This window comes from Pseudomonas sp. TWRC1-2 (assembly GCF_049896685.1).
Classification (GTDB): domain Bacteria; phylum Pseudomonadota; class Gammaproteobacteria; order Pseudomonadales; family Pseudomonadaceae; genus Aquipseudomonas.
This window is the reverse complement of record NZ_JAFCUU010000001.1, coordinates 460,353-518,023: the sequence shown is the minus strand read 5'-3', so window position 1 is coordinate 518,023 and position 57,671 is coordinate 460,353. Positions and strand designations below refer to the sequence as shown.

General features: G+C 60.2%; 46 protein-coding genes (2 of these 46 cut by a window edge). 19 read left to right on the top strand and 27 right to left on the bottom strand.

The window, feature by feature from the left end; genetic code table 11:
* From ACP7B3_RS02185 to ACP7B3_RS02175, 3 genes are all read right to left on the bottom strand, one after another.
* On the bottom strand, positions 1 to 1,034 hold the 5' portion of the coding sequence (locus tag ACP7B3_RS02185; protein ID WP_426177563.1) for a DUF1254 domain-containing protein. 367 nt of this gene lie to the left of the window's left edge; 1,034 of the gene's 1,401 nt are visible here — the first part of the coding sequence; the start codon lies at positions 1,032 to 1,034; the stop codon falls past the left edge of the window.
* Positions 1,035 to 1,361: 327 nt separating this feature from the next.
* Positions 1,362 to 1,727 (bottom strand): response regulator, encoded by a 366-nt coding sequence (locus ACP7B3_RS02180; RefSeq protein WP_145160837.1) that lies wholly within the window; start codon positions 1,725 to 1,727, stop codon positions 1,362 to 1,364.
* A gap of 215 nt (positions 1,728 to 1,942) precedes the next feature.
* On the bottom strand, positions 1,943 to 6,070 hold the full coding sequence (locus tag ACP7B3_RS02175) for a hypothetical protein (RefSeq protein ID WP_426177561.1): 4,128 nt from the start codon (positions 6,068 to 6,070) through the stop codon (positions 1,943 to 1,945).
* 276 nt (positions 6,071 to 6,346) lie between these two features.
* On the opposite strand from ACP7B3_RS02175, the gene ACP7B3_RS02170 reads away from it, so the two are divergent.
* The 5 genes from ACP7B3_RS02170 (at position 6,347) to ACP7B3_RS02150 (ending at position 12,914) form a co-directional block, all read left to right on the top strand.
* Positions 6,347 to 9,844 carry a response regulator gene (locus ACP7B3_RS02170; protein ID WP_426177559.1) on the top strand — a complete coding sequence of 1,166 codons (3,498 nt, stop codon included), beginning with the start codon at positions 6,347 to 6,349 and terminating at the stop codon, positions 9,842 to 9,844.
* Positions 9,845 to 10,675 carry a CheR family methyltransferase gene (locus ACP7B3_RS02165; RefSeq protein ID WP_177410116.1) on the top strand — a complete coding sequence of 277 codons (831 nt, stop codon included), beginning with the start codon at positions 9,845 to 9,847 and terminating at the stop codon, positions 10,673 to 10,675.
* On the top strand, positions 10,672 to 11,271 hold the full coding sequence (locus tag ACP7B3_RS02160; RefSeq protein ID WP_426177557.1) for a chemotaxis protein CheB: 600 nt from the start codon (positions 10,672 to 10,674) through the stop codon (positions 11,269 to 11,271). The genes ACP7B3_RS02165 and ACP7B3_RS02160 overlap by 4 nt, the downstream gene beginning before the upstream one ends.
* The gene (locus tag ACP7B3_RS02155; RefSeq protein ID WP_106579185.1) at positions 11,265 to 12,458 is read left to right on the top strand and encodes a hybrid sensor histidine kinase/response regulator; all 1,194 of its coding nucleotides are present in this window, start codon (positions 11,265 to 11,267) and stop codon (positions 12,456 to 12,458) included. The genes ACP7B3_RS02160 and ACP7B3_RS02155 overlap by 7 nt, the downstream gene beginning before the upstream one ends.
* 78 nt (positions 12,459 to 12,536) lie before the next feature.
* Positions 12,537 to 12,914, top strand: a complete 378-nt coding sequence (locus ACP7B3_RS02150; protein WP_003217591.1) for a response regulator — start codon at positions 12,537 to 12,539, stop codon at positions 12,912 to 12,914.
* A gap of 53 nt (positions 12,915 to 12,967) precedes the next feature.
* Here the strand turns inward: ACP7B3_RS02150 and ACP7B3_RS02145 are convergent, their stop codons facing one another.
* The 5 genes from ACP7B3_RS02145 to ACP7B3_RS02125 all read right to left on the bottom strand — a co-directional run bounded on the left by ACP7B3_RS02145 (position 12,968) and on the right by ACP7B3_RS02125 (position 23,116).
* Positions 12,968 to 17,635: a hypothetical protein gene (locus ACP7B3_RS02145; protein ID WP_426177554.1), complete on the bottom strand. Its 4,668-nt coding sequence runs from the start codon at positions 17,633 to 17,635 to the stop codon at positions 12,968 to 12,970.
* Positions 17,636 to 17,773: 138 nt separating this feature from the next.
* On the bottom strand, positions 17,774 to 19,396 hold the full coding sequence (locus ACP7B3_RS02140; RefSeq protein WP_370004766.1) for an ATP-binding protein: 1,623 nt from the start codon (positions 19,394 to 19,396) through the stop codon (positions 17,774 to 17,776).
* 44 nt (positions 19,397 to 19,440) lie between these two features.
* Positions 19,441 to 20,943, bottom strand: a complete 1,503-nt coding sequence (locus ACP7B3_RS02135; protein WP_145160825.1) for an ATPase domain-containing protein — start codon at positions 20,941 to 20,943, stop codon at positions 19,441 to 19,443.
* A gap of 143 nt (positions 20,944 to 21,086) precedes the next feature.
* On the bottom strand, positions 21,087 to 22,145 hold the full coding sequence (locus ACP7B3_RS02130; protein ID WP_145160823.1) for a tetratricopeptide repeat protein: 1,059 nt from the start codon (positions 22,143 to 22,145) through the stop codon (positions 21,087 to 21,089).
* A gap of 77 nt (positions 22,146 to 22,222) precedes the next feature.
* Positions 22,223 to 23,116 carry a bestrophin family protein gene (locus ACP7B3_RS02125; protein WP_262209621.1) on the bottom strand — a complete coding sequence of 298 codons (894 nt, stop codon included), beginning with the start codon at positions 23,114 to 23,116 and terminating at the stop codon, positions 22,223 to 22,225.
* A gap of 226 nt (positions 23,117 to 23,342) precedes the next feature.
* Here ACP7B3_RS02125 and ACP7B3_RS02120 point away from each other — a divergent pair, with 226 nt between their 5' ends.
* Genes ACP7B3_RS02120 through ACP7B3_RS02100 form a run of 5 tightly spaced genes read left to right on the top strand, consistent with a single transcriptional unit; the run spans position 23,343 to position 28,900 of the window.
* The gene (locus tag ACP7B3_RS02120; protein ID WP_426177551.1) at positions 23,343 to 24,992 is read left to right on the top strand and encodes an AMP-binding protein; all 1,650 of its coding nucleotides are present in this window, start codon (positions 23,343 to 23,345) and stop codon (positions 24,990 to 24,992) included.
* A 21-nt stretch (positions 24,993 to 25,013) separates the two neighbouring features.
* Positions 25,014 to 25,781: an SDR family NAD(P)-dependent oxidoreductase gene (locus ACP7B3_RS02115; RefSeq protein ID WP_262209618.1), complete on the top strand. Its 768-nt coding sequence runs from the start codon at positions 25,014 to 25,016 to the stop codon at positions 25,779 to 25,781.
* Positions 25,782 to 25,793: 12 nt separating this feature from the next.
* The gene (locus ACP7B3_RS02110; protein ID WP_426177549.1) at positions 25,794 to 26,978 is read left to right on the top strand and encodes an acetyl-CoA C-acyltransferase; all 1,185 of its coding nucleotides are present in this window, start codon (positions 25,794 to 25,796) and stop codon (positions 26,976 to 26,978) included.
* A 9-nt stretch (positions 26,979 to 26,987) separates the two neighbouring features.
* Positions 26,988 to 28,115: an acyl-CoA dehydrogenase gene (locus ACP7B3_RS02105; protein WP_426177547.1), complete on the top strand. Its 1,128-nt coding sequence runs from the start codon at positions 26,988 to 26,990 to the stop codon at positions 28,113 to 28,115.
* 11 nt (positions 28,116 to 28,126) lie between these two features.
* On the top strand, positions 28,127 to 28,900 hold the full coding sequence (locus tag ACP7B3_RS02100; RefSeq protein ID WP_145160811.1) for an enoyl-CoA hydratase: 774 nt from the start codon (positions 28,127 to 28,129) through the stop codon (positions 28,898 to 28,900).
* Positions 28,901 to 29,159: 259 nt separating this feature from the next.
* Here ACP7B3_RS02100 and ACP7B3_RS02095 read toward each other — a convergent pair whose 3' ends face one another.
* From ACP7B3_RS02095 to arnC, 12 genes are all read right to left on the bottom strand, one after another.
* Positions 29,160 to 30,311: an acyl-CoA dehydrogenase family protein gene (locus ACP7B3_RS02095; RefSeq protein WP_416363462.1), complete on the bottom strand. Its 1,152-nt coding sequence runs from the start codon at positions 30,309 to 30,311 to the stop codon at positions 29,160 to 29,162.
* Positions 30,312 to 30,314: 3 nt separating this feature from the next.
* Positions 30,315 to 31,418, bottom strand: a complete 1,104-nt coding sequence (locus ACP7B3_RS02090) for an enoyl-CoA hydratase/isomerase family protein (protein WP_426177544.1) — start codon at positions 31,416 to 31,418, stop codon at positions 30,315 to 30,317.
* 131 nt (positions 31,419 to 31,549) lie between these two features.
* Positions 31,550 to 32,260 carry an HPP family protein gene (locus ACP7B3_RS02085; protein ID WP_426177542.1) on the bottom strand — a complete coding sequence of 237 codons (711 nt, stop codon included), beginning with the start codon at positions 32,258 to 32,260 and terminating at the stop codon, positions 31,550 to 31,552.
* 176 nt (positions 32,261 to 32,436) lie between these two features.
* On the bottom strand, positions 32,437 to 32,646 hold the full coding sequence (locus ACP7B3_RS02080; RefSeq protein WP_262209609.1) for a type VI secretion system contractile sheath small subunit: 210 nt from the start codon (positions 32,644 to 32,646) through the stop codon (positions 32,437 to 32,439).
* 297 nt (positions 32,647 to 32,943) lie between these two features.
* Positions 32,944 to 34,566 (bottom strand): ArnT family glycosyltransferase, encoded by a 1,623-nt coding sequence (locus ACP7B3_RS02075; protein WP_404488328.1) that lies wholly within the window; start codon positions 34,564 to 34,566, stop codon positions 32,944 to 32,946.
* Between the two features lie 3 nt (positions 34,567 to 34,569).
* Positions 34,570 to 35,949: a UDP-glucose dehydrogenase family protein gene (locus tag ACP7B3_RS02070; protein ID WP_426177540.1), complete on the bottom strand. Its 1,380-nt coding sequence runs from the start codon at positions 35,947 to 35,949 to the stop codon at positions 34,570 to 34,572.
* The gene (gene arnF, locus ACP7B3_RS02065) at positions 35,946 to 36,359 is read right to left on the bottom strand and encodes a 4-amino-4-deoxy-L-arabinose-phosphoundecaprenol flippase subunit ArnF (RefSeq protein ID WP_145160797.1); all 414 of its coding nucleotides are present in this window, start codon (positions 36,357 to 36,359) and stop codon (positions 35,946 to 35,948) included. Before arnF ends, ACP7B3_RS02070 begins: the two co-directional genes overlap by 4 nt.
* On the bottom strand, positions 36,356 to 36,703 hold the full coding sequence (arnE, locus tag ACP7B3_RS02060) for a 4-amino-4-deoxy-L-arabinose-phosphoundecaprenol flippase subunit ArnE (RefSeq protein ID WP_056860014.1): 348 nt from the start codon (positions 36,701 to 36,703) through the stop codon (positions 36,356 to 36,358). The genes arnF and arnE overlap by 4 nt, the downstream gene beginning before the upstream one ends.
* Entirely contained in the window at positions 36,700 to 38,355 is a 1,656-nt protein-coding gene (arnT, locus tag ACP7B3_RS02055) for a lipid IV(A) 4-amino-4-deoxy-L-arabinosyltransferase (protein WP_426177538.1), read from the bottom strand. The genes arnE and arnT overlap by 4 nt, the downstream gene beginning before the upstream one ends.
* Positions 38,352 to 39,236, bottom strand: a complete 885-nt coding sequence (arnD, locus tag ACP7B3_RS02050; protein ID WP_262209603.1) for a 4-deoxy-4-formamido-L-arabinose-phosphoundecaprenol deformylase — start codon at positions 39,234 to 39,236, stop codon at positions 38,352 to 38,354. The genes arnT and arnD overlap by 4 nt, the downstream gene beginning before the upstream one ends.
* Positions 39,236 to 41,227, bottom strand: a complete 1,992-nt coding sequence (gene arnA, locus ACP7B3_RS02045) for a bifunctional UDP-4-amino-4-deoxy-L-arabinose formyltransferase/UDP-glucuronic acid oxidase ArnA (RefSeq protein ID WP_119740370.1) — start codon at positions 41,225 to 41,227, stop codon at positions 39,236 to 39,238. The genes arnD and arnA overlap by 1 nt, the downstream gene beginning before the upstream one ends.
* A complete protein-coding gene (arnC, locus tag ACP7B3_RS02040; protein WP_145160790.1) occupies positions 41,224 to 42,264 on the bottom strand; it encodes an undecaprenyl-phosphate 4-deoxy-4-formamido-L-arabinose transferase in 1,041 nt (346 codons plus the stop codon). The genes arnA and arnC overlap by 4 nt, the downstream gene beginning before the upstream one ends.
* Positions 42,265 to 42,735: 471 nt before the next feature.
* Between arnC and ACP7B3_RS02035 the strand changes: the two genes are divergently transcribed.
* Entirely contained in the window at positions 42,736 to 43,554 is an 819-nt protein-coding gene (locus tag ACP7B3_RS02035) for a M949_RS01915 family surface polysaccharide biosynthesis protein (protein WP_242196605.1), read from the top strand.
* Between the two features lie 108 nt (positions 43,555 to 43,662).
* A complete protein-coding gene (locus tag ACP7B3_RS02030) occupies positions 43,663 to 44,577 on the top strand; it encodes a site-specific integrase (RefSeq protein ID WP_242196608.1) in 915 nt (304 codons plus the stop codon).
* 115 nt (positions 44,578 to 44,692) lie between these two features.
* Here ACP7B3_RS02030 and ACP7B3_RS02025 read toward each other — a convergent pair whose 3' ends face one another.
* Both ACP7B3_RS02025 and ACP7B3_RS02020 read right to left on the bottom strand, forming a co-directional pair.
* Positions 44,693 to 45,550: an SDR family oxidoreductase gene (locus ACP7B3_RS02025; RefSeq protein ID WP_426177534.1), complete on the bottom strand. Its 858-nt coding sequence runs from the start codon at positions 45,548 to 45,550 to the stop codon at positions 44,693 to 44,695.
* A gap of 95 nt (positions 45,551 to 45,645) precedes the next feature.
* Entirely contained in the window at positions 45,646 to 46,557 is a 912-nt protein-coding gene (locus tag ACP7B3_RS02020) for a LysR substrate-binding domain-containing protein (protein ID WP_426177532.1), read from the bottom strand.
* 113 nt (positions 46,558 to 46,670) lie between these two features.
* Here ACP7B3_RS02020 and ACP7B3_RS02015 point away from each other — a divergent pair, with 113 nt between their 5' ends.
* A complete protein-coding gene (locus tag ACP7B3_RS02015; RefSeq protein ID WP_426177530.1) occupies positions 46,671 to 47,279 on the top strand; it encodes a LysE family translocator in 609 nt (202 codons plus the stop codon).
* A gap of 9 nt (positions 47,280 to 47,288) precedes the next feature.
* Here ACP7B3_RS02015 and ACP7B3_RS02010 read toward each other — a convergent pair whose 3' ends face one another.
* Positions 47,289 to 48,494, bottom strand: coding sequence for a multidrug effflux MFS transporter (locus tag ACP7B3_RS02010; protein ID WP_426177528.1), 1,206 nt, complete (start codon positions 48,492 to 48,494; stop codon positions 47,289 to 47,291).
* A 239-nt stretch (positions 48,495 to 48,733) separates the two neighbouring features.
* On the opposite strand from ACP7B3_RS02010, the gene rbsK reads away from it, so the two are divergent.
* The 3 genes from rbsK to ACP7B3_RS01995 are packed head-to-tail and all read left to right on the top strand — an operon-like array spanning position 48,734 to position 52,070.
* Positions 48,734 to 49,654, top strand: a complete 921-nt coding sequence (rbsK, locus tag ACP7B3_RS02005; protein WP_426177526.1) for a ribokinase — start codon at positions 48,734 to 48,736, stop codon at positions 49,652 to 49,654.
* A 41-nt stretch (positions 49,655 to 49,695) separates the two neighbouring features.
* The gene (fucP, locus tag ACP7B3_RS02000) at positions 49,696 to 51,027 is read left to right on the top strand and encodes an L-fucose:H+ symporter permease (protein WP_262209581.1); all 1,332 of its coding nucleotides are present in this window, start codon (positions 49,696 to 49,698) and stop codon (positions 51,025 to 51,027) included.
* Positions 51,024 to 52,070, top strand: a complete 1,047-nt coding sequence (locus ACP7B3_RS01995; protein WP_426177524.1) for an aldose 1-epimerase family protein — start codon at positions 51,024 to 51,026, stop codon at positions 52,068 to 52,070. The genes fucP and ACP7B3_RS01995 overlap by 4 nt, the downstream gene beginning before the upstream one ends.
* Here ACP7B3_RS01995 and deoR read toward each other — a convergent pair.
* Positions 52,067 to 52,825: a DNA-binding transcriptional repressor DeoR gene (deoR, locus tag ACP7B3_RS01990; protein ID WP_145160769.1), complete on the bottom strand. Its 759-nt coding sequence runs from the start codon at positions 52,823 to 52,825 to the stop codon at positions 52,067 to 52,069. The two genes, ACP7B3_RS01995 and deoR, sit on opposite strands and share 4 nt — an antisense overlap.
* 130 nt (positions 52,826 to 52,955) lie before the next feature.
* Here deoR and deoC point away from each other — a divergent pair, with 130 nt between their 5' ends.
* Both deoC and ACP7B3_RS01980 read left to right on the top strand, forming a co-directional pair.
* On the top strand, positions 52,956 to 53,639 hold the full coding sequence (gene deoC, locus ACP7B3_RS01985; RefSeq protein ID WP_145160767.1) for a deoxyribose-phosphate aldolase: 684 nt from the start codon (positions 52,956 to 52,958) through the stop codon (positions 53,637 to 53,639).
* A 43-nt stretch (positions 53,640 to 53,682) separates the two neighbouring features.
* Entirely contained in the window at positions 53,683 to 54,540 is an 858-nt protein-coding gene (locus tag ACP7B3_RS01980) for an SDR family oxidoreductase (RefSeq protein ID WP_426177521.1), read from the top strand.
* 343 nt (positions 54,541 to 54,883) lie between these two features.
* On the opposite strand, the gene ACP7B3_RS01975 is transcribed toward ACP7B3_RS01980, so the two are convergent.
* Genes ACP7B3_RS01975 through gabT form a run of 3 tightly spaced genes read right to left on the bottom strand, consistent with a single transcriptional unit; the run spans position 54,884 to position 57,403 of the window.
* Positions 54,884 to 55,372 (bottom strand): Lrp/AsnC family transcriptional regulator, encoded by a 489-nt coding sequence (locus ACP7B3_RS01975; protein ID WP_010449292.1) that lies wholly within the window; start codon positions 55,370 to 55,372, stop codon positions 54,884 to 54,886.
* Between the two features lie 45 nt (positions 55,373 to 55,417).
* Entirely contained in the window at positions 55,418 to 56,062 is a 645-nt protein-coding gene (locus tag ACP7B3_RS01970; RefSeq protein WP_426177519.1) for an HAD family hydrolase, read from the bottom strand.
* 48 nt (positions 56,063 to 56,110) lie between these two features.
* Positions 56,111 to 57,403, bottom strand: coding sequence for a 4-aminobutyrate--2-oxoglutarate transaminase (gene gabT / locus ACP7B3_RS01965; RefSeq protein ID WP_145160760.1), 1,293 nt, complete (start codon positions 57,401 to 57,403; stop codon positions 56,111 to 56,113).
* A 193-nt stretch (positions 57,404 to 57,596) separates the two neighbouring features.
* Between gabT and ACP7B3_RS01960 the strand changes: the two genes are divergently transcribed.
* A protein-coding gene (locus ACP7B3_RS01960; RefSeq protein ID WP_426177516.1) for a 2-hydroxyacid dehydrogenase crosses the window boundary here: on the top strand, positions 57,597 to 57,671 show its beginning. 852 nt of this gene lie beyond the right edge of the window; only the first 75 of its 927 coding nucleotides appear in the window; the start codon lies at positions 57,597 to 57,599; its stop codon lies off the right edge, out of view.

The following is a 57,671-nucleotide window of genomic DNA, read 5'->3' as shown; positions in this document are numbered from 1 at the left end:
AAGTAGCTCAGGTAAATGGCCTCATCGGGGGAGTTGCCGAAAATTCCCAGGTCCGCACCGGCGTAGCGGTACAGGTAGTTGTTTTTCAAGCGGTCGCGGCTGCCGAACAGGTCGCCGCTGGTCACTTGGTGGGTGTCGATTTTGTCTTTTTTGAAGGCGGCGAATTCTGCTCGGCCGTCGGCAATCCCGTCTTCCAGGGCTTTGCGCTGTTCTGCGGTCAAGTCCTTGACCTTGAACGGCGCACCCGGGGCGATGCCGATCTTGGCGAAGCGCGCCAGCAGGTCTTTTTCGCTGTCCTGAGGGGCCGCGAAGGCCAACATGAAATTCAGGTAACGAAACAGCTGCGGGCCTTCGGTCATTGTGGCCATCGGCTTGGGCCATTCAATCTTCGGCACCGCAGCCGGCGCAGGCTGTTTCACGTAGCTGCTCAGGGGCTGCACTTTGTAGCCGCTCTGGATCTGCTTGACCCTGTTCAAGTCCTTTTCATCAAACAGCTGCGTGCGGTACAGGGCGTAGGCGATATTGCTTTCGCTGTACACCACGCGGTCCACGTCAACCGGCTGCTGACCTTTCCAGTCCGGGCCGGCGATCATGTAGTGGCCGCCGTTGTTGCCGGTGCTGCGGGTGCCCAGGTAGGCGATGTTCTGCGTATAGAGGTCGATCAACTGCACCGAGTAGTAACGGTTGTCTTCGATCTTGGGCAGGGTCAACACCAACGGCTCTTTGCGCAGGTCCATCCAGACGAAAGAGTAGGGCGTGTCCGAATTCGGTGTGGCGAACGCCGTGTCCTTGGGGGTGAACACCTGCGCGGTATTGCCGATATGGTTGAACGGCGCCTTGAAATTGGCCCCGCCTTTATCGACGGCCTGGGTGTAGAGCGTCTTGTACATTGCCACGACCGGGTAGCCATACAGGTAGGCTTCCTTGGCAATCGCCCGCGCTTCGGCGGGGGTTGCCGTGAAGTCAGCCCAGGCGCCGGTGCTCATGAATATCGAGAGGCTCGCCAACAGCAGGCGCGTCGGTTTTCCAATCATGTTGTTGCGTCCTTCCAGAGTTCTTTTGACTGACGGGAGTTGAAGGCGACGAGTTTCCAGTTTTATTTCCCGAACGTCACGTTAATCCCTGCAAACCAGGTCAACTGAGGCCAATCACCGCCTTGGCACGCCCCTGTCTGTTGCGGTTCGACACAGGTGTTGACGATGACGCGCTCGGGCCTTCACGGATGATATCGATTGAAGCTAGCAGCAAATCCCTGACGCGCGAGTGGCTCAGTCAAATGAGCGCTGGAGTGCCAAGGGAAGAAGAAATACGCTGAGGCCTCAAGGGCCGCCCGTATCAGGCGGCCTGAGGCCGATAAGGAACTAGGCGTGGGGCAGCATTGATTTGACTTTGTCGCGCAATTGATCGATCGAGAAGGGTTTGCCAATCACCTGCATGCCGGACGGCACATCAATGCTTTCGGCATAGCCGCTGGCGAACAGGATTGGCAGGTCAGGGCGTAGCTCACGCACCTTGGCGGCCAGTTGTTTACCGTCCATATCGGGCAGGCCAACATCGGTCATCATCAGGTCGATCACCTGAGCGGTGTTTTCGACCACCTTCAAAGCTTCTTCAGCGTCCGCCGCTTCGATCACTGTGAACTCCAATTCTTCGAGTACATCGACGATCAGCATGCGCACGATGGCGTCGTCTTCGACTACAAGTAGGGTGGAGGGGGTGGCGGACATAATCAAAATTCCCGAAAAAATGAAATGGGCAGGTCTTTAGCGGTTGAAAGACCATTCTCTAATGAGTCGCGTCAATCTCGGCAAGTTCCGTAGGTGCAGGCATTGTGAAGGGAATGGGCGCAAATGTCGCGTGCAAGTCCGTGGCACGGGGGATGACGTGATGCGTGAATGGCACCGTTCAACAGTGCCATTCATGCCAGTGAGTCACCTGCGGATCAGAGCGCGGTATTGAACAGTGCGAACGGGTTGTTGTAAGGAACCGTCGCCAGAAAGTCGAAGTCATTGAAGGTGCTGACGTCGTACTCCGGAATGCCGCGGTTAATGGCGACCGGTTGAAGCGTGCCGGCGCTCCAGCCGCTATTCAAGGTAGCGTCCAGACCCCGGCGCATTGAAGCTTCGTCCGGGAACTTCGCCAGGCCAAAGTTGGGATCAAAGAAAAACCATTCCTTCTGGTTGTTATTGACAATGACGCCCGCCAGAAGCCCGTGATTTTGGGTGCTGATCTTGAAGGTGGTTGATGTCTGTCTATTACTGAGGTCAGTAATAATGTCGGTGTACGCTAGCCGGGAAACCGGTTTGGTGCCGTGAAAGTTCACGCTAAGCACTTGGTGCATGCTGTTCAGTTGTCGGCGGAAACCAGCAATGGTGGGGTCGATGGAATTTAAGCTGGCTTTGAAGAAATTATCGATCAGTACACGCTCTTTACCATACTGAATAGCCAACGCCATGGTGTTGGCCAACGCAGCACATTCTCCTGATGAAGTAAGGTCGTTTGAAGCCAGGTAGAAGTTTTGCGGCATACCGGTGGCTTTACCGCCTGCCTTTGTTATTTCTTCGCTAAATATCCTGGCGTACTCAAGACTGTTTTTGGTCTGCAGATCTTCTATCAGTTTGGCCAGTGCGCCTGTCTCTTCGGGGGTTCGGCGGGGGAGGATGGCCAACTCTTTAAGGTCAAGCACGTTCATGGAGGGGTCGTAGCCGTCTATGGTTTGGCCCTTTGGGTTTGCGTAGCCACGGTTGTAACCAGCGATATCGTTAAGCTTGACGTCCTCTATGGTCCTCTTAAACGCTTCGCGAAGATTAGGGGTCCGGGGGGTTGGCGCCACCCACGTGGACAACCAGTTAAGAAAGTTGTGGTTTATCTCACCATTCCCAGCAACAGTGACGGGTTTGAAGTCGAGCAGCGGTTGCCCAAAGGGCTTCTGGCTGATGGGGTCAAGTGCATACCATTTATTGTTTTGCAGGGTCGCACCCACTTCCACCCTTTGCTCTAAAAACTTGTAGGTGCCCGTTGCTGTTATACCCTGACTTTTACTCGCGGCTTTAAGCAAGTCATAGCTGCCGGTAGCCCCTTTGAGTTTGTTAACGGCTTCAAGACTTTTGTTCAGTGCGTAACGTCCGCCTTTCAGCAGCAGTTTGCCTCCCTGCGCCGCCACATCACTCAAACCACTGAAAGGGTTAAGTAGGGAAATGGCTTCGGCGCCGATGATTCGGGTGCCCTTCAGTACCTTGGAACCTATGGACAGCGCTGAGCGACCGATCTTGATCAGCTTGCCTGCGACTGCAGCGCCGGCAGTGAGAAAGCCGAATATATCCATTGTGAGGTCTTGGGCTGCCTCACCGTAGTTGCCGCTATTGAAATTGACAATGGCTGATCTGAACGGGATCAGATTTAATAAAAATTCGTCAAGTGGCTTGGGACCGCCTTGTAACTCATCCAGGGTGGTTTGCCCGCGGGCTTCTTCTTTGATGCTGGGGTCATCAAGTTCGAGGTGCTCGACAAATGCGCTGGCAATCAGGTTGGATCGAATGCTGTTAAAGCTATCCATAGGTGCCGCCAGCACGCCACGTTCGGTGCCCAAGTCATGCACGTGGTGGTTGAACGTGATTTCCTTAGTCTCAGACACCAGGTTGGCTGCTCTCGACACCTTGGTTTTTGCCCGGCTCAGATTGATCTGTTTGATCGTGCTGTCATTTAAATTGATTTCGTAGGCTTGAGACTTACCATTCAGTTCGGTTCGGAGTAACAGCCCCGGTTGTTTTTGGTGCTCTGTGTTATTGGGTAAAAAACCCGTGCCCAGCCGATGTGAACTCTCTTCAAATACAGTGACTTTTCCAAACTCCAGGTTTTGTCTGTCTTCGAGTGGAAGCTGCGCGATCATGTGCCTGATCGTCGCGTTAATCCCGGTCTTTTTATTCCAGATGGCTTTGGTGAACTGCTCCTCGAAGGCTTTCTGCACACCCACTATCGGGGTGGCATTGAGCTGCTCCAATGGGATGCTGGGGTCGTCTGACTTGAAAGGTCGTGGATTGGGCATGTCCATCATGGCGATATCCAACATCGAATGTCGGCCGACCAGCCCAGTTTGGTCCGCGGTGCCTCGATAACTATCAGTACCCAGTACTTTCTTTTCGAATACCGGACCAAGATCCCCGAAGCGTTCCTTTAATTGGGCCAGCGCAATTTCTTTTCGTGTAGGGATTGCTTCGTAGAGCATTTTGGAACCGGAGAGTCGTTCTTCCAGTTGTTGGTTGAAGCTGGCTTTTATGCTGTCAAGTTGGGCCGGGGTGTAGTTGTCGTCAGCACTTTTTGCGATCACGCCGTTGGCGACAGCCCAATCGACCAGCGCGGTACTTTGGGCGTATTCACTAGCGGGTGATCGGCCTTTGGAGGCGTTGTACTCCAGCATGACCTCGGCGAACGTCATGTGCCTCACAGCGCCAGGTCGCTCGGCTTCTATAGTTGCCGCTGCAATCGACAGGAAAGCCCACGCCTGGCTGCCGACGGTCAGGTTCTCGGGAATATCTTTAATCAGAAACTGCGGTGCCGTATGGCCTAGCAACAGGTGAGTGGCGAGCTTAGCGGTATCTACCGTTGCTTTTTGGGTGGCGACAAGATGCTCGCTAAGGCTTTCAATGACCGAGGAGGGTGTATGACCCCAATGCTGTGAGTCCGCCAGGTCAAATTCGCCCACTACGTTGCGTTCGCGCGAAACAGAGGACTTGGGATCCATTCCAAGGTTGAGCGCGGTCAATAGATAGTCGTAGATACTGGTGTCCGAGGAGGCGCCTTTCATCTGCGTTTGCAGGGTTTCACCCAACGCCTGGGCCCTGGGGGTGTCGAGCAGTTTTTGCAGGGCCTTTTCTGGGTCCTGCAGATCGCTCGCCGTCAATGCACTGCCTCTGATCAAGTAACCGAGCGTCGCCTGGCTGTCAGGAGACAATGCCCCGCCTGGCGCACCGGGCTCGGCGCTGTAGAGGAAATCCAACATTTTTTGTTGATCGGCTTGCGACATCGGGATTGGCCAGGACAGTGCGCCACCCAGATTGCCCAGCGGGCTCAATAGCGACTGCTGCTCCAATGTGTTCGCCAACGCATTGAGCTCTTCCATGGTCCGCGGAAGAGCAATACCGAGGTCGTTCAGCGCTACTGCCAATGTTGGCGCCGGGCCTTGCGCCATGGCATATGACGACCCTACGAAAGGGACTAACCGTTCGTTGTTCAAACTGTATTCGATCTGGGCAGGGGTAGCAGGCTGGCCATCACCCTGGGTGGCCGCGTACCGGAGCTTGACGGCCAAATCGTAAAGGTCTGCCTTGTCTGCTATGAGGTGTTTTACCGTTTTGGTCTGTACCCTGGTGGCTGTGGCGCTGCTGTCCTGGGGCTTGGCGGCATAAAACGTTTCAGCACTTAGACGTTGATCTGCAAGGGCCTGCGCAGAGCGGGTCGTGGCAGGTCGCAACGGGTCGCCTGCAGAGATAGGGCGCAAGCGCTTGGTGGCGATCAGTATCTTAATTTCACGTTCTGTCTGAACCTCGTCATCGTCGATGCGCGGTTGGCCATAAAAATCGCCGACCACCGCCAGAGGCACCTTCAGGACGCCATCCTCGAACGACAGGTGCAACGGGGTTTCCGGCGTGGGCGTTATAACGCGCGCCGCTGCCAATATTGGCTCGGCGATAGCTTTCCAGCCCGGGGTGTCGCTCAGGGTAAATCTTCTGGCTACGCCATCGACCGTGGCATGCAACACGCCTGTGCTGGCAACGATGCTGACGGTGGCGGGATCGATGTGCTGCTGGCGCATCCACTCCTGTACAACCGGACGCTCAAGCTGGGTGTGATAGAGGGTCAACCACTGCCCCAACAGCGTGTTTTTTGGCACCTCGATCTTTTCATCGACGCCTTTCAACTTGTTTTGCAGGCCAGCGATATATTCGGCGAGCAGCGTGACGTCATCGTTCGCGGCGCCGTGCGCGGCGTTCAGCGCAGCCGGTATAGGCGCTTTGGCCATCGGCGCCAACTGTGGCCTGAAGGTTTGCTGTACTGCATTCGTGTTGGTCATCTGGTTTACCTTGCTGGGTTAAAAAGACGCCTTCCCAAAAGATCTTCCGTGTTCCTGAGGCGCACCCCTGAGTGCTGAAACGAGGAAATTTCGTTCCAGAACGGCGCCACGTACCTGTATTTATTTGTGTAAATGAAATGATGAATTCGGACAGAATCCGTTGGAAATTCACGTCTAGAGCGTAGGAAGTCAGCTCAAATCAATGCAGAAACATAGCCTTGGCCGTCGATATTCGGGCAAACTCCCAGTTTTTCCGTTCCTGGCCAAGGCATGCCCATGACTCCCGCGTCGTCTGTCGATGAAAAGAGCTTTCGTAAACTCCTGAGCCGCAACGTGGCTCTCCCTTTGGGTGTGGGCGTGGTCAGCGCGGTGTTTTTCGTCGTGCTGATCAGCTACCTGTTGTCGGTGATCCAGTGGGTAGAGCACACCGACCGGGTCATCAATAACCTCAATGAGTCTTCGAAGCTGACAGTGGACCTGGAAACCGGGCTGCGCGGCTTCCTGATCACCGGCGACGAGCATTTTCTGGACCCGTATGAAGTCGCAAAGCCGCGAATCATTGGCGATTTGCGCAATTTGCAGGAGCTGGTGGCGGATAACCCGCAACAGGTGGATCGCCTCAAGCGTCTTGAGGCCATGCAGGTCGAATGGAACAAATACGCCCAATCGATGGTTGACCTGCAGCGCCAGAGCGGTGACTACCGCGCCGCGGTCAAGGCCGGCCGTGGCAAGAGCCTGACCGACGCGATTCGCCAGGAATACGCGAACGCGGTGGACATGGAGCAGCAGTTCCGTGTGACCCGCAACCAGGACGTCACCCGTACTACGATTGTCAGCGTCACGTTGTACCTGGTCTTTGTGCTCGGTCTGAGCGGCTTCCTTGCCTATGTGGGCCGCAAGAATTTAATCTCTCTATCAGACAGTTACAGCGCAAACCTCGCGTCACAACAGACGATTGCGCGACGCCTGGAACAACAAGCCTGGCTGCGCAACGGCCAGACCGAATTGGCCGAACAAGTGCTGGGACAACTCAGCCTGAACATGCTGGGCCGTAACATCCTGCAGTTTTTTGCCCAGTATATGGGCTCGGCGGTCGCCGCGCTGTATGTGCGTGAAGAACACGGTGGCCTCAAGCGTGTGGCCACGTATGGTTTCTCCCGCGAACAGGAACAGCAGGAGCAGTCGATCTACAGCGACGAAGGCATCGTTGGGCAGGCCGCCCAGCTCGATCGTCTGATTCGCCTGGACGATGTGCCGGTGGACTACTTCAAGGTCAGTTCCGGCCTGGGCGAAGGGGCCACTCGCAGCGTGCTGGTGATGCCGACCAGCGACGATGACCGTGTCAACGGCGTGATCGAACTGGGTTTCCTGCGCCCACTGGAAGAGCGTGACGTCGAACTGCTGGAGCTGATTGCCGGCAATATCGGCACCTCCATCGAAGCTGCGCGCTATCGCCAGCGCCTGCAGGAAGTGCTGGCCGAGACCCAGCAGCTCAACGAAGAGCTGCAGGTGCAGCAGGAAGAGCTCAAGACCGCCAACGAAGAACTCGAAGAACAGTCGCGCATTCTCAAGGAATCCCAGGCCCACCTGGAAACCCAGCAGGCCGAACTTGAGCAGACCAACGAGCAGTTGGCCGAGCAGACGCAAACCCTGGCTGAGCAGCGCGACGCCATGGACCGCAAGAACGTCGAGCTGAACCAGGCCCAGCTTGAACTCGAAGACCGCGCCGAAGAACTGCAGCGCTCCAGCAAGTACAAATCCGAGTTCCTCGCCAACATGTCCCACGAGCTGCGCACGCCGCTGAACAGTTCGTTGATTCTGGCCAAACTGTTGGCGGAAAACCCGCAGGACAACCTCAGCGCCGAGCAGGTCAAGTTTGCCGAGTCGATCTATTCGGCGGGCAATGACTTGCTCAACCTGATCAACGACATCCTGGATATTTCCAAGGTGGAAGCCGGCAAACTCGAAGTGCGCCCGGAAAACTCCAGCGTTGTACGCCTGGTGGACGGCTTGCGCGGCATGTTCGAGCCGTTGGCTGCCGACCGCAAGCTGGGTTTCCAGGTGGAGGTGCAGGCCGATGCGCCGACCCTGATGTTCACCGACCGCCAGCGTTTGGAGCAGATCCTCAAGAACCTGCTGTCCAACGCGGTCAAGTTCACCGAGCAGGGCGAAGTCAGCCTGTCGGTGTCCCGCGCGCCGGGCGAGGGCATTGCCTTTACGGTGCGCGACTCCGGCATCGGCATCGCCCCGGACCAGCAGGAAAGCATTTTCGAAGCGTTCCGCCAGGCAGATGGCACCACCAACCGCCGTTACGGCGGCACCGGGCTGGGCTTGTCGATCTCCCGCGACCTGGCAACGCTGCTCGGCGGCTATATCAGCGTGAGCAGTGAGCCGGGCAAGGGCAGTGTGTTCACCCTGGTGTTGCCAGAGCAGTACGTCGAACGCGAGGAGGGCGCTGCGCCTGTCGAGCAACCGCGCCAGGCCGTGGCCGCCCCTGCGCCCAAGCCCGTGGCGGTCTCACCACTGCCAGTGGCTGACGTCAAACAGATCCCGCGGTTTGCCGATGACCGTGACAAAGCGCCGTTCACCACCCGATGCATTCTGGTGGTGGAAGACGAACCGAATTTCGCGCGTATCCTGTTCGACCTGGCCCACGAGCTGGGCTACAACTGCCTGGTGGCGCACGGTGCGGACGAAGGCTACAGCCTGGCCGAGGAATTCATCCCCGACGCGATCCTGCTCGACATGCGCCTGCCTGACCATTCCGGGCTGACCGTGCTGCAACGTCTGAAAGAACACGCCAGTACCCGCCACATTCCGGTGCATGTGATCTCCGTCGAAGACCGCGTCGAAGCCGCCATGCACATGGGCGCGATCGGTTATGCCGTCAAGCCCACCACCCGCGAAGAGCTCAAGGACGTGTTTGCACGCCTGGAGGCCAAGCTGACGCAAAAGGTCAAGCGCGTGCTGCTGGTGGAAGACGACGATTTACAGCGTGACAGCATTGCCCGCCTGATCGGCGACGATGACATTGAGATCACCGACGTCGGCTACGCCCAGGCCGCCCTGGACCTGCTGCGCACCAATGTCTACGACTGCATGATCATCGACCTCAAGCTGCCGGACATGCTCGGCAACGAGCTGCTCAAGCGCATGGCCACCGAGGACATCTGCTCGTTCCCGCCGGTGATTGTCTACACCGGACGCAACCTGACCCGCGATGAAGAGGCCGAGCTGCGCAAGTATTCGCGCTCGATCATCATCAAGGGCGCGCGCTCACCCGAGCGCCTTCTGGATGAAGTGACACTCTTTCTGCACAAAGTCGAATCCCAGCTGTCCCATGACCGCCAGAAGATGCTCAAGACCGCCCGCAGCCGCGACAAGGTCTTCGAGGGCCGCAAAATCCTGTTGGTGGACGACGATGTGCGTAACATCTTTGCCCTGACCAGCGCCCTGGAGCACAAAGGTGCGGTGGTGGTGATCGGGCGTAATGGCCGTGAAGCCATCGACAAACTCAATGAAGTTGACGACATCGACCTGGTGCTGATGGACGTGATGATGCCGGAGATGGACGGTTACGAGGCAACCGCCTTGATTCGCCAGGATCCGCGCTGGAAAAAGCTGCCGATCATTGCGGTCACGGCCAAGGCCATGAAGGACGATCAGGAACGCTGCCTCGCGGCGGGCTCCAACGATTACCTGGCCAAGCCGATTGACCTGGACCGCCTGTTCTCGCTGATTCGCGTCTGGCTACCGAAGATGGAACGTATTTAAGTGGAGCAACGTTTTTTGGATAAAAGCAGCGATATTGAGCTGCGCCTGTTGATTGAGGCGATTTACCTCAAGTACAGCTACGACTTTCGCGACTATTCCGGTGCGTCGGTCAAACGGCGCGTGGCCCATGCCTTGCGCCAGTTCGATTGCGCCACGATCTCGGCGTTGCAGGAGCGCGTACTGCACGACCCGTCAGCGTTCATGCAGTTGCTGCAGTTCCTGACGATCCCGGTGAGCGAGATGTTTCGCGACCCGTCGCACTTCCTGGCGATCCGCCGCGAAGTGGTGCCGCTGCTCAAAACCTACCCGTCGATCAAGGTCTGGATTGCCGGCTGCAGCACGGGCGAGGAGGTGTACTCCATGGCGATCCTGCTGCGTGAGGAAGGGTTGCTGGAGCGCACGATCATTTACGCCACGGACATCAACCCGGCGTCGCTGGACAAAGCCAAGCAAGGTATTTTTTCCCTGGAGAACGTGCGCGCCTACACCGCCAATTATCAGCAGGCCGGCGGACAGCGTTCATTTGCCGACTACTACACCGCGGCCTACGATTACGCGATCTTCGACAAATCCCTGCGTGAGAACGTGACCTTCGCCGACCACAGCCTGGCGACCGATAGTGTATTCTCAGAAACTCAATTAATTTCGTGTCGTAACGTACTGATTTACTTTAATAAAAAATTGCAGGATCGAGCGTTTGGACTGTTCCACGAGTCGCTGTGTCATCGCGGCTTCCTGGTGCTGGGCAGCAAAGAAACCCTGGATTTTTCCGCCTACAGCAAACAGTTCGAACCCCTGGTCAAGCAGGAACGGATCTACCGCAAATCATGAACGACGTTGCAGCCAACCCGATTGTCGGGATTGAAGCCATCGTCGTCGGCGCTTCTGCTGGCGGCGTCGAGGCGTTGCTGACTATTTTTGGCGGATTGCCCCAGGGCTTTGGCTTGCCGATCGTCGCCGTGCTGCACCTGCCGGACGAACGCCGCAGCCAGTTGGCGGAAGTCTTTGCCCGGCGCCTGCGAATCCCGGTGCGTGAAGCGCGTGACAAAGAAGTGATCGAGGCGGGCACCTTGTATTTCGCCGGGCCCGGTTATCACCTCTCGGTGGAGCATGACCGCAGCCTGTCCCTGAGCCAGGAAGACCGCGTACACCATTCGCGGCCCTCGATTGATTATCTGTTTGCGTCAGCCGCCGATGCCTACGGCGAAAGTCTGCTGGCCATTTTGCTGACCGGCGCCAACCAGGACGGTGCCCGCGGGCTGGCGCACGTCAAGCGCTCTGGCGGGACGACCGTTGTACAAGACCCCAAGGATGCACGCATCGCCGTGATGCCGCTGGCGGCCCTGGCCCTGCACACACCTGACTATATTCTGACTCTGAGCCAAATTGGCTCGTTGCTGGCTTTGCTGGAATCTTCCCCATGTTAAGTACCGTCCAGGCCAAACTGCTGATCGTCGACGATCTGCCGGAAAACCTGCTGGCCCTCGAAGCGCTGATCAAGCGCGAGGACCGCCAGGTCTACAAGGCATTGAGCGCCGACGAGGCCTTGTCACTGTTGCTGGAGCACGAGTTCGCCATGGCGATTCTCGACGTGCAGATGCCCGGCATGAATGGTTTCGAGCTGGCCGAACTGATGCGCGGCACCGAAAAGACCAAAAACATCCCGATTGTGTTCGTCAGCGCCGCCGGCCGTGAACTCAACTATGCCTTCAAGGGCTATGAAAGCGGCGCCGTCGACTTCCTGCACAAGCCGCTGGACATCCATGCGGTCAAGAGCAAGGTCAACGTGTTCGTCGACCTGTACCGCCAGAGCAAGGCGATGAAGCTGCAGGTCGAAGCGCTGGAACGCAGCCGCCGTGAGCAGGAGCTCTTGCTGACCCGCCTGCAGGCCACCCAGGCCGAGCTGGAGCAGGCGGTGCGCATGCGTGACGACTTCATGTCGATCGTCGCCCATGAGGTGCGTACGCCGCTCAACGGGCTGATCCTGGAGACTCAACTGCGCAAAATGCACCTGGCCCGGGACAACGCCGCCGCGTTCACCCTGGACAAGATGCACGCCATGGTCGATCGCGATGAGCGGCAGATCAAAAGCCTGATTCGGCTGATCGAAGACATGCTCGATGTGTCACGCATCCGCACCGGCAAGCTGTCGATTCGCCCGGCGCGCTTTGACCTGACCCAGTTGGTGCACAACCTGGTGGAAAACTTCGCGCCGCAAGTGGCCGCCGCCGAGTCGTCGATGCACCTGGAGGTTCAAGGGCCGGTAGAAGGCAACTGGGACGAGTTCCGCATCGAGCAGGTGATTTCCAACCTGCTGACCAATGCGCTGCGCTACGGGGCCAAAAGCCCGGTGGAAGTACGGGTGTATACCGAGCATAGTGAGGCAAGGGTTGAGGTGCGTGATCACGGGATCGGCATCAGCGCAGACAACCAGAAGCGAATTTTCCAGCAGTTCGAGCGCGTTTCGGCCAGCCATGTGGCGGCTGGCCTGGGCCTGGGGCTGTTTATTTCCGAGCAGATCGTGGCGGCCCACGGGGGCACCATCGAGGTAGAAAGCCAGATAGGCGAGGGCGCCTTGTTTCGGGTGTGCCTGCCCCTAGAGACACCGGCGTGAAATCTATCGTCAGCTCGACGCAACCTCTGCGTGACCCAATGGTCGTAACTGCAGCAATTGACCGGACAAAGGCTTCCCATGAGTGAAGATGCACAAGATGTTGTTCTGATCGTCGAGGACGACGAATCGATTATGTTCGTGCTGGGTGAATACCTGGCCGGGCTGGGGTATCGAGTACTGAAGGCAATTGATGGGGAGCAAGCCTTCGAAATCCTCGCGACCAAGCCGCACCTGGACCTGATGGTCACGGACTACCGCCTGCCGGGCGGGATTTCCGGGGTGCAGATCGCTGAACCGGCGATCAAGTTGCGACCGGAATTGAAAGTGATCTTTATCAGCGGTTATCCGCAGGAAATCCTCGACTGCAACAGCCCGATCACGCGCAACGCGCCGATCCTGGCCAAGCCGTTTGATCTGGATACGCTGCAGGAGCATATCCAGCGATTGTTGGCTTGAGTCCGGGTTGTGCCAGGGGCGCGTATCACCGTCCCCGGCAGCATTCACCGGCTTCAGTCGCGCGTCCAGTCCAGAATTTCGTTGATCTTTGCGCGGTCAAAGACGCCCGCCCCCTCATCATCGCGCAGCTTGAAATTGCCATCGGGATAGACTTCTACACCGACGGAGCTGGCATAGGTCACGGACACATCGTTCTTTTGCAGGATCGATAACAACGGTTTGTTACCGTTGCTATCGACTTGGCCTATGACCCTGCCGACCATCAGCGGTGAGCGGGTTGCCGTGCCGCCGACAAAAATGACCTTGCCGCCGTTTTCCAATGCGCTGTCCAACTGCTGGAGCAGGGCGAAGGCATTGTGCTCAGACCCCACAGGCGCCTCCAGATTGCTGCCGTTCAAGTGCACCAAGGTGCGTTTGCGGTAAACCCCATTGTGCAGATCGCTCAGCACCACCAGTGCCGAACAGTCACCGAGCCCGTTGGTGCTGAGGATGCTGGTGGGGTCATTGAGGGTTTTCGCCTCGGCCATGAACACTTCAACGTTTGGCACGGCGGGCTTACTGGCGCTATTGGGTTTGAGCGGTGGTTGCACAGGCGCATCAGCGACTGAAGGCTTCGCGCCCAGGGCGTCGTCGAGCAGCGACTGAACATGTGTGTCAGCAATATGGTTGGTTTTCTTCCACGCATCACTGTGAGTGCTGACGTTGAACTCCAGCCTGGTCGGGTCGCTGCCCGCGGTTTTGTAGGGCAACGGCAGGTGTTTGTCGGTAAATAGCTTGCCCAGGCTCTTCTTCATGGCGCCAGCGCTCGCAAACTCGGCGAGGCCGTAGTTGGGGTCGTAATAAAAAAACCGCTTCGCGACGCCTTCGCCCTGCGTGCCGATCATCATCGCGTGGTCGGCGGTGCCGATCATCATGATTTTGGGGGCGCTGGCGTCAGCGATTTCATCCATCAGTTGGGCATAGCCCATTTTGCGGACGGGCGCACCGGCATGAAACTGCGTGGGTGTATCCAGCTGCTTTTGAATGTGCGTCAGGTTCGCCACGAACTGCCTGGACTCGGCGGCGGTCGGGTTGGCCGCAGCGCTGAACAAATTGGCGGCGAAACGGGTGTGCTTGCCTTGCTCCATGGCCGTCGCCATGACGCGCGACATTGCCGCACACTGGCCTTTGCTGAGCGGGGTGGTCTGGCTGAGATAGAACAGCTGAGGAACAGGGGTGAACGTGCCGCCGCCCACGCTGATGTGCTGGTAAAACGCATTGACCCCGCTGAAGCTGTGCTGCACCGCCAAACGCTCGCGCTGGCGTACCAGCGCGCCGACCTCGACCGGTGTGCGGCCAGGCGCGCGCGCAAGCGCCATCACGTCGGCGGATTTCATCCCGGCGTGATAGCCGCTGATCGTCAGCGGGTCGACCTGGGTATACCCATGGTTGAACTGCACGCTGTCTGCACCGTTTTTCTGTTGTTCAACCCAAGCGGGCCAGGCGCTTGCACCGGCCGTCTGCTGAGCCTCGTGTAATTCCCCGCTGGCCCTGATCGAGGGTTGAAAATCCTCCAGAGCCTTGCCGTACGGCTGGCCACTCAGCGTATCGAAGGCAAACCACTTGCCACGTTGAAGCACCGCCGGCCCTTCAGCGATGGCGCCACCCAGTTTGAAGGTGCCCACTGCGCTGGCCTCAAAATGTCGACTTGCATGGATCAGGCTGTAACTGTCGGCACTGCCGCGCAGTGTGTTGTAGGCATGCAGCCCGCCTTTTTGCACCCCACGCGCGGTACGGGAAACCAGGCTGCCCACGCCATCCAGCGGGTTGAGTGCGCCCAGTGCAGCACGGCCCACGATCTTCACGCCCTGGGCCAGCCTGGCCGCCGCGCTGGTACCTGCTTGCAGGGCCTTGGCGCCTTTGGCTGCAACGCCTAGGCCCACGACAAAACCGAAGGCGTCGAACGCCAAATCAAGGATGCCATCACCCACGGCGCCGGCTCGAAAATTCTGGATTGCCGAGCGCAGGGGAATCAGGTTCAGCATGAATTCGCGGGCTTTTTTGTAGAACGGCACCTGGGTGTCAAACGTCGTCACACCCCGCGCCTCAGTCTCCAGCGCCCGAATGTTCAGGTCTTGCACCAGGGCGTCGGCAATGTACCGGGTCCTTTCGCTGGCAAAGCTGTCGGGTGTGCCCGCTCGATGGTTTTCCTCAGCGACATGCGGCGAGTAACGGCCGGAAGGTTTCACCTCCAGCAGCATTTTCGAATAGCGCCACTTATCGGCTTCATTGGTCTGGCGCGCGATCGGGTGGTCTTTGAGCTCCTCGCGCCGGCGGATGCTGTTGTCTCTTACATTGACTTCATAAACAGTGACGACGCCGTCGAGCTCTGTTTTGAGCAGCAGGCTATTGGGCACTTTGGTTTCGACACGGCTCTGGCTGAAGGCGGTATGAGTGATGCTGTGCTCGGTGAGCAGGGTCACTTTCCCGTACTCGATGGCTTTTCTATCTTCCAGAGGCAGTGTGGCGATCAGGTGTTTGACGTGCGTGCTCGTCGCCTGTTCTGCCGCGTGGAAGTAGCGCTGAAGTTCAGTGTTGAACAGAGCATTGATGTCGGAAAGCTTGTTCACATGGCCCGCAATCGTGCGTGTGTCGACCTCACCGGACGATGACGTCCATGCCGTTGCCTCGAGTTGCCCGTGCAGGTAAAGGTCCAGCACCGAGTACGGGCCGGGGAAGTCGCGACTCTGATCAAGTGGGGTGATGCATTTTTTCTCGAAGGGCAGGTCACCATACACACGCTCGAGTTCCTTCAGCGCCATCTCCCTGCGCTCCGGCATTGCGGTCGAGTGGGCTTGTGAGGCTTGGCCCAATGCTGAAATTCGCGCGCTGTAGGCGCCAGAGACGCGGTTGATCTGCTCGTCGGTGTAGTCATCCAGGGTGTTCAGCGCGATCAAGCCTTGGGCAACCCCCCAATCTTTGAGTGCATCGCGCTGCGCGCTGCGTTCAACTTGCCGGTCCTGGTCGGTAACAGGTGCCAGGTCGGCTCGCTGCATGACCTGCGCAAAAGTCATACGCGCCGTTGAGCCGGGCGCCTGGCGCTCAAGGCGCGCTACCGCCGTGCTGAAGCTGACCCAGGTGTGTGAGCCACACGTCACCTTGTCGGGAATGTCGTTGACCAAAAAAGCAGGGGCTCGGCGTGACAGCAACAGATGGGCCGCAACGGGTGCTAACTCGGCGCTGGCACGGCCCGTGGAAACCAAGTGCGTCTCCAGCCCCGCAACCAGCGTTGAAGGATGCTGGCCCCAATGTTGATGACCGGCCATATCAAAACCGGCGACGCCGGTTCTGGCTGGCGCCCAGGTATTTGCTGCCTCGGATTCTTTATCCAGGGTCGCGCCAAGGGCTGCCAGCGTCCAGTCGTTAAGGCTCTGCGGGGTCGAGACGCCATTGAATTTTTCCTGCAGCGCCAGCCCCAGTGCCTGGGCATCAGGCGTAGCGAGAAGATTTTGAATAAACCGCCGCGGGTCATGCAGTTCGGACGGGGCAAAACGCTGGTTGCGCGTCAGGTAACCGAGTGCACCGGTGCCCTTGTCATAATCTTGCAGACCATTGAGCCCCAGCGTGTTCTGGCGCAGGGAATTTCTCAGGTTGCGGCAATCGTCATCACTCAATGGCGTTGGCCAGGACAAGGCTCCACCGAGATTGCCGTCTGGAAGCTGGGTAAGAGCTGGTGTTGTCAGTACCCGTCCCAGGTTGAACAGTTCGTCACGGCTGCGGGGCCTGTCCCAGCCGTTGTCGCTGAGGTGTGTGTCCAGGCTGACCGTGGGGGCCGCCTGCAACAACCTGATGGGTGAGTCGGCATGCAAGGTGATGTGGGTGCTGCTCATTTTGTCGCGGATAAGTTGCTCAATCCGGCTTTGAACATACGCGGGTGGCAGGTACAAGCTGTCCAGGGGATCTTTGGTGGTGCGGTATAGCCACTGTTCGGATAAATCGTCGATTTCCTGAATGATCGCGATCAGTTTCAAGGCCACCTTGCTGTGGTCATGGGCATTGGCCAGCTTGGCGCGTTCGTGTTGCAGCACCTGCGCAGAGCGTTCTGGCCTGGACTGGGAAGGGTTGAACGCTTTAGCCGCTTCGAGCTGTGCTGCACGGGCTTCAGCGGATTCCCGGGTTTGCCCGGTGATGGCTTCGCCATAAAAGTCCGCGACTGCCCGGTAAGGCGCCGATGTGCTACTTGAGGGGCTGAGAATATAGCCAGAGTCTGACGTCAGGGCTTTTGCCGCCCGCATGATCGGCGCCATCATCGAGGTCCAGAGAGGGCCATGCTCAAAGCCTGAAAAGGGTTTGCGCTGACCGCTAACGAATGCGCTGATGAGGTTGTCTCGGGGATTGATCTCGATAGGCTTTGAAAGGTCAATCTGCTGACGCTTTGCCCAACTGACAAAGTGCGGGCTCCTCATCAAATCGTGCAGGTGTGACCACCATTGGCCGAAGGCAGAGGCGGGCGGAATGTGGTCGATGTCGCCCAGTCGTCCGGTACTTACCGCGGTGCGCAGCGTTTGCGCCAGATACCCTGCCAGCTCACTGTCGCCTTCGACTTGCGTACGGTCGGCTGCGTGCGGGGCCGCCGGGTTGCTCTCCCGATCCGCCAAGCGTGGCCGGCGTATTGTGGGGGGCTCGGGTGCCGCAGTCAGCGGCCATTGATGCAGGGGATTAACGTTGCGCGAAGCGATCATGATGGGACTCGTGAGGTAAGTTTCAGGTTAACCACGGGCAGCTTTCATGCGTCGCGATTTGAAACTTCGTGTCCAATCCCTCAGTGCCGGTTCCGGCCTGTCAGCCACCAGATATTGCGGAAACGTGCAGTCACTGGCTTACGCCTGAATCATTTCCCGCACCTTCGCTGTCAGCAAATCAAAGGTAAATGGCTTGGTGATCAGCTGCATTCCAGGATCAAGGAAGCCACCGCGCACCGCCGCGTGTTCGGCATAACCGGTGATGAACAGGACCTTGAGCTGAGGGCGGATCTGCCGACCAATTTCCGCCATTTGCCTGCCGTTCATGCCCGGCAGGCCAACGTCGCTGATGAGCAAGTCGATACGCTGATCGGACTCGATGATCGGCAGTGCTGTGTCCGCATCACCGGCCTCGACAAAGGCGTAACCCAACTCTTTGAGCACGGCGCTGACCAGCACGCGTACCGCCGGGTCATCCTCGACGATCAATACCGTTTCACCCGCATTGGCATAGGGCGTCAATGCAGGATTGAGGTATTCCGGCGCCTGCATTTCACCGACAAAACGCGGCAGGAACAGGCTTACCGTGGTGCCTTTGCCCACTTCGCTGTGGATGGTGACGTGGCCATGGGACTGGCGGGCAAACCCATAGATCATCGATAACCCCAGGCCTGTGCCCTGGCCGATGGGCTTGGTGGTAAAAAACGGATCGAACACGCGTCCCATCAGGTGCTCTGGAATGCCGCAGCCGGTATCGCTGACGCTCAGCTCTACATAGTCGCCGGGCTTTAAAGTGCCGTAGGCCGCAGTAAACACGTTGTCCAGGTGGCGGTTGGAGGTTTCAACCACCAACTTGCCGCCGCCCGGCATCGCGTCGCGCGCGTTGATCACCAGGTTGAGCAGGGCGCTTTCGAGTTGATTGGGGTCAGCTTCGGCGGTCCATAGCTGAGCGTCCAGGCGCATGTCGAGGGCAATGCTTTCGTTGATGCTGCGTTGCAGCAGCTCACCCATGGAGGTCACCAGTTGGTTGATCCCCACGGGCTTGGAATCCAGCGATTGGCGACGGGAGAACGCCAGCAGCCGATGGGTCAACCCGGCCGCGCGGTTGGCCGACGTCACGCCCAGGTCGATAAGGCCGTCCAGATCATCGAGCTTGCCGCGCGCAATGCGCCGTCGCAGCAGCTCCAGGCTGCCGATAATCCCGGTGAGCATGTTGTTGAAGTCATGCGCGATGCCGCCGGTCAATTGACCTACGGCCTCCATCTTCTGCGATTGGCGCAAGGCTTCTTCATTGCTGCGCAGTTGCGCGGTGCGCTCCTCGACTTGCTGCTCAAGGGTTTCCATGGTGCGTTGCAGGCGCAGTTCACTCTCGCTCAAGTCAATCAAGCGGTCGCGGGCGTCGTACTGCCTGCGTCGGCCGCGCAGGGCCGCGCTCACCAGGCTGATCAAAGTGATGGGATGAAAGGGGCGCTCCAGAAAGGTCACGTTGCCCAGCAGACCGCTCAAGTGCGACGAACCGTTCTGCTCGCTGCCGCCGTGATGTGTCATCAGCACGATCGGCAAGTCGGACCACGCCGGCTGCTGATGCAGGTGCTCCAGCAACGGCTCCAGATCCACGCCGCGCAACGCTTCCGCCGCGATCACCAACAAACCGGCGCCTTCTTCCAGCAATTCGCACAGGTTTGCCAGGTTGCTGGCAACAATGCCGCTGTAGCCAGCTTCGTTCAGCATCATCAGCGCCAGTGAGCCGTCGCGACCCATTGGCGCCAGGATAATCGCGCGCTCGGAGGCAGAGGAAACGCTGATCACGATCCCTCTTCCTTGAGCAAAGGTGAGCCGCTGCCGTTGAATGTCGGAATGCCGCGCAGCACGCCCTGGAAGTTGTCGAGCGGCTCGCCCACCGTCATGCCACGGCTGCCAATGCGGTACTCGCGAATCGTCGACTCATGGGTGCCGGTGCGTTTTTTGATGATCGAAATGGCCCGGCGCACTTTGCCCAGTGCTTCGAAGTAACGCAGCAAAATTACGGTATCAGCCAGGTAGGTAATGTCGACGGGCGCTTGCATGTCACCGACCAACCCATGCTGGGCGACGGTCATGAACGTGGCGGCACCCCGGCGATTGAGGTACAGCAGCAGTTCGTGCATGTGCAGGATCAGCGCGTTTTCTTCCGGCATGGCCGCCTGGTAGCCGTTGATGCTGTCGATGACCACGGTTTTGATCCCGCGCTCGTCAACACAACGGCGCACTCGGTGCGAAAACTCGCCGGGTGACAACTCGGCCGCGTCCACCTGCTCGATCAGCAGGTTGCCGGTGTCCTGCAGGGCGGCGAGGTCGATGCCCATGTTTTTCATGCGCTCGAACAACAACCCCAGTTCTTCGTCGAAAATAAACAGCGCCGCTTTCTCGCCACGGGCCACAGCCGCTGCGGCAAAAATCATGGAAATCAGGGATTTACCGGTGCCCGCTGGGCCAAGAATCAAGCTGCTGGAGCCGGTTTCGACGCCGCCGCCCATCAGCCTGTCCAGTTCGACAATGCCGCTGCTCAGGGTCTGTCGGACATACCCGCCGCGATGCTCGGCCGCGACCAAGCGCGGGAATACATGCACGCCGTCGCCCATGATGGTGAAGTCGTGAAAGCCGCCGCGGTATTTTTGACCACGGTATTTCACCACCCGCACGCGGCGACGTTCGGCGCCGTAGTTGGGGGTCAGTTCTTCCAGGCGGATCACGCCGTGCGCCACGCTGTGTACGGTTTTATCCAGGGATTCAGTGGTCAGGTCATCCAGCAGCAGCACGGTGGCGTCGTAGCGCACGAAGTAATGCTTGATTGCCAGGATCTGCCGACGATAACGCAGTGAGCTTTGCGCGAGCAGACGGATCTCCGAAAGGCTGTCGATGACCACTCGGGTCGGCTTGACCCGCTCCACCACTTCAAAAATCTGCCGTGTGGCTTCGCCCAGCTCCAGGTCGGAGGAGTACAGCAGGCTTTGCTGATGATTGGCGTCGAGCAGGCTCTCTGGCGGGGTCAGCTCGAAGATGTGGATATTGTCATCCAGGTCCCAACCATGGGACTTGGCACCCTGGCGCAATTCGCGCTCGGTTTCGGAGAGGGTGATGTACAGGGATCGCTCACCGTTTTTCGCGCCGGCCTGCAGAAAATGCAGCGCAACGGTGGTTTTGCCCGTGCCGGGTTCGCCTTCCAGCAGGAACAGGTGGCTGCGCGATAACCCCCCGGAAAGAATGTCATCAAGACCTTCAATGCCGGTGGCCGCCTTTTCACTGAACAGCTCGTTGGATGTAGACAAGAAGTGCCCTCAGGTCACGTACAAATAGAGGAACGCGCCGCCTCGGACGCGCCATATTCACTTGACCGTGGAGGCCCGTAGCGGTTCAACGTTTCGCGAAAATTGTACAAGCCCCAGTATCGATTACAACTTTTTGCAACGCCCTACAGGCCTTGCTGCAACGCCGGGTCATCCGGGTTCTGTTGCTCAAGTTGCGCAAGCAATACCTGCACGTTTTGCAGCTGGCCGCTTTCTTTCCAGTAATTGACCAGCAGCACCCGCGCCTTGCGGTTGGCCGGGTGGCGCTGAATGATGTCTTCGAGCTGACGCTGGGCGGCTTCCAACTCTTCCTGGGCGTGCAGGGTCGTGGCGAGGTCGTAACGGTAATCCTGATTGTCCGGTTCAAGCTCTACCGCTTTGGACAAACCAAGCAGGGCATACGGGCGCTCGCCATGGTGCAACAGCCACATGCCCAGCGCATGCTGCAGGTAAGCCGAGTCGGGATGGGCCGCCAACTGACGTGCCAGCAATTGCCGCGATTCATCGGTCTTGCCTTGTTTGTCCAGCAGTTCGATTTGCGCGACCACTGCCTGCAGGTTGTCCGGTTGCAAGCGCATGGCCTGTTCGAGGGCATTTTGTGCGTCCGGCAGCAGCGCACTGTGTATATAGAGGCGCGCCAGTTGAATCCAGCCTTCGGCCGTTTCCGGCTGACCCTTGAGGGTTTTCACAAACTCATCGAGCACTTGCTGCAACGGCCCGAAGTACAGCCCCAGGGTGTCCGGCGACAGACCGAGCAAAGCATTGGCGGCGGCAAAGCGCACCGCCTGTTCGGGATCGTCGAGCACCGGCCCCAGCAACAAGACGCGTTGGCCGCTGGGCACCAGGCCGACAATGCTGTGGATCGCCGCCTCGCGCACCACTGGCGAATCATTGGCCAGGTCTTTGTCGGCAAGCTTCAGCGCCTGCGGGCTTGGGTAGTTGGGTAATTCGGCGTGCAAGGCCGCACGACGTTCAGGCGACAGGTCCGGTCGGCCAAGCTGTTGGTACAGCACGCGCGCGGCGCCGGGTTCGCCGTTATGCGCCTGCTTCAAGGCTTTGGCGTAACCATGGGCAATCGCCGGCGGCACGGCCACCGGGGTTGAGCGGGAGAAAAACCAGGTGAGCAACACAATCAACAACAGGGCGCACAGGCCGATGATGGAGTAACGGCGTGACTTTGACATGCAGGCGTCCAAAAGCTGGTGGCAGCTAGTGCAAAGCCATCAGCTTCGGTCAGACCACGGCGAGTGTCAAACCCGCATCAGCTCAGCACGTATTCAATGGGTTCCAGGGCCGGCGGCAAGTCGCTTTCGCCCAGAGCGGCAAGGATCTCGCGCTCCAATGTGCGCACGATGGCATTGCACGGCAGGTCGTTTTCATCGAAGCCGAACGGGTCTTCCAGGTCGTCGCCGATTTCGTCCAGGCCAAAGAAGGTGTAACTGACGATGGCGGTGAACACCGGCGTCAGCCAGCCCAACGGCTCGGCCATGGCAAACGGCAACAGAATGCAGAACAGGTAGATGGTGCGGTGCAGCAGCAGCGTGTAAGGGAAGGGCAGCGGCGTGTGCTTGATCCGCTCGCACGAAGCCTGCACCTGGCTGAGGCTGACCAGTCGGGTTTCCAGCTGGGTGTAGCGCCATTCGCTGATGACGCCTTGCTCGGCCAGCCCGCAAAAGCGCGCGCCCAGTTGTTGCAGCACAGCGTCAGGGAGGTTCGGGTGCGCGCGATCAACGCCGATCCACGGCGTGATGGCGCCGGCCTCGTCCTCATGGCGCAGGCGCGCAATCAGGCCATGGGCAAAACCGCACAAACCCCGCAGTAACCCACTGCGCTCAACCGGGTCAGTCAGCACCTGGGTTTCGCGGATCAGCGAGCGCACATCGATGATCATTTGCCCCAGCTGCTTGCGGCCTTCCCACCAGCGGTCATAGCAGGCGTTGTTGCGAAAGCTCATGAAGATCGACAACGACAAGCCCAGCAAGGTGAACGGCGTGGCGTTGACCTTGGAAAAGTACGCCGGGTGCAGGGTTTCAACCAGCACGATCACCGAGGCCAGCAAGGTCACCAGCAGGCTGCGCAGCGCGATGCGCTTGGCAATCGAGCCCTTGAGGGAAAACAGGATACCCAGGAGGTTGGGTTTGGGACGAACGATCATTGCAGGCAAGCTTCTTCGGTGGCGCAGGCCCCAAGGTTAGAAGCAACCCCGGCGAGCGTCCAATCACTTGAACTGACCGGCTGATCAGCGCGATCAATGATTGGCCAAACCAGTCAGCCAAGTTGAAGGCTTTGACCATTGCTGCTGTAACGCTGCAGAGCGACTATTTCCACGGTTTACGTGCTCAAAAACGTCCTGAAAATAAAAACCACAAGGATTTGAAGCGATGCGTGAGTATTTGGCTGCCACCACCGAGTTTGATTACCAGCACACCGTCGACGCCGCACTGGCCGGCAACCTGCAGGCGCTCAATGCCTGCGTGGAATGCTGCGACCGGCACGCACTGCCGGGCCGCATCGCGCTGTTCTGGGAAGGCAAGGACGGGCGCAGCGCCACGTCCACCTTCACCGACTTGCAGGACCAGGCCGCCCGCTTCGCCAATTTCCTGCTGGCCCAGGGCGTCAAACGCGGCGACAAGGTGGCCGGCCTGCTGCCGCGCACCGCAGAATTGCTGGTGGTGGTGTTCGCCACCTGGCGTATCGGCGCGGTTTATCAGCCGCTGTTTACCGCCTTCGGGCCCAAGGCCATCGAACATCGCTTGAGCAGCTCCGGCGCCGCGCTGGTGGTCACCGACGCGGTGAACCGGCCCAAGCTTGTCGAAGTGGAAGGTTGCCCGACCATCGTCACCGTCGCCGGGCCCAAAGGCGAAGGCATCGTGCGCGGCGACTACAGCTTCTGGGCCGAATTGCCGAATTACTCCAACGCCTGCGAGCCGGTGATGCTGGACGGTGACGCGCCGTTTCTGCTGATGTTCACCTCGGGCACCACCGGCCCGTCGAAAGCCCTGTCGGTGCCGCTCAAGGCCATCGTTGCCTTTCAGCGCTACGCCCGCGACGCAGTAGACCTTCGCCCCGAAGACGCCTTCTGGAACGTTGCCGACCCGGGTTGGGCTTACGGCATCTATTTTGGCGTGACCGGGCCGTTGTCCATGGGCCACCCGATCACCTTTTACGATGGGCCGTTCACCCTGGAGAGCACCTGCCGGGTGATCAACAAGTACGGCATCACCAACCTGACGGGCTCGCCGACCGCGTACCGCCTGCTGATTGCCGGCGGTGAGCAGTTCGCCCGCGCGATCAAGGGCAAGCTGCGCATTGTCAGCAGCGCCGGCGAACCCTTGAACCCGGAAGTGATCCGCTGGTTCGCCGATAACCTGGGCGTGACCATCCACGACCACTATGGCCAGACCGAACTGGGCATGGTGCTGTGCAACCACCACGGCCTGGCGCATCCGGTGCATGTCGGCTCAGCCGGGTTTGCCTCGCCGGGGCACCGCATCGTGGTGCTCGATGACAACCATCAGGAACTGCCCGCCGGCCAGCCGGGCATTCTCGCCATTGACCGCGAACAGTCGCCGATGTGCTGGTTCGCCGGTTACGACGGCGTGAAGACCAAGGCCTTTGTCGGCAAGTATTACCTCAGCGGCGACACCGTGGAGCTGAACCCGGACGGCAGCATCAGTTTTGTCGGGCGCAGTGATGACGTGATCACCACCTCTGGCTACCGCGTCGGTCCCTTCGACGTGGAAAGCGCCTTGGTCGAGCACCCGGCCGTGGTCGAAGCCGCCGTGGTCGGCAAGCCCTGCCCGGAACGCACCGAGCTGGTGAAAGCCTTTGTGGTGATCAACGAGCAATACCGCGCCACGCCTGAACTGGCCGAAGAGCTGCGCCTGCACGTGCGCAAGCGCCTTGCCGCGCATGCCTACCCGCGAGAAATCGAATTTGTCAGCGACTTGCCGAAAACCCCGAGCGGCAAGCTGCAGCGTTTTATTTTGCGTAATCAGGAAATCGCCAAGGCTCAAGCAGCCTTGGCGTGATCCCTTTCAAAGGAAATCAAGATGCAGATTGAAAACAAGGTATTCCTGGTCAGCGGCGGCGCTTCGGGCCTCGGCGCGGCCACCGCTGACATGCTGGTAGCCGCCGGCGCCAAGGTGATGCTGGTGGACCTCAACGCCGAAGCCGTCGCGGCCAAGGCCCGGCAGTTGGGCGATAACGCCCGCAGCGCGGTGGCGGATATCAGCCAGGAAGCCGCTGCCGAAGCGGCCGTGCAAGCCGCCGTCGCTGCGTTCGGCGGTTTGCATGGGTTGGTGAACTGCGCCGGTGTGGTGCGTGGCGAAAAAATCCTCGGCAAGAACGGCCCGCACGCGCTGGCAAGCTTTGCCCACGTGATCAACGTCAACCTGATCGGCAGCTTCAACCTGCTGCGCCTGGCGGCCGCCGCCATCGCTGAAACCGAGGCGAATGCCGACGGCGAGCGTGGCGTGATCATCAATACCGCGTCGGTGGCCGCCTTTGACGGGCAGATCGGCCAGGCGGCGTATGCCGCGTCCAAAGGCGCCATCGCCAGCCTGACGCTGCCTGCCGCTCGCGAACTGGCGCGCTTCGGCATCCGGGTCATGACCATCGCCCCAGGCATTTTCGAAACGCCAATGATGGCCGGCATGACCCCAGAGGTGCGCGATTCCCTGGCCGCCGGTGTGCCATTCCCGCCACGCCTGGGCAAACCGGCCGAGTACGCCGCGCTGGTGCGACACATCATTGAAAACAGCATGCTCAATGGCGAGGTCATCCGTCTCGACGGCGCCTTGCGCATGGCCGCCAAGTAAGGAGAATTTTTCATGCAGGATCCGATTGTTATCGTCAGCGCCGTCCGCACGCCCATGGGCGGTTTCCAGGGTGACCTCAAGGGCCTGACTGCGCCGCAACTGGGGGCCGCCGCGATTCGCGCCGCCGTCGAACGCGCCGGCATCGTCCCGGACGCGGTGGATGAAGTGCTGTTTGGCTGTGTATTGCCCGCAGGCCTCGGCCAGGCGCCTGCGCGTCAGGCGGCGCTGGGCGCCGGGCTGGACAAGGCCACGCGCTGCACCACGCTGAACAAAATGTGTGGTTCGGGCATGGAGGCGACCATTCTCGCCCACGACTCACTGCTGGCCGGCAGTGTCGAGGTGGTGGTGGCCGGTGGCATGGAAAGCATGTCCAACGCGCCGTACCTGCTGGACCGCGCGCGCAGCGGCTACCGCATGGGCCACGGCAAGGTGCTCGACCACATGTTCCTCGACGGCCTCGAAGACGCCTACGACAAGGGCCGCCTGATGGGCACCTTTGCCGAAGACTGTGCCGAGCACAACGGCTTTACCCGTGAAGCCCAGGACGCCTTCGCCATCGCCTCGCTGACCCGTGCCCAAGAGGCAATCACCCACGGCAGCTTCGCCGCCGAAATCGTCCCGGTGCAGGTCACCGTCGGTAAAGAGCAAAAAACCATCCTGCATGACGAACAGCCCCCCAAAGCCAAGCTGGACAAGATCTCCAGTCTGAAACCGGCTTTCCGCGAAGGCGGTACGGTGACGGCGGCCAACTCCAGTTCGATCTCCGACGGCGCGGCGGCGCTGCTGCTGATGCGTCAGTCTGAAGCGCAAAAGCGTGGGCTCAAGCCGCTGGCAATCATCCATGGGCACGCGGCGTTCGCCGACGAGCCGGGACTGTTCCCGGTGGCGCCGGTGGGGGCGATTCGCAAGCTGATGAGCAAGACCGGCTGGCACCTTGGCGACGTGGATTTGTTCGAGATCAACGAAGCCTTTGCGGTGGTCAGCCTGGTGACCATGAGCAAGCTGGAAATCCCCCACAGCAAGGTCAACATCCACGGCGGCGCCTGCGCGCTGGGGCATCCGATCGGCGCTTCGGGCGCGCGCATCCTGGTGACCTTGCTCTCGGCGCTGCGCCAGAAAGGCCTCAAGCGCGGCGTTGCGGCCATTTGTATCGGCGGCGGTGAAGCCACGGCCATGGCCGTCGAATGCGTGTATTAAGGACTTTTTATGCTGCCCAATGACGAACAACTGCAAATCAGCGACGCGGCCCGGCAATTTGCCCAGGAGCGCTTGAAACCTTTCGCTGCCGAGTGGGACCGCGAGCACCGCTTTCCCAAGCAAGCCATCGGCGAAATGGCCGAGCTGGGCTTTTTCGGCATGCTGGTGCCGGAACAGTGGGGCGGTTGCGACACCGGCTACCTGGCCTATGCGATGGCGCTGGAAGAAATCGCCGCCGGTGACGGCGCCTGCTCGACCATCATGAGCGTGCACAACTCGGTGGGCTGCGTGCCGATTCTGAAATTCGGCAACGATCAGCAGAAAGAACAGTTCCTCAAGCCGCTGGCCAGCGGTGCCATGCTCGGCGCCTTTGCGCTGACCGAACCGCAGGCCGGTTCCGATGCCAGCAGCCTGAAAACCCGCGCGCGCCTGGACGGCGATCACTACGTGCTCAATGGCTGCAAACAGTTCATCACCTCCGGGCAGAACGCCGGGATCGTGATTGTGTTTGCGGTCACCGAGCCGGCCGCCGGCAAGCGCGGGATCAGCGCGTTTATCGTGCCCACCGATTCCCCCGGTTACACCGTGGCGCGGGTCGAAGACAAACTCGGCCAGCATGCGTCCGACACCTGCCAGATTCTGTTTGAAGACGTGAAGGTGCCGGTTGCCAACCGATTGGGCGAGGAGGGCGAAGGCTACAAGATCGCCCTGGCCAACCTTGAAGGCGGCCGCGTCGGCATCGCTTCGCAATCGGTGGGCATGGCGCGCGCGGCATTTGAAGCCGCGCGTGACTATGCACGCGAGCGCGAAAGCTTCGGCAAAACCTTGATCGAACACCAGGCCGTGGCGTTTCGCCTGGCGGACATGGCCACGCAAATTGCCGTCGCCCGGCAGATGGTGCATTACGCCGCCGCCCTGCGTGACAGCGGCAAGCCAGCCTTGGTCGAGGCCTCGATGGCCAAGTTGTTCGCCTCGGAAATGGCCGAAAAAGTCTGCTCGGCCGCCTTGCAAACCTTGGGCGGTTACGGTTACCTGAGCGACTTTCCCTTGGAGCGGATCTACCGCGATGTGCGGGTCTGCCAGATTTACGAAGGCACCAGCGATATCCAGCGCATGGTCATCTCACGCAATCTTTAAGGAGCCATTAGATGAGTTACGAAACCATTTTGCTCGAGGTCCAGGACCGCGTCGGGCTGATTACCCTTAATCGCCCGCAAGCCCTGAACGCCTTGAATGCGCAACTGGTCAGCGAGTTGAACCAGGCGCTGGACAGCCTGGAAGCCAACCCGCAAATCGGCTGCATCGTGCTGACCGGCTCGAAAAAAGCCTTCGCCGCCGGTGCTGATATCAAGGAAATGGCCGAGCTGACCTACCCTCAGATTTACCTGGATGACCTGTTCAGCGACAGCGACCGCGTGGCCAACCGCCGCAAGCCGATCATTGCCGCCGTCAACGGCTTTGCCTTGGGCGGCGGCTGTGAACTGGCGTTGATGTGCGACTTCATCCTCGCGGGCGACGGCGCCAAGTTCGGCCAGCCGGAAATCAACCTCGGCGTGCTGCCGGGCATGGGCGGCACCCAGCGCCTGACCCGCGCGGTGGGCAAGGCCAAAGCCATGGAAATGTGCCTGACCGGGCGCTTTATCGATGCGGTGGAAGCCGAGCGTTGCGGGATTGTGGCGCGTATCGTGCCGGCGGATGAGCTGCTCGAAGAGGCGCTGAAGGTGGCGACGCTGATCGCCGGCAAATCCGTGCCGATCAGCATGATGGTCAAGGAAAGCGTGAACCGCGCGTTTGAAGTAAGCCTTTCCGAAGGCGTGCGCTTTGAGCGCCGGGTGTTCCATGCGGCGTTTGCAACGCAGGATCAGAAGGAAGGGATGGCAGCGTTTGTGGCCAAGCGCGCGCCGGAGTTCAAAGATAAGTAACCGGCTTCAGGACTGCTGAAACGCAACTGGTGGGAGCGGGCTTGCTCGCGAATGCGCTGGATCAGTCGATACATTCGCTGACTGATACGCCGTATTCGCGGGCAAGCCCGCTCCCACTTTGGTTTTGCGGCGTGTTGATTAGCCTGGTGAGCGCTTGATGTGGGAGCTGGCTTGCCTGCGATAGCCTCACCTCGGTCCCGCACGTGAACCGAGGTGCCTGCATCGCTGGCAAGCCAGCGCCTACATAGCTTTTATTGGCTTAGAGCTGGTAGTTCTTCAGCTCGCGCGCGATCACCATTCGCTGAATTTCGCTGGTGCCCTCGTAAATCTGCGTGATCCGCGCATCCCGGTAGTAACGCTCCACCGGATAATCCTCCAGATACCCATACCCACCGTGAATCTGCATCGCCGAGGAGCAGACTTTTTCGGCCATTTCCGAGGCGAACAACTTGGCCTGGGACGCCTCCGACAGGCACGGCTTGCCGGCACTGCGCAGGCGCGCGGCGTGCAGGATCAGCAACCGTGCGGCATTCAGGCGGGTTTGCATGTCGGCCAACAGGTTGGCGACACTCTGGTGCTCGATAATCGCCTGGTTGAACTGCACGCGATCGCGCGCATACGCCAGCGCCGCCTCAAAGGCCGCGCGGGCGATGCCCAGGGCCTGGGCAGCAATGCCGATGCGCCCGCCCTCGAGGTTGGACAGGGCGATGGCCAAGCCTTTGCCACGCTCACCGAGCAAATTGGCTTCGGGCACCGTGCATTGGTTGAGGGTGACGGCGCAGGTATCCGACGCGCGAATGCCCATCTTGTGTTCTGTGCGGTCAACCACGAACCCTGGCGTACTGGTGGGCACCAGGAACGCGGAAATGCCGCGTTTGCCCAAATCCGGATCCGTCACCGCAAACACAATCGCCAGCTTGGCGCGTTTGCCGTTGCTGACAAACTGCTTGGCGCCATTGATCACCCACTGGCCATCGCGCAGTTCGGCGCGTGTGCGCAGGTTATGGGCTTCGGAACCCGCCTGGGGTTCGGTCAGGCAAAAGCAGCCGATGGCCTGGCCACTGGCAAGGTCGGGCAGCCAGGTTTCTTTCTGCGCTTGTGTGCCGTAGTTGAGGATTGGCCCGCAACCGACTGAATTATGGATACTCATCAGGGCGCCGGTGGCGCCGTCGCCGGCCGAGATTTCTTCGACCGCCAGGGCGTAGGCGACGTAATCGACATAGGTGCCGCCCCATTCTTCGGGCACCACCATCCCCAGCAGGCCCAGTTCGCCCATCTTGGCGACCAGGGCATCATCGATCCAACCGGCTTTCTCCCACGCTTGGGCGTGGGGCGCGATTTCGCCGCGGGCAAAGTCGCGCGCCATGTCGCGAATCATTACTTGTTCTTCAGTGTATTCAATATCTTGCATGGCTTATCTCCCAAACTGCTTGAAGTCGTGGAAGAAGCTCTCCACATGGCTGGCGTCCAGGTCATGGATCGTGGCTGGCCGCCAGCGCGGCGTTTTGTCCTTGTCGATGATCAACGCGCGCACCCCTTCGATCAGGTCGCCGCGCTCGAACCACTGGCGATCCAGGTGCAATTCCAGCGCGAAGCACTGCTCCAGCGGCAGGCGGCGGCCACGGCGCAGCATTTCCAGGGTAACGGCCATCGCCAGCGGTGAGCGGGTCTGCATCAGGGCGACGGTGTTCAGCGCCCACTCATGGGTGTCTGCTACGGTGACTTGCTGCAACTGCTCGACGATGCTTGGCACGTCCGGCAGGGCGAAGAAATGGTCGATAGCCGGGCGCAATGCTGCCAGCGGCGCGTCGGGCAATTGCTGGACGGCCAGTTTGGCGAGCACGCCTTGCAGGTCCTTGAGCGGCGAGTCCTGCCATTGCAGGCGGTCGAGTTTCTGGTCCAGGTCAGTGAGCCGGGTGCTCTCCAGATACCAGTCTGCCAACCCGCAATACAACGCGTCGGCCGCGCGGATCTGTACGCCGGTGACGCCCAGGTAAATCCCCACCTCGCCGGGTATGCGCGGCAGGAAGTAGCTGCCGCCCACATCCGGAAAATAACCAATGGCCGTTTCCGGCATCGCCAGGCGGCTGCGCTCGGTGACCACGCGCAGATCAGCGCCTTGCACCAGGCCCATGCCGCCGCCGAGCACGAAGCCGTCCATCAGCGCCAGGACGGGTTTGCGGTAATGGTGGAGGGCCAGGTCGAGGGCGTACTCCTCGACGAAGAAGTCGGCGTGCAGGCTGTCGCCGTTCTTGAAGCTGTCGTACAGCGAACGGATGTCGCCACCGGCGCAAAAGGCTTTTTCGCCAGCGCCGCGCAGCACCACGGCGTAGACCTGCGGATCATCCGCCCAGGCCTGTAACTGCGCCGTCAGGCTGCGAACCATGTTCAGGGTGATGGCATTCAAGCCAGCGGGGCGATTGAGGGTGAGGTGGCCAATGTGGTTGCGAACGTCGGCCAGCACTTCGTCCTGAAGAATTTCGGCGCGGCTTGCTTCGGATGAAACCTGAGCAGTCATCTGTAACTCCCTGCTTTTATTGTTCTTTATCAAGATGTTCGCGGAGGAACCATCTCGCGATCGTACCAGTGCAAATTTGCCCAGTACAACCCGGAATCATGCAGGTCGTTTTTGCATTTATGCACGCAGGCTCAGGCGGCGCGACGGGCCAGTACTTCGCCGATGCTGCGGCGTCGTGCATGGCCTTCTGCGGCATGGATCAACTGTTCGAGTTCGCTCGGTTGCACATCGTAAAACTGCTCCATCTCGGCCAGCGCCAGCTTCAAGTCGGCCGCCGTGATTGCCGGGTCTGTTGCGGCCGCCGCACTGCCAATGACCGCCGCAGGCGACTCGACCGTACCCCTGGGATAGCGCGTGCGCGTGGCGTTGTTATATGCCAATGCACACGTCAGCAGGGCACCCGCGCCGAGCATGACCGGCGCCAGTTCCTGCCATCCAAGGGCCATGGAGGCCGGGTCTGCCAGTACCAACGTCATCGCCAGGCCACCGGCCGGCGGGTGCAGGCAACGCAGCCAGCAAATCAGGATAACGGTCATGCCCGCCGCCAGGCACGCGCTGCCCAGCGTACGCCCTAACACGCGGGCGACCAGCAGTGCCACCACGCCCGCGCACAAATAGCTGCCGATGATCGACCAGGGTTGAGCCAGCGCACCGGAAGACACCGCAAACAACAACACTGCTGAGGCACCCAGCGGGCCAAGCAGGTGCAGCGCGACCTGCATGCCAAACACTTGGGCGCACAGCCAGACACTGAACAGTGTGCCCAAGGCCATGCCGATCGCGGCACGGCTCCATTCAACAGGGCGGGTATTGATTGCAGCAGGTAACCAACGGGTAAGCATTCAAGGGGTCCTGAACGTGCGGGCGAAAAAAAAGGCTTGCCTGGTTGCCCGGAAAAGCCCTTTCCAACGTTTGTGGGAGGAACCTGCACAGTGTGCCGACCTTTGCTGATGGGCTCCACTGCATATTAATGAGGGTTGAGTGCAAGTTTATTGAACTCAAATCGCTTTGAGTGAGCTTAAATGACTTCGCCGAAAGGAATCAGGCGCGTCATCTGCGCAAAGGGTGGGCTGATATGGCCCAGTACGCGCCTGTCGATCTCTTCATTGAACAGCTGTTTTTGCAGGTTTTCCCGCAGTGTCAGGTCGCTGGCCAGTGGCCCCTTCAACGCCACCAGGGCGTCGCGCAGCGCCATCAACCGATCCAGCCTCGGCACGGGAATTGACATCGGATCTTCCGCCACGGCATTGCCCTCGTATGCGTACGCCGCCGTGTGTATGGGCAGCCTACTGCGTCCTTGTTATCCAGGGTGCGCCAGCCTCGAGCTGGCGAGATAAGCCAGACGTTGGGGCTGTAATGGGTTACCGCACCTGGCAAACGAGTCTACATTTGGGTTCCAGGCGCCGGAAGACAAAGTGCACCAGCCGTTACGCATAGCTGTGTAGGTGCTTTCTCGGTTGCAGCAACGAAAACGCCCACTCTTGTTGAAGTGGGCGTCGTCTTGTACACGGGGCCAATACTGCGATCAGGGCGCCGGGGTTTTCTCCAGATGCAGCAACACATAAGGGTCTTTGTCGAACTCCCCGGTGAGCGTTGGCGTAACCGATTGCAAGCGCGGATCCTGCAGGTTTTCGAAATCCTGCGCGCTCATCACCAGCCAGGCAGGCCCTTGCAGCGGCGCCAGGTCTGCTGAGGAATGGGTAAACAATGGCACCTTGTCACAGTTGAAGTTGACCATGAACTTGATGGCTTTCGCATCCTTGCCCAACCCGTGCAGTACCACTGGCGCCGGCTGCTGCGTGATCTGGTCTTTGACCGCAAGGGTGAAGGTGCGCGTGTCGTAAAGCGCACGCTCCAAGGGTTCAACCACCACGATGTAAGTCGTCCAGAGCGCCAGCACCGCAGCGAAGGCCGGCCCCGTCGCGCGTAACCGCACGTTGAAGACCGCCAGCAGCGCCACTACCTGAAGCACGCCCAGTACGCCGAAGATCACCCCCAGGCTGCCCAGTTGCTCTGCGTAACGTCGGCGCGCTACCACCAGCCCGACGGCCAGCAGTGCCGGCATCAGCGTCCAGATGCCCAGCATCAAGGCGCGCAGCCCTGCAAACAGCCGCCCCTGGGTGACCTGGAACGGGTAGGCCGCCAGGATCGCCGCCATCGGCAACATCGGCAGGATGTAGCGCGCCTTTTTTGCCTGAGGCACCGACAAGCCCAGCATCACCAGCAACCCGGCCGCTGCGCAATACAACACCAGCTGCAAGGCCGGGTCTGGCGTGCGGCGCCCGCCGATGGCCACCGCCACCAGCACCAACAGTGCCAGTGGATAGGCCAGGGCGTAATTGCCCAGGGAGCTGGTGAAGTAATACAGCGCGCCGCTGGAACCTTCGGTGCCATCCATGCGCCCCAGGAACTGCATGCGGATCACGTCCTGCATGAAGTCCTCGCCACCGCTGAGCTTGGCCAGCAGCAGCAACAGGCCCACACAGGCCGCCAGCAGCGCCAGGGCAATCAGGCCGAAGGTGAACAGTTGGCGCCACTGCCGGTTGAGCAGGTAATAGCTGCACAGCACGCCCGTTGGAATCACCAGGCCGATCGGTCCACGGATGGCGAAGCCGATGATCAGCAACAGGAACAGCCAGTGCAGGCGTTTCGGGCTGGCGAAATGATCATGCGCATAACCCAGGTAAAACACCGCCAAGGCTACCGCCGCGAGCATCTGGTCGAGGGACACCGCCCGGGTTTCACTGATGAACGTGCTGCTGAGCAGCAACATCGCAATACTCAGCAGGCCCCAACGCACGGAGTAGGGCGCCGTCAGCCGATACACCAGCACCACGATCAGCGCCGAAGCGATGGCCGTGGGCAACCAGGCGGTCAAGCTGGTGACCTGGCCCAGGGGCAACGAGAACAGCCACGTCAACACGGTCGAGGTGGCCAGGTAATCGGCGTAGGGCTGCCCGTAGGTCGTGGGGAAAAAACTCGGCCCATGACGCAGCATTTCCTGGGCAAACACCACGAAGCGCGAGTCAAACCCGATAATCGCCTGGTGCCAGTTGCCGGCAATAAACAGCACCAGCGCCAGGAGCCCAAGCCCCAGCGACTGGTGACGGATCGTTGCAGTGAGCAGGGGCGGATAAGCTTTGTTCACGTATCAGGCTTCCTTGACCTGCTCTACCCAGTTTTGCTGAGGGATCGGCAGTTGACACGAGTCGCCACGGCCCATCGGGAAGTACTTGAAGCCTTTGCGTGCCAGGCGTTCGCCGTCATACAGGTTGCGCCCGTCGAAGATCACCGGGTTTTTCAGGCGAGTGTGGATCAGGTCGAAATCCGGCGCCTTGAACTGCTGCCATTCGGTGCAGACGATCAGCGCATCGGCGCCGCTCAAGGCCGATTCCGGCGTGCCCAGCAGCGTCAGGCGTGACTCGTCGCCGTAGATGCGCTGGGTTTCCTGCATGGCTTCCGGGTCAAATGCACGGACATTGGCGCCCGCGGCCCACAAGGCCTCCATCAGCACGCGGCTCGGTGCATCGCGCATGTCATCGGTGTTGGGCTTGAATGCCAGGCCCCACAAGGCAAAGGTCTTGCCCTGCAGGTTGCCCTGGAAGTAAGCGTTGATGCGCTCGAACAGCTTGCTCTTCTGGCGCTGGTTGATGGCTTCCACGGCTTCCAGCAAGTCACTGGAGCAGTTGGCTTGCTTGGCGCTGTGGATCAAGGCGCGCATGTCCTTGGGGAAGCAGGAGCCGCCGTAGCCGCAACCGGGGTAGATGAAGTGGTAACCGATCCGCGAGTCGGCACCGATGCCCAGGCGCACGGCTTCGATGTCCGCGCCCAGGTGTTCGGCCAGCTCGGCGATCTGGTTGATAAAGCTGATCTTGGTCGCCAGCATGCAGTTGGCGGCGTATTTGGTCAGTTCGGCGCTGCGCAGGTCCATGAAGATGATGCGGTCATGGTTGCGGTTGAACGGCGCGTAGAGGTCGCGCATCACTTCACGCACTTCCTCGCGCTCACAGCCGATGATGATGCGGTCCGGACGGCGGCAGTCGGCGACGGCCGAGCCTTCCTTGAGGAATTCCGGGTTGGAGACGATATCGAACTCCAGGTGCCGGCCGGCGGTGCGCAGGTTCTTTTCGATGTGCGCACGCAGGGTGTCGCCGGTGCCGACGGGAACGGTGGATTTTTCCACCAGGATCACCGGCTCCATGCGGTGGCGGGACACGGCATCACCCACCGACAGCACGTATTTGAGGTCGGCCGAGCCGTCTTCATCCGACGGCGTGCCCACGGCAATAAACAACACTTCACCGTGTTCGACCGCGAGCTTTTCATCGAAGGTGAAGTGCAGGCGCCCGCTTTCCAGGTTTTCCTTGACCATGGCCGCAAGCCCCGGCTCGAAGATGGTCACATGGCCTTTCTGGAGCGACTCGACCTTGCTCTTGTCCACGTCCATGCAGATCACATCGTGACCGACTTCGGCCAATACGGTGGCCTGCACCAGACCGACGTAACCGCTACCAAATACACTGATTTTCATGGGGCATTCCTGGGGCTTGCAACGCTAGCACGACGAGAGTTAATAACCAGAACACCGAGGATGACCAACGCCACCCCCAGGGTTTTTGAAAGCGAAAAAGCTTCGTTGAACACCGGCAGGCTGGCGGCCAGCAGGTAGACCAACGCGTAGCTGATGCTGAGCAGCGAATAGGCGCGGCCCAGCGGCAAATGCTTGAGTGCGCCGAGCCAGCACAGCATCGACAGCGCATAGGCGATGATCGCCAGGATCACCACGCCCAAGGCGCCAAGGTCGATGGCATTGCTGTTGAACGCGTTCAGCCAGTCGGCTGGCAGCGGCAGGCGCGTCATGCTCCAGCGCATGCCCAATTGGGCGGCGCTGACCAGGCCGACACTGCCAAGGGCCAGGGCAAAGCCTTGAGCCCGGCTCATACGTGACGCCCCAGCAACACCACACCGCCGATCACCAGCGCCACGCCCAGCCAGTGCCGGCCGTCGATGTGTTCATGAAAAACAAAGCGCGCCATCAGCGTGACCAGTACAAAATTCAGGCTGAGCATCGGGTAGGCGATGCCCACTTCCAGGCGCTGCAGCACCAGCAGCCAGACCAACAGGCCCAGGCCCAGGCACACCAGCGCCGACCACAGCCACGGCGAGCGCAATTTGGGCGCCCAACCGTCTGGCTGGTCGCGCCAGCTTTCGACGGCAAACTTTTGCGAGACTTGGCCCATGCACGTCAGCAGGCATGCGCCCAGCAATAGAAGCAGGGTGATCATTGCGCGGCCTGTGGGAAAATCAGGATCACAATGTTGCCTTGCTCATAGCGTTTACCGTCCTTGGGCAGCAGGTTGACTTCGGCGACTTCATCGTCACCCTTGACCCGCATCACCACACCGACAGAACCTTTCTTGCGCGCCTCGCTCATCCATTGCTGGACTTCGTTGGTGTCGATCCTGCGGTGCGCGGTGTCCGGGTAGGCGATGCCGTATTTCACTTCGCCGACCGTGTTGTAGAGGCTGACGTCCGGACGCCCCATGCGCCACGACAGCGCCGATGCCGCGCCAAGGTCATTGCTGAGCAGGGAGGCAGTGGGTTGCAGTTCGTCCAGGTGATCGATGATGAACTGGTCCGGGGTCTTGTTGTAAACCACCGAATGCGGCAACGCGGCGGGCACCAATGCCACCAGCAACCAGCTGCCGATCACCGGCGCGGCCCACAGCTTCAGCGGGCGCGCCGCCTGGAGCAGGTTGACCACGATCCAGCCGAACAGGAAGGTGAACAGCAGCACCAGGCTGAAGGTTTCTTCGCCGTGTTCATACACGGGCTTTTTCAGTTGGAACCAGCTGAGCGCCAGCACCGCCAGAACACCCAGCGCCAGGTTCAACCCGCCGTTGATGCGCAAGGCACGGCCGTGGCCCAGGGCAAGCTTGTCGCTCAGGGTCGAGCCCATCAACAAGGCCAACGGCAGCAGGCACGGCATGATGTACGACGGCAGCTTGCCTTTGGCCAGGCTGAAAAATGCCAGGGGCATCAGCAGCCACAGCAACAGGTAGGCGGTCTGCGGCAGGCGCTTTTGCAGCCACGCCTGTTTGATCGTGGACGGTAACAGGGCCATCCACGGCAGCGAGAACGCGACCATCAGCGGCAGGTAGAACCAGAACGGCTCGGCGTGCTGGGCGTCGTCACCGGCAAAACGCTGGATATGTTCGTGCCAGAAGAAGAAGTTCCAGTAATCCGGCTCTTGCAGGTGCACGGCCAGTGCCCAGGGCAGGCTGACGATAATGGCCACGACCACGGCAACCACGCCGTACCCGAGCAGCTCACGAAAGCGCTTGTGCCAGATCGCATAGGGCAGGGCGATCAACACCGGCAGCAACCAGGCCAGAAACCCCTTGGTCATGAACCCCATGCCGCAGGCAAAACCCAGCAACGCCCAGGACCACAGGCGGCCCTGGCGGGTGTGGCTGTCAAAGCAGAACCACAGCGCAACGCCGGCCAGGTTGACCCAGAAGGTGAATTGCGGGTCCAGGTTGGCGTAGCCACCCAGCAAGGCCACGCTGACAAAGCTCATGTACAGCACGGTGCTGACCAGGCTTTTTTGCGGGTCATTCCACAAGCGGCGCGACATCAGGTAAACCAGCACAATGCTCAGCCCGGTACTCAAGGCCGAGGCAAAGCGCACGCCGAACAGGTTCTGACCGAAGATCGCCTGGCCCAGCGCGATCATCCAGTAGCCGGCAGCGGGTTTCTCGAAGTAGCGGATGCCCATGAAATGCGGCGAGGCCCATTTGCCGGTCAGCAGCATTTCCTGGCTGATCTGCGCATAACGGGTCTCATCGGGAATCCACAGGCCGTGGCTGGCCAGCGGTAACAGGTAAAACACACCAAACGCCAACAGGAGCAGGGGCAATGCCCAGCGCCGGATCATGCCTGTTGCACTCCGAGCCAACCCTCGCGGCCGCTCAACGCGCCGCGCACCAGGTGTTGCTGGGGCAGGGTGGTCACATCCGCAGGCAGCAGCTCGCCCAGGGGTTGGAAGTCGATGCCGCGCTGCCCGGCCTGGGCAAGCAACTGGCGAAAATCATCAGCCATCAGAATCCCTTCTACTTCTGCGTGGATCGTGTAGACGTTCAGCTTCGACGCGCTAAACCGGTCAAGAATGAAGCTGTTGAAGTCTTTGGCAGCCACTACCGGCCCGACGACTTCGTCGAAGGTCGGCAGGTCTACCGGAATTTGTGGGGTGCCCGCACTGCCATCGGCCAAGGTCGGACGAAACAGGCTGGTACCCCGGCAATCGCTGTTGTAGCGAAAATTGAACGTTTGCTTGGCTTGCACCACACGCTCATCGGCACGCCAGCCGGCGGCGGCTGAACAATCGATGCGTTCACCCAGAATGTCGCTCAGGGTGTCGACGCCACGACGGATCTGCTCGATGAGTTGTGCCTCGCTCCAGCGCCCGGTGTTGGCCTGCCAGCCGTGGTGATCCCACGCGTGCAGGCCGACTTCATGGCCGGCAGCCTTGGCCTGGCGCATCAAGTGCCCCAGGTCACGGCCAATCGGTTTGCCCGGCCAGGCGGTGCCGGCCAGCAAAATATCCCAGCCATACAGCCCGGCGGCATTGGAACGCAGCATCTTCCACAGAAATTGCGGGCGGATCAGGCGCCACAAGTGGCGCCCCATGTTGTCCGGCCCAACGCTGAAGAAGAACGTCGCTTTAACCCCGGCTTCATCCAGGGATTCGAGCAACCGCGGCACACCTTCACGGGTGCCACGGTAGGTGTCGACGTCAATGCGCAAGCCTGCCTTCATTACTTCTTGTCCGCGATTTCGAGCATGGCTTCTTTGAGGAAGAAGTCCAGGGTGTTGCCGATGGTTTCGCTCATCTCAACGGTAGGCTCCCAGTTCAGCAGGCGCTTGGCGTTTTCGATGCTTGGCTTGCGGTGTGCCACGTCCTGGTAACCGGTGCCGTAGAACGCCTTGCTCTCTACATCGCGGAAACCGGCAAACGGCGGGAAGTTGCTGCGCAGCGGGTGAGCTTCGAACTGACGCAGCAGTTCTTCGCCCAACTGACGGATGCTGGCTTCGTTTTCCGGGTTACCGATGTTGATGATCTGACCGTTGCAGTTGTCATTGTCGTTATCAATGATGCGCGCCAGGGCTTCGATGCCGTCGGCGATGTCAGTGAAGCAGCGCTTCTGCTCGCCACCGTCGAACAGACGGATCGGCGTGCCTTCCACCAGGTTCAGGATCAACTGGGTGATGGCGCGGGAGCTGCCGATACGCGCAGAGTCCAGACGGTCAAGGCGCGGGCCCATCCAGTTGAACGGACGGAACAGGGTGAACTTCAGGCCTTTGTCGCCGTAAGCCCAGATCACGCGGTCCAGCAGTTGCTTGGAGACCGAGTAGATCCAGCGTTGCTTGTTGACCGGACCGACGACCAGGTTGGAGGTGTCTTCGTCGAAGTACTGGTCCTGGCACATGCCATAGACTTCGGAGGTCGACGGGAAGATCACGCGCTTGTTGTACTTGACGCAGTAGCGAACCAGTTTCAGGTTCTCTTCGAAGTCCAGTTCGAACACGCGCAGCGGGTTGCGGGTGTATTCGATCGGCGTGGCGATGGCCACCAGCGGCAGGACCACGTCGCACTTCTTGATGTGGTACTCGATCCACTCGGAGTGAATGCTGATGTCGCCTTCCACGTAATGGAAGTTAGGGTGGCTGCGCAGGCGCTCGATGGCGTCGGAGCCGATGTCCAGGCCGTAGATTTCGTAACGGTCGTCACGCAGCAGGCGCTCGGACAGGTGGTTACCGATAAAGCCGTTCACACCCAGGATCAGTACACGGGTACGGCGTGGCTTGCGGCCGGACTCGGCGCCGCGCAACACGGAGCCGTCCACCAGGCCCAATTCATCGGCCAGGGAAGGGCCGGCCAGGTACAGGCCGTTTTCGTTACGCTGGCCGAACTTGACCACCAGCGAGTCTTCGCCGCAGGCAATGCGCAGCGGGTTGACGCTGATCACGCGGCCTGGTGCCAGGCCTTCGTTGCCCTTGACCACTTCAGCGTGCCAAACGATCAGTTTGTGCTCGCCCACAGCGCAGAAGGCGCCCGGGTACGGTTGGGTGACGGCGCGAACCAGGTTGAACAGCTCTTCAGCCGGCTTTTTCCAGTCCAGCTTGCCATCGGCAGCGGTGCGACGGCCAAAGTAGGTGGCCTTGGTCTCGTCCTGTGCGGTTTCAGCCAGTTTGCCCTGGGCCAGTTGCGGCAGTGCATCGCGCAGCAGGCTGGTGGCGGCGTCACGCAGCTTGGCGTGCAGGGTCAAGCCGGTGTCGGTACGGTCGATGACGACTTTCTGCTGGGCCAGGATCGGGCCGGCATCGGCGCGTTTGACCATACGGTGCAGGGTCACGCCGGTTTCGGTTTCGCCGTTGACCAGCACCCAGTTGGCCGGCGCACGGCCACGGTATTGCGGCAGCAGGGAGCCGTGCAGGTTGAACGCGCCTTTTTTGGCGGTGGCCAGCAAGGCTTCGCTGAGCAGGTTGCGGTAGTAGAACGAGAAGATGAAATCCGGGTTCAGCTTGGCGATGCGCTCGATCCACAGCGGGTGGTTGGCGTCTTCCGGTGCGTGCACCGGGATGCCGTTGCGGGCGCAGAGTTGGGCGACGGAGCCGTAGAAATTGTTTTCCTTGGGGTCGTCGGCATGGGTGAACACGGCAGCAATGTCGTAGCCGGCGGTCAGCAGGGCTTCAATGCCTGCACAGCCAATATCGTGGTAAGCGAAGACAACAGCTTTTGAATTCATGACGAAACCTGATCGGAAGGAGAAGTAGAAGTGGAGGTATGGGAGGACACCAGGCCGTCAACAACGACCACGGGTGCCGGTGCTGCCGGTTGGTTGCGCAGCACTTTTTCAATGAAGAAACGGGGACGGGCGCGCACATCGCTGTACATGCGACCCAGGTATTCACCCAGCAGGCCCATGCCGATGAACTGGCCACCAGTGAACACGAACAGCACCGCGAACAGCACGAACATGCCATCGCCGGCCCACTGAGCACCAAAGGCCAGGCGCAGGACGACCAGTGCAAAGGCGAACAGCACGCCCAGGGCGGCCAGGCTGAAACCGACAATCGACAGCAGGCGCAGCGGCGTGGTGGTCATGCACGTCAGCAGGTCGAACATCAGGCTGATCAGGCGCATGGCACTGTATTTGGATTCGCCGTGCTCACGCTCAGCGTGATGCACCAGGATTTCCGTGGTGTGGCGGGCAAAACCGTTGGCCAGGATCGGGATGAAGGTGCTGCGCTCGCGGCAGGCAAGCATGGCGTCGACGATGGTGCGCCGGTAAGCGCGCAGCATGCAGCCGTAGTCGGTCATGGCCACGCCGGTGGAGCGTTGCACGGCCAGGTTGATCAGGCGCGAGGGCCAGCGGCGGAAGGCCGAGTCCTGGCGGTTGTTGCGTACGGTGGCGACCACGTCGTAGCCCAGGGCGGCTTGCTCGACGAGACGCGGGATTTCTTCCGGCGGGTTTTGCAGGTCGGCGTCGAGGGTAATCACCACCTCGCCACGGCACTGCTCGAAGCCGGCCATGATCGCGGCATGCTGGCCGTAGTTACGGTTGAGGATCACCGCCACTACATGGCTGCCTTCTTGCGCGGCAGCGTCTTCCAGCAATTGGGCCGAGTTGTCGCGACTACCATCATCCACCAGGATGATTTCGTATTCGTAGGCCAGTTGCTTGCAGGCTGCGCTTGTGCGACGCAGCAATTCAGGCAGGCTCTCTTGTTCGTTGTAGACCGGGATGACGATCGACACGCAATGAATAGGGTAGGGTTTCAAAGATTCATGACCTCGGGGCTAGAGCAGGTTGGCGCGTGAAAACAGCAGTCATCAGCGGCTGAAGGTTCAGAAAACTGATTAAACATAGCGTGGGTTTGCGGTGTTCATTCGACCTTCCTGAGACTGGCAATAATTTCTTCCATGGGCAAGCGTAGTAAAGACGAAATGTCTCAAAGGTAAAGCGTAATCAACAAGTTAGTTCGATAACACGCGCCTCGTTCTCAAGTCCTGGGGCCAAGATTAAGCGGAAAAATGTTGAACGAATATGAAAGGCGGATGAAAAACTCGTTTATTTGACAGGTAGACAGCTAGGGTTCAGCTAACTAACTGAGGCGCCAGGGGATACCTTGAACAGGTAAAACCGCGGCGTTTTTTGCAGCTTGCAGTGTGCCGCCTGTTTTATTCAACAAACTTCTCTGCATTGCCCCTCAAGTGCCGGTAAAGTAAGCCATCTCTTGCCAGGGTACTCGGATGAATAGCGTGCAGCTTTTACGCGGCCAGTTGCGGCCCGCGTTGATGGGATTGTTGATGGCTGTGGCCTGCGTCACGACCGTGCGCGCCGACGATGGCGTGGCGCTCACCTCGGTCGATCAGGTGCCCGAAGGCGTCGAAGTGCGCGGCAAACAGGTCGCGGCCTACACCTGGGACGACAGCCAGGGCAAGAACCTGCTGGTGCTCGCCGAGCAGGTCAGCGAACGCGATGACGATGGCACCCAGTCGGCGTTCGTCTACGCGGCGCAATACCTGCTCGCTGGCGACCATCCCAAGCGCGTGTGGATGCTCTACGACGATGTGCAGCATTGCCAGTTCGACGCCGCGCTGCGCTTTGACATGGCCGCCACCAAAGTCACCGACCTCACCGGCGACGGCATCACCCAGGCCACTGTGGGCTATTCGCGTACCTGCACCAGCGATGTCAGCCCGAATGAATTCAAGCTGATCATGCACGTCGGCAAATCCCAGAAGTACCGCCTGCGCGGCGTCGATCGCGTTGGCGCGAGCTGGTGGGACGAGGAGGCCGGCGCCTTGCGGGGTATGCCGCTGCCCAAGGATTGCAGCGTGGCGGCGCAGCAGGCGCTGGTCAGTCAGTACAAGGAGCAGGGCACCGAGTTACCTCTGCCGGGCTGCTATGGCGATGAAAAGGACTTTGCCAAGGCGCCGGACAGCTACCTGGCGTTCATGCGCCAGCACTGGTTCGCGCTCATGCAGAAGCAGGACACCGAGTGGAGTCAATCCCAGACCCAGCCTCAGCCCGACGACCCTACCGGGGATGACGAAACGGCCCCGTGATTTTGTGCCAGGGCCGGTCCTGCGCTAGACTCGGCCCTCGCCAATTCACTAAATACCTCGATTAAACAATGGCTTGATCGAGGTATTTAATCCAAAGGCTGATCTCCCTTGACTGAGTCTATCCGCAACCCGCTGACCCTTTATCTCACCCGCCTGGCGCCCTCCAGCCAGCTGACCATGCGTTATGTGTTGCAGGACGCCGCTGACCGCCTGGGCTTCGAAGACATCAACCTCGAGGACATCGACTGGCACCTGCTGCAGCCTGAACACGTGATTGCCCTGGTCGCCGCACTGCGCGAGGACGGCTACGCACCCAACACCTCTTCGCTGTACGTGAATGCCGTGCGTGGGGTGATGAACGAAGCCTGGCGCATGAGCCTGATCAGCCAGGATCACCTGCTCAAGATGCGCTCGGTCAAGGCGGCTCCCGGTACCCGGCTGGGCCAGGGGCGCAATTTGCGCCGCAGCCTGATCCGCGAACTGATGGAAGTCTGCGCCGCCGACCCACGCCCACAGGGCCTGCGGGATGCGGCGGTGATCGGCATTTTGTATGGGTCGGGCATGCGCAAGTCGGAGTCGGTGAACCTCGACCTGACGCAGATCAACTTCCAAGAGCGCAGCCTGCGCGTGACCGGCAAAGGCAACAAGGCGTTGATCAAGTACGCGCCCGCCTGGGCATTTGAAAAGCTGACAGCCTGGCTGGACTTTCGTCGCGAGCAGCTCAAGGACGGCGAGCAGGACGATACGTTCCTGTTCAACCGCATTCGCCGGGGCAGCCATATCACCCGTGAGCGCATTACCAAACACGCGATTTATTACATCGCCCGTCAACGCGGCGAACAGGTTGGCGTCAAAATCATGCCGCATGACTTCAGGCGTTCGTTCATCACCCGGGTGATTGAGGAACATGACCTGTCAATTGCGCAGAAACTGGCGCACCACAGCAATATCCAGACTACCGCCAGCTATGACGTACGCGACGACAATGAACGGCGGCGGGCCGTGGACCGGTTTGATTTATAACTTCAGCCAAAATGCGAGAGGGGGCTTGCTCCCGAAGACGCAGGGTCAGCGACTCACTGACTGACCCTCCGCTATCGGGAGCAAGCCCCCTTCTTTACTTGGTTGTGTTCCGGGTTTAAAGGATTGGCTTGCCGCCGGTGACCGCGTAGCGCGAACCGGAGATATAGCTGGCTTCATCCGAGGCCAGCAACACATAGATCGGCGCCACCTCTACCGGCTGGCCGGGGCGACCCAGCGGGGTTTCGCTGCCAAAGCTCTGCACGTCTTTGTCAGTCATGGTCGACACGATCAGCGGTGTCCAGATCGGGCCCGGCGCCACGCTGTTGACGCGGATGCCTTTGTCACCCAGCAATTGCGCCAGGCCGCCGGTGAAGTTGGCGATGGCGCCCTTGGTGGCGGCATAGGCCAGCAGCGTCGGCTTGGGCATGTCGGAATTGACCGAACTGGTATTGATGATCGAACTGCCGGCTTTCATGTGCGGCAGGGCGGCCTTGCAGATGCGAAACATCGCGGTGATGTTGATATCGAAGGTGCGTACCCATTCCTCGTCTTCGATCTCTTCCAGGGTTTCATGGGTCATCTGGAACGCGGCGTTATTCACCAGGACGTCAATGCGCCCGAACTGCTCGACGGTCTTGTCGACCAGCGCCTGGCACGTGGCCTTTTGCGCAATATCACCAGGCAGCAGCAGGCATTGGCGGCCCGCTTCTTCAACCCAGCGTGCGGTCTCCCTGGCGTCCTCATGCTCGTCCAGGTAAGCGATGGCCACATCGGCGCCTTCACGGGCAAACGCAATGGCGACTGCGCGGCCAATGCCGCTGTCGGCACCGGTGATCAGCGCGATTTTGTTGGCCAGCCGGCCCGAGCCCTTGTAGCTCTTCTCGCCGCAGTCGGGGTACGGGTCCATTTTTTTCTGGGAACCGGGTACGGATTGGGCTTGTGGGGCGAAGGGTGGGCGAGGGTAGTCAGTCATCTCAGTCTCCATAGGTCTTTAAGGGTGCTATGGAGTTAGTAGTTTTGCCGGCGGCGATAGTTGTAGTGAATGTCGGGCGAGCCCGACGAATGGTTTCAGCCAGCCGCAGGCAAGAACTCAAGGCCTGGCAACTCCAGGGTTGGAACGAGCGCGGTCAGGCACTCGTACAGTTCACGCAACTTGGGTGAGTGGCGGCTTTCCCTGGGCCAGACCAGATAGTAGCCATCGCCCGAGGCGACGGCCGCTGCACAGGGCAGCCTGATCAGGCCGTCGCGCACATCGTTGGCCACCAGGTGCAGGTCGCCGATCGAGACACCATGGCCGCGCATCGCAGCCGAGATCGCCTGGTCGAGCGTATCGAAGACCTTGCCACGGTCCAGGTCGATACGCGCGTCAGATGGCTGGACGGCCAGCCAGCGTCGCCAGTCCCGGCGATCGGCAGTGGGGTGGATCAGTTCGGCCTCGGCCAGGTCAGTGCCAACCCAGCCGGGCGCGCAAATGGGGATCAACCATTCATCAAACAATTTGTGTGCGTGCACATCGGCGCCGAACTGACCGTTGCCGAGCAAAATCGCGCAGTCGTAAGGCTCTGCGTAAAAATCCACACTGTCGAAATCCATCCAGACACTGGCCAGCTGTATCGTCAGTTCAGGCGCGCTGAGCTTAAGGAGGTCCAGCGTGTGCAGCAGCCAGCGCATGGTCAGCGTCGATGGGGCCTTTAAACGTAAATCGCCAGTGCCTGCGCGGAATGGCGCGCACGCTTGCTCGATGATGCGAAAGCCGACCTTGAGTTCCTGCGCGAGCCGTTCGCCCGCAGCGGTGAGTTTCAATCGAGGTCCATGGCGTTCGAACAAGCGGCAATCGAGGAGGCTCTCGAGCGTTTTGATATGGCGGCTAACCGCACTTTGAGTCAATGACAGGGCTTGCGCCGCGCGTGTAAACGAAGACGTGCGGGCCGCCACTTCAAAGGCGCGCAGGGCATACAGCGGTGGAAGGCGTTCGGCCATGGGCGTCATTCATTGTGATTAATACTCATAGTAGGGCACAGGCTTTTACGTTTTTCAACGCGCGCGGCCTGGCGCAAGCTCGCACGCCTTACCTCACAAGGCGTTTTAGCGCGATGAATAGCTCGTTACTTCTGATTTACGTCTTCAGTGTGTTGGCCCTGATCGTCACGCCCGGGCCGGTGGTGGCGCTGATCATCAATACCAGCCTGCAATCCGGAAGCCGGCGCGCGCTGTTGACGGCAGCGGGCACCAACCTGGCATCGCTGATCCTGGCCCTGGTGGCGGTACTGATTTTGTCGGGGAGTTTTTCCGTCAGTCCAGGTGTGCTGAGCGCGATCAGCTTTCTGGGCTGCCTGTTCATCTTGTACCTGGCGGTCCAGGGGCTGCGTTATCCACCTGGGCAAGGTACCCAGGCCCGCCGCGCGCGCGGCGGTGTCAGCACGGGGTTTGTGGTGGGGATTTCCAACCCCAAGGACATCATCTTCTTCGTCGCCTTCTTCCCTCAATTCATCCACGTGGCTGACTCGTTCAGCGCCAGCGTGGCGTGGTTGACCGGGCTGTGGGTGCTTATCGACTTCATGGTGCTGGCGGGGTACATCGCCCTCGCGCGCCAGGCGTTCGCGCTCAAATACCGCGTGGGTATCAATCGCGTGGCATGCCTGGTGCTGCTGGCCGTGGCCCTGATGGGAATCGTGCATTCATGGCGTTGGCTGCTGGGATGACGAGGCGTATCAGCGCCGTGGCGAAGGCTGTAGATGTGCGGGCAAACGGCGCAGCGTCCACCAGGTGGTCAGCATTGCCGCGACTGCGCAGAGGGCGATGCCGATCAGCATCGGTGCCGGCGTGTGGTCGGCGTACAGCCCGATCAGGGTCATGGACACGGCAGCGGTGATCATCTGGATGGCGCCCAGCAGGGCTGACGCGGAGCCCGCGACGGCGCCGTGGTCCTCCAGGGACAACACGCCGGCCGCTGGCAACAGCAGGCCGAGAAAGCCGAAGCCGATAAACAGCAGCGTCATCATCACCGTCAGGTGATTGCCCCACAGCGTGGTGGCGGCCAGCAGCACCATGATCGCCGCCACCGCCATGACCGACCAGCGAATCACCGGCGCCAGACCAAAGCGCGCGCTCAGGCGTGCGGTCATTTGGCTCATGGAGAAGAACGACGCGGCATTGAGCGCAAAGCACAGGCTGAATTGCGTCGGCGTCAGGCCGAAATATTCGATGTACACAAACGGCGCGCTGCCGATGAACACAAAGAAGGTCGCCAATCCGAAGCCGCTGACCACCGCCAAGCCGATAAATACCGGGTCGCGCAGCAGTGCGCCGTAGCTGCCGATGGCGTCGCCCAGGGTCTTGCCCAACCGGCGCTCGGCCGGGTGGGTTTCCGGCAACTGCACAATGGTCATCACCAGGCACAGCACGGACACCACAGCCAGTACGGCAAACACTTCGCGCCAACTCCAGAGTGAAATCACCACGCTGCCGGCCAACGGCGCCAGGATCGGCGACACGCTCATCACCAGCATCAGCAAGGCCATCAGGCGCGCGGCTTCGTGGCCGGTGTACAGGTCACGCACAATCGCCCGCGGGATGACCATGCCGGCGCACGCGCCGAAGGCTTGCAGGGCGCGAAAGCCAATCAGCACTTCGATGCTCGGTGCCAGGGCACAGCCGACACTGGCCACGGCGAAAATCACCAGGCCGGCGTAAATCGGCGGCTTGCGCCCGTACACATCGCTGAGCGGACCGTAGAACAGCTGGCACACGCCGATGATCATGAAAAACACTGTCAGGCTCATCTGCACCGCAGCCGGCGAAGCCTGCAGACTCGCGCCCAGGGTGGGCAAGGCGGGCAGGTAACTGTCGATGGCGAAAGGGCCGATGGCGGTGATCAACCCCAGCAACAGGGCGAGGTGGGCGATGCTTCGAGACATGGGGTGTTCCGGGTGACGGCGAAAGACCGGCCAGCTTAGAGAGCCGCCCGGGGGGTTACAAGGTGGTGTTTACACAGGCGCTACATTTTTTGGCAGTGAGTCTGTCGCGACGGCCATTCGGGTTGACCATTGATCTTTGCGCTGAAAAATAGATTGAATATTCACACTTAATGTTATTTAAATAACAAAACAAAAGCGCCACGACCTGCCTGGTCGTGCTGCAACAAGGTGGAAGAGCAATGAGCAAGATCGCAGTCATCGGCAGCAATATGGTGGATCTGATTACCTACATCGACCGCATGCCGGCGCAGGGCGAAACCCTCGAAGCGCCGGGGTTTGCCCTCGGGTGTGGCGGCAAGGGCGCCAACCAGGCGGTGGCGGCAGCCAAGCTTGGGGCCGATGTGTTGATGCTGAGCAAGGTCGGCGACGACATGTTTGCCGACAACACCCTGGCCAACTTCCAGCGCTTTGGCATCGACACCCGTTATGTGCAACGGGTGCCTGGCGTTTCCAGTGGTGTGGCGCCGATTTTTGTACGGGCCGACTCCCATAACAGCATCTTGATCGTCAAAGGCGCCAATGCGTATTTGTCGCCGGCGGACATCGAGGCGGCGGCGGCTGATTTGCGTGACTGCACGCTGATTGTGTTGCAGTTGGAGATCAACCTGCAGACGGTCTACTACGCCATCGAATTCGCTCACCGACATGGCATTGCCGTGCTGCTCAATCCGGCGCCGGCGCTGCCTGGTCTGGAGGCCGATTACCTGGCAAAACTGGATTTTCTGATCCCTAACGAGTCGGAGCTGGCGCTGATCACCGGCCTGACCGTGGACTCACCGGACTCGGCCCGCGTCGCCGCGCAAACCCTGGTGGCCAGCGGCATTCGCCACGTCATCGTCACGCTCGGCGAGCAGGGGGCGTTGTACGTAGGCGAGGAGGGCACGTTCCAGGTGCCGGGCCAGCGGGTTGTCGCCCGTGACACCACCGGTGCCGGCGACGCCTTTATCGGGTGTTTCATTCAGTACTGGAACCGCGACGGCGATATCCGTCATGCCATGGAGCTGGCCGTGGCGTATTCCGCGTGCTCGGTGACGGCGCTGGGTACGCAAACCTCCTATCCCGACAGCGAAGCGTTCACGCGCTTCCAGCAACAGCGCTAAGCCGTCTAACTCGGCTCCTTAATCCAGCCCGGAGAACAATAATGAACAAACCTGCGCTGCAACAGACACCCGATGGGTTCTACCTGAACCGCACGCCCTGGTTCGCGTTTATTCTGCTGTGCAGCATCTTCGCGTTGTGGGCCGCGGCGGCGAGCATGAACGACGTGCTGATCGCACACTTCAAGAAAGCGTTTTTGCTCAGCGATTTCCAGACCGCCTTTGTGCAATCGGCGTTTTACCTGGGCTACTTTTTTGTGGCGATTCCGGCAGCGATGGTGGTGCGCCGCCTGAGCTACAAAAGTACGATCCTGATCGGCCTGTCGTTGTACATGCTGGGCTGTTTGCTGTTTTTCCCGGCGGCGTCGACGGCCAAGTACGGCATGTTCCTGCTGGCGTTGTTTGTGATCGCGGCCGGGTTGTCGTTCCTGGAAACCGCGTGCAACACCTACTCGACGTTGATGGGCCCACGGGAAACCGGGACGCGGCGCTTGAACATCTCGCAGACCTTTCACCCGTTCGGCGCCATGGCCGGGGTTTACGTGGGCAGCTTTGTGATGTTCAAGGACACCGATGCCACCACTGCACAGCTCAAGCAGATGAGTGCCACCGATGCGGCGGTGCAGCAGTTGCAAATGATCCAGTCCACGCTGTTGCCTTACAAGTGGATGATCGCCGTGCTGGTGTTGATGTTCATCCTGATCGCCATTACCCGTTTCCCGGCCTGCAAAGGCAACGCACCCGTCGACAACACCTCGGGCAGCTTGCGCAAAAGCCTGGGTCGGCTGTGGCGTAACCCGCGGTTTACCTTTGGTGTATTGGCGCAATTTCTGTATGTGGGTGCACAGGTGGGCGTGTGGAGTTTCACCATTCGCCTGGCCATGCAAATGGGCGGCATGAATGAGCGCAGCGCTTCATGGTTTCTGCTGACCACCTTTGCCGCCTACTTTGTCGGCAAGTTGATCGCCAACCTATTGATGCGGCGTCTGCACCCGGCCAAGGTCTTGGCGATCTACGGGGTGCTGTGCATTGTGCTGCTGGCCTACACCATTCTGGTGCCGAATATTTCCGCGGTGTACGCCGCCGTCGGCGTGAGTATTTTTCTCGGTCCGTGCTGGCCGACCATTTACGGCCTGACCATCGATGGCCTGGGTGAAGACACCGGTGTCGGCGGTTCATTGCTGGTGATGAGCATTGTTGGCGGCGGGGTGATTCCGATCTTCCAGGGCCTGTTGTCCGACGCCAGCGGTGGCAACATGCAGCTGGCCTACAGCGTACCGCTGCTGTGCTTTATCGTGATTGTGATGTACGCGGTCAAATGCCTTCGCCAGCCGGGCGCGTTGCCCTCAAATGCAGCCGCGGCGGTGGCCTCATGAATACGCGTATCCCGTTGTACCGGGCGGTGTTTGCCGAGCAGGAAAGGGTGCTTTTGCAGTCTGAGGATTTCAAGGTCAGCGCCTGGACTTATCCGTCCGGCGTGCTGGCGGTGAGCCTGGAGAACAGCCGTGGACGTCTGGTCGTGTTGCCGTATCAAGGGCAGATGATCTGGTCGGCCGTATTTGACGGCTGCGACCTGACCATGCGCAACTTGTTCGACGAGCCCCGGCCAAGCCCGACGGTCATCGACACTTACGGCTGCTTCATGTTTCACAGTGGCCTGTTGCGCAACGGATGCCCAGCGCCGGATGACACGCATGCCTTGCACGGCGAAATGCCCTGCGCGCCCATGGACACGGCCTGGCTGGAACTCGGCGAGGGCTTTGTGCGCCTGGGCGGCTCGTATCAATACGCCAAGGGGTTCGGCGATCGCTACCGGGCGAGCCCGAGTGTGACGCTGCGCGCCGACTCAGCCTTGTTCGATATCGACATGGACGTGACGAACCTGGCCGGCAAGCCGATGGACCTGATGTACATGGCCCACATGAACTACGCATACGTGGACGGCGCGCGATTCGTCGAGCCACTGGGCATGCAGCGCCTGCGCCTGCGCACCAGTGTGCCGGACCACGTCAAGCCGACGCCGGACTGGAGCGCCTACATGGCGCAACTGGCCGAGCATCCAACCCAGTTGGCCAGCCTCGATACGCCTGCGCTGTACGATCCTGAGATCGTGTTTTTCTTCGACGACGTGGGCACAGACGCCACGGGCTATGCGCATTTTTTGCTGGACCATCCGGCGGGCACGGCGTTCTACACCCGTTACCGCCCCGAACAATTCGCACACGCGGCACGCTGGATTCTGTACACGCCGGATCAGCAAGTGGCGGCGTTCGTGCTGCCATCGACCTGCGAACCCGAGGGCTATAACGCCGAGAAAGCCAAAGGCCACGTGCGCTGCCTGGCGGCCGGGGCCAGCGCCTCGTTCAGCGTGACCACCGGCTTCTTGAATGCGCAGGAACGCCAGACATTATTGGGTTAGATCAGCAGCTGCGCGCCGCTGGCCTGGATGACTTCTTTATAGGCGCGGGGGATTTTCTTGTCGCTGACCACGTACTGGAAGTCTTCCAGGTTGGCGAAGTGAGCGGTGCGCACCGTGTCGAACTTGCTGAAGTCGGCCAGCAACACGCGTTGCTGGGCCTGGCGCAGAACCTTTTGTTTGACCTCGACTTCATTGAAGTTGAAGCACGTCACGCCGAACGCCTGGCTGACGCCGGCGGCAGTCACGAAGGCCCAGGTCAGGCGCACGCTGTCGAGGATGCTGCTCTCGGCGCTGCTTTCAAAGACCTGGTTCTTGCGGTGAAAAGTACCGCCGCACAACACGATGTGGCAGTTGGCTTTGTTCTGCAGCCTGAGCAGCACGTTCAACGAACTGCATACGGCGGTGAACTCCAACTCATCGGGGATGAAATCAATGACAAAGGGCGAGGTGGTGCCGCAGTCGAAAAACACCGTGTCGCCCGGTTGTATCAGCCGCGCAGCGAGTTTGCCGATACGGCGTTTCTCCTCGACGTGGCGCGTGTCCTGGTCGGCTACGCGGTAATCGCTGGCCTCGCTGCTGACCCGGGTGATGTAGCCGCCCAACAGGCGCACATGCTCGGAGAAGTGGTTGAGGTCGCGGCGCAGGGTCATCTCGGACACCTCCAGCAGCGCAGCCATTTCCCGCAGGTGGATGGCGTTCTGGTCCTGCAAAGCTTGTTGGATAAGCTTGAGTCGCTCGGCTTTTTTACTGTCCACGCGTATTCCAGGGCTTGATTGTTTGTGTTAGATAAGTAACATTTAATGATATTATTGTAACGTATTAATGTGGGCATTGTGACAACCGCGTCCCACGATCATTGGCAACATACAGGCAAGGGCACGTTAAATGAACTCTCTTCAACCCGCAGCATTGGCCAAGTACATCGATCACACATTACTGGCGCCCGACGCCTCCCGTGAGCAAATCCGCACCTTGTGCGAGGAGGCCATGGAGCACGGTTTTTATTCAGTGTGCCTGAACTCCGCGCAAGTGCCTTACGCCGCCTCGTGCCTGACTGACAAGAACGTGGTGATCTGTGCGGTGGTGGGCTTTCCACTGGGCGCCGGCTTGAGCGACACCAAGGCCTTTGAAGCTGAACGGGCGATTGCCGCCGGGGCAGGGGAGATCGACATGGTGCTCAATATTGGCTGGCTGAAAGAAGGGCTGCTCGAGGCGGTGCGTGAAGACATCGCCGCAGTCCACAGGGCCTGCGGCGCCGTGCCGTTGAAGGTCATCCTGGAAACCTGCCTGTTGAACGACGAACAGAAAGTCCAGGCGTGTGAAATCTGCCGGGACCTGGGTGTGGCCTTCGTCAAGACGTCCACCGGGTTCAGCCGTAGCGGCGCGACAGCAGAAGACGTGGCGCTGATGCGCAAAACCGTGGGCGCCGGCGTTGGCGTAAAAGCATCCGGTGGCGTGCGTGATTATCCGACGGCGGTGAAGATGATTGAGGCCGGGGCTACACGCCTGGGCAGCAGTTCGGGGATTGCGATAGTCGGTGGGGCAACGACGGCGGCGAGCGGTTATTGAATGCTTTTAATATAACTCAACTAAATATCTATTTAGTTGAGTTATGCGTTTTAATTATATTCAGTGGCGACTTTCAAGACGGGCGAGGGCAGCCATTCGACGCTCGCTGATGCGTTCAACCGCGTCCATGTGTTCTGTTCCCCACACACAGCGCCCCGAGTGCCGTGGCCAGCGAGCGCCCGAACGGCGTCAGCGAATATTCAACCTTTGGCGGGATTTCCTGATAGTCGACGCGCGCGATGATCTCATCACGCTCCAGCTCCTTGAGTTGCTGGATAAGTACACCGCCAGGGCCGCAATCGGCCCTGAAGCCATTGCAATTCAGGGCGATATTTCAAACCTGGACGACCTGGATCGCATCTTCACACAAGTCAAAGCTGCAAAAGGCCGAATTGACGTGTTGTTCGCCAATGCGGGCCTGGGGGATTTCCAGCCGATTGGATCGATCACGGAGGAATCGTTTGACCGTACGTTCGGCATCAACGTCAAAGGCACCTTGTTCACCGTGCAAAAGGCCTTGGCATTGATGGGCGCCGGAGGCTCGGTAATCTTGACGGGTTCAACTACAGGCACCATGGGCACACCGGCGTTCAGCGTGTATAGCGCCACTAAGGCCGCGCTGCGTAATTTCGCCAGAAGCTCGGCGCTGGACCTCCAAGGCACCGGCATTCGCGTCAACGTACTTTCGCCCGGACCGATCGCGACGCCTGGCCTGGACCTGGCGTTGTCAGGCACTGGTCAGAAGGATGCGATCATTGACGGCATGACTGCACAGGTTCCCCTGGGGCGCATCGGCCAGGCAGAAGAAGTTGCGGCTGCAGCGTTATTTCTGGCATCGGATGAAAGCAGCTTCATGACCGGCAGTGAAATGTTCATGGATGGAGGGTTTGCTCAGGTTTGAAGCCAATAGGGGTTTTGCCCGTTGAAATCTGACGGGCACTGCCCCTGATTATGTAACATGATATTACGCATAATGTATATTATGTTAAATTATATGTCATGCCTTGTGAGTCTCTGCGTCGGCGTGCCCCCTATGCCGCAGTCCGACGCTAGTTAGCTTGTGACTTTGATAAGGCCGCGGACAATATGCGTAACGAGGGTCGAGCCCTTCATGAGTTGGAAAGCCTGCGTTGCGCTTCGGCTCATTGGCTTCAGTCGAAATGCAGTCGATCGGTGGTGCAACGCCAATCCCCACACCGCCTCCTCATCGGCAGTGCAGGTAACTTGGCAAGCTGGAGGTGACTTCAGTGGCGCAGCAGTTTGCGCAGGGGCACGCCGTCCTTGAGCACGGGCGACTTGATGACGATATAGCTGAAATACTTGGAGATACCAATGTTCTTGTCCAGCAGGCTCTCCACCACTTCCTGGTAATGCTGGATGCTGCGGGTCATGAAGCGCACCAAGTAGTCGTAACCACCACTGATCAGGTGGCATTCGAGCACTTCGTCTACCAGGCGGATATTGGATTCGAACTTGGCGAAGTCTTCGCGTTTATGGTCGCTGAGGGTGATCTCGGTGAACACCGTGACCGAATCGGTAATCTTGGCCAGGTTCAAGTGCGCCTTGTAGCTGGAAATATACCCCGCCGACTCCAACCGCTTGACCCGTTGCAAACACGGGCTGGCAGACAAGCCCACGGCGTCGGCGAGACTGACATTGGTCATCCGGCCGTCCTTTTGCAGTTCAACCAGAATACTGATATCGATCCGGTCCAGTTTCACTTGCCCTTCCATTGCGTACCTCTTGACTGCCGTTTGTAAGACAATCTTCTAGCAAAATCAGCGCCGTAAAGACAGCTGATGCTGAGCCACCAGATCCGCCATGCTGCTGATGCAGTAATCCGCCGCGCACCGCGAAGGCTGCCGGGGCCGCTGGCGGCCGATCAAACAGCGGTCCAGCCCCCCGTGCGCCGCGACCGAAGGTCGTGTCACATGCAGCACGGGATGCACATCCTCCGCTTGCTCGCTGAGCCATTGCAGGTCATCGGCCAGGGAAATGAAATCTTCCGGTGCAATACCCAGCCGCTCACACAACACACCACGATCCTCTGCGTCACGGTCGCCACGCACCAGTAGCCGATAGAACTTGCGCAAATACAGCATAGCCCCCGGTGCATCCTCGAACAGCGCCCAACTGCCGGCGCTGCGGGCAAAGCTCATGCCCTCCTCCCAACTGGCGTGGAGCCCCCAGCGTTCGGCGAGTTGGCGGTGGGCAAAACACAGCAGGCCACTGAAGCCCAACTCGGCGAAGCGCGGGTAGAGATTCGCGACCACCATGTTGTACTCGGCCAGCACCTGCTCCCTGGGCGGCTGCCCGCTACGGCTGTCGAGCAGCGGTTGCAAGGCGGCCAACACACCCGAGTCGCGGTCCACCAGCACTTCATCGCAATCGATCAGCAGCGCTCGATAATCTGTCAGTCCCATGTGGGGTCAAGTCTCCAATGATGCAGTCCACCCTGAACAAGCAAAGGCTCAGTTCAAGACCCGTGCCAAGGCGCCGTCGAGTATCTGCAAGGCTTCGTCGACCTGGGCCTCGGTGGCCACCAACGGCGCGAGAAAGCGCAGCACGTTGCGATGCACGCCGCATTTGATCACCAGCAACCCGCCAGCGCGGACTTCATCGATCAGCCGTTGGTTGAGGTCGGCATCCGGCGTGCGCGCCGGGTCATCCTGGATCAGCTCGATCGCCAACATGAAGCCGGTGCCGCGCACATCACCGATACGCGGGTAGCGCGCCTGCAAACCAAGCAGGCCTCGGCGCAGGCGTTCGCCCAGCCGTTGGCCGCGTTCGAGCAGTTGCTCCTGCTCGAACGCGCTGATCACCGCCAGTGCCGCCGCGCACGCCAACGCATTACCGCCGTAGGTTCCGCCCAGCCCGCCAGGCAGCGGTGCATCCATGATGTGCGCCTTGCCGACTACACCGGACAACGGCAAGCCACCGGCCAGGCTCTTGGCCACGGTGACCAGGTCAGGCTGGATGCCCGCATGCTGGTAGCCGAACCAGGTCCCGGTACGGCCGAAACCGGTCTGAATCTCATCCAGGATCAACACGATGCCGTGCTTGTCCGCCAACGCTCGCAGTGCCTGGAGAAACTCCACAGGCGCGGCAAGGAAGCCGCCGTCACCCTGCACCGGTTCGATGATGATTGCCGCGATCCTCTCTGGCGCCACCTGGGTCGCCAGCAGTTCATCCAGGGCTTTGAGTGCCAGCTCGCTGGTCACCCCGCGATAAGCATTCGGATACGGCGTGTGGAACACCTCCGGTGCAAACGGCCCGAAGTTCTGTTTGTAGGGTTGGCTCATACCGGTGAGCGTGGTGCCAAGCAGCGTACGACCATGGAAGCCGCCCCGAAAGGCGATCACCGCCGAGCGATTGGTGTGGGCGCGGGCGATCTTCACCGCATTTTCCACGGCCTCGGCGCCGGAGGTGAAAAACGCGGCCTTATAGGCTTCCTGCCCGCCGACCATTTCGCACAGCCGCTGTGCCAGGTCGAGGTATGGCTGGTAGGCCACCACCTGGAAGCAGGCGTGGGAGACCTTCTGCAACTGGGCCTGCACCGCAGCCACCACCTTGGGATGGTTATGCCCGATGTTCAGCACGCCGATCCCGCCGACGAAGTCCAGGTAACGCTTGCCATCCACGTCCCACAACTCGGCGCCCTGGGCACGGTCGATCACCAGCGGGTGAGCGGTCACCAGGCCACGGGGAACGAATTGATCGCGCTGACGGAGCAAATGAGGGGTTTCGTCGACCTTGCTATTCATGGCAGTTCCCATCGTGAATGCAGCAACCGGAAAGTGGTTGCGATGTGGTTCAGAGTAAGGCCTGCAGGCAACCAACTACGCCGAACTTGGCCCGTGAGAAATTCGGATCGACTGTTTTGCCCCCACCTTTCAACAGATCCTGCGCCGGGCTTGGGGGATGATGAGGGCTACCCAAACCCTGCAGGAAATACCCATGGCCTTGCTCTACAAAGCTGACCCGGTGCGCGGCCAACATTGGCAGGCACTGTTCGCCGCACACGCGCCGCAG

Bases quoted from the DNA above. Each gene is read 5' to 3' on its own strand.
- ACP7B3_RS02120 (WP_426177551.1), top strand. From the start codon at position 23,343: ATGCGTGAGTATTTGGCTGCCACCACCGAGTTTGATTACCAGCACACC.
- arnA (WP_119740370.1), bottom strand. From the start codon at position 41,227: ATGAATTCAAAAGCTGTTGTCTTCGCTTACCACGATATTGGCTGTGCA.
- ACP7B3_RS02130 (WP_145160823.1), bottom strand. From the start codon at position 22,145: ATGTCAAAGTCACGCCGTTACTCCATCATCGGCCTGTGCGCCCTGTTG.
- ACP7B3_RS02175 (WP_426177561.1), bottom strand. From the start codon at position 6,070: ATGACCAACACGAATGCAGTACAGCAAACCTTCAGGCCACAGTTGGCG.
- arnF (WP_145160797.1), bottom strand. From the start codon at position 36,359: ATGAGCCGGGCTCAAGGCTTTGCCCTGGCCCTTGGCAGTGTCGGCCTG.
- ACP7B3_RS02115 (WP_262209618.1), top strand. From the start codon at position 25,014: ATGCAGATTGAAAACAAGGTATTCCTGGTCAGCGGCGGCGCTTCGGGC.
- ACP7B3_RS02035 (WP_242196605.1), top strand. From the start codon at position 42,736: ATGAATAGCGTGCAGCTTTTACGCGGCCAGTTGCGGCCCGCGTTGATG.
- ACP7B3_RS02100 (WP_145160811.1), top strand. From the start codon at position 28,127: ATGAGTTACGAAACCATTTTGCTCGAGGTCCAGGACCGCGTCGGGCTG.
- ACP7B3_RS02155 (WP_106579185.1), top strand. From the start codon at position 11,265: ATGTTAAGTACCGTCCAGGCCAAACTGCTGATCGTCGACGATCTGCCG.
- ACP7B3_RS02150 (WP_003217591.1), top strand. From the start codon at position 12,537: ATGAGTGAAGATGCACAAGATGTTGTTCTGATCGTCGAGGACGACGAA.
- arnD (WP_262209603.1), bottom strand. From the start codon at position 39,236: ATGAAGGCAGGCTTGCGCATTGACGTCGACACCTACCGTGGCACCCGT.
- ACP7B3_RS01980 (WP_426177521.1), top strand. From the start codon at position 53,683: ATGCGTTTTAATTATATTCAGTGGCGACTTTCAAGACGGGCGAGGGCA.
- ACP7B3_RS01995 (WP_426177524.1), top strand. From the start codon at position 51,024: ATGAATACGCGTATCCCGTTGTACCGGGCGGTGTTTGCCGAGCAGGAA.
- arnT (WP_426177538.1), bottom strand. From the start codon at position 38,355: ATGATCCGGCGCTGGGCATTGCCCCTGCTCCTGTTGGCGTTTGGTGTG.
- ACP7B3_RS02020 (WP_426177532.1), bottom strand. From the start codon at position 46,557: ATGGCCGAACGCCTTCCACCGCTGTATGCCCTGCGCGCCTTTGAAGTG.
- ACP7B3_RS02180 (WP_145160837.1), bottom strand. From the start codon at position 1,727: ATGTCCGCCACCCCCTCCACCCTACTTGTAGTCGAAGACGACGCCATC.
- deoC (WP_145160767.1), top strand. From the start codon at position 52,956: ATGAACTCTCTTCAACCCGCAGCATTGGCCAAGTACATCGATCACACA.
- ACP7B3_RS02095 (WP_416363462.1), bottom strand. From the start codon at position 30,311: ATGCAAGATATTGAATACACTGAAGAACAAGTAATGATTCGCGACATG.
- ACP7B3_RS02080 (WP_262209609.1), bottom strand. From the start codon at position 32,646: ATGTCAATTCCCGTGCCGAGGCTGGATCGGTTGATGGCGCTGCGCGAC.
- ACP7B3_RS02090 (WP_426177544.1), bottom strand. From the start codon at position 31,418: ATGACTGCTCAGGTTTCATCCGAAGCAAGCCGCGCCGAAATTCTTCAG.
- ACP7B3_RS02085 (WP_426177542.1), bottom strand. From the start codon at position 32,260: ATGCTTACCCGTTGGTTACCTGCTGCAATCAATACCCGCCCTGTTGAA.
- ACP7B3_RS02170 (WP_426177559.1), top strand. From the start codon at position 6,347: ATGACTCCCGCGTCGTCTGTCGATGAAAAGAGCTTTCGTAAACTCCTG.
- ACP7B3_RS01970 (WP_426177519.1), bottom strand. From the start codon at position 56,062: ATGGGACTGACAGATTATCGAGCGCTGCTGATCGATTGCGATGAAGTG.
- ACP7B3_RS02160 (WP_426177557.1), top strand. From the start codon at position 10,672: ATGAACGACGTTGCAGCCAACCCGATTGTCGGGATTGAAGCCATCGTC.
- ACP7B3_RS02105 (WP_426177547.1), top strand. From the start codon at position 26,988: ATGCTGCCCAATGACGAACAACTGCAAATCAGCGACGCGGCCCGGCAA.
- gabT (WP_145160760.1), bottom strand. From the start codon at position 57,403: ATGAATAGCAAGGTCGACGAAACCCCTCATTTGCTCCGTCAGCGCGAT.
- ACP7B3_RS02125 (WP_262209621.1), bottom strand. From the start codon at position 23,116: ATGATCGTTCGTCCCAAACCCAACCTCCTGGGTATCCTGTTTTCCCTC.
- ACP7B3_RS02015 (WP_426177530.1), top strand. From the start codon at position 46,671: ATGAATAGCTCGTTACTTCTGATTTACGTCTTCAGTGTGTTGGCCCTG.
- ACP7B3_RS02070 (WP_426177540.1), bottom strand. From the start codon at position 35,949: ATGAAAATCAGTGTATTTGGTAGCGGTTACGTCGGTCTGGTGCAGGCC.
- fucP (WP_262209581.1), top strand. From the start codon at position 49,696: ATGAACAAACCTGCGCTGCAACAGACACCCGATGGGTTCTACCTGAAC.
- ACP7B3_RS02145 (WP_426177554.1), bottom strand. From the start codon at position 17,635: ATGATCGCTTCGCGCAACGTTAATCCCCTGCATCAATGGCCGCTGACT.
- ACP7B3_RS01975 (WP_010449292.1), bottom strand. From the start codon at position 55,372: ATGGAAGGGCAAGTGAAACTGGACCGGATCGATATCAGTATTCTGGTT.
- ACP7B3_RS02110 (WP_426177549.1), top strand. From the start codon at position 25,794: ATGCAGGATCCGATTGTTATCGTCAGCGCCGTCCGCACGCCCATGGGC.
- rbsK (WP_426177526.1), top strand. From the start codon at position 48,734: ATGAGCAAGATCGCAGTCATCGGCAGCAATATGGTGGATCTGATTACC.
- ACP7B3_RS02140 (WP_370004766.1), bottom strand. From the start codon at position 19,396: ATGGGTCGCGACGGCTCACTGGCGCTGATGATGCTGAACGAAGCTGGC.
- ACP7B3_RS02010 (WP_426177528.1), bottom strand. From the start codon at position 48,494: ATGTCTCGAAGCATCGCCCACCTCGCCCTGTTGCTGGGGTTGATCACC.
- ACP7B3_RS02025 (WP_426177534.1), bottom strand. From the start codon at position 45,550: ATGACTGACTACCCTCGCCCACCCTTCGCCCCACAAGCCCAATCCGTA.
- arnE (WP_056860014.1), bottom strand. From the start codon at position 36,703: ATGATCACCCTGCTTCTATTGCTGGGCGCATGCCTGCTGACGTGCATG.